The following is a 48,703-nucleotide window of genomic DNA, read 5'->3' on the forward strand; positions in this document are numbered from 1 at the left end:
GACTGCAACTAGAATGCGGTAAACCGCATTCTGTTACAGCCCCTTTTGCATTATTACATTTACTGTATTTATGGGGATATTGTTTTATATAATAAATTTTGATAAATCAAATATGCTATATTTGAAAAGGCATATAATATTTGTGAATATTTGTTTATTCGTATTAATAGATATTAGATGTAAATATTTGTGATGAAGATAGAATTTATACATTGTAGTAATATAAAAATATTTGTAAAACTTATATATTTAAATGATAATGAAATAAATATGAGTTGTAATGCTATAGAATATATAGATTAAAACCAACAAATGAGAGGAATTTAAGATTAAATCATATAATTTTATATTGTTATTTATGTATAATAATTTATATAAAATACATGGGATGTAATTTGATATTTTATACATGCTATGTTATGATACACATATAAAGCAAGACAGTAAGACAAAATATATTTTTTAGGAGGATGTTACCAATGTTAGGTAAAGTAAAATGGTTTAGTGCAGAAAAAGGTTATGGCTTTATTGAAAGAGAAGATGGTAGCGATGTATTCGTTCATTTTTCTGCTATTCAAGATGAAGGATTTAAATCTTTATCTGAAGGCCAAAATGTAACTTTTGATATTGTTGACGGTAATCGTGGCCCTCAAGCAGCAAATGTTGTAAAAGCGTAATCACATACCAAATAATACATAAAAACAAAATTAAAAAAATCCCAACAGCGCATTTGTTGGGATTTTTTGTATATTAAATAGTGTACAATACATATTTCTACAAAAAATATAAAATTTTTTATCTAAAAAGAGGAGTTTTATATACATATGTAGAAATACTAAATAAGACACCAGAAATAGAATAGTAAGATTGATTCTAAGGACTGGTTGTTGATTTTTAGAAAGGGTGTTGACATATGAAAGTAGCAATCAGAGGTAAAAACATTGAAGTAACAGCGGCTCTTCGCGAATATGTAGAAAAAAGATTAAGTAAATTAACTCGTTTCTTTGATGATGAATTAGATGCACAAGCAGTATTATCTGTAGTGCGTGATAAAGCAACAATTGAAATTACATGTTTCGTAGATAAAATCGTACTTCGCGGTGTAGAAACAAATGATGATATGTACGCAGCAATTGATCTAGTAGTGGATAAAATTGTTCGACAAATTCATAAACATAAAACTCGTTTAGCAAAACGATTCAAACGTCAAGAAGCTTTCCATCCTGATGTAGCACCTCTTGATACACCTGTAGAAGAAGAAAAGATTGAAGTTGTAAAACGCAAACATTTTGCTGTTCGTCCTATGGATGTAGAAGAAGCTATCTTGCAAATGAATTTGATTGGTCATGACTTCTTCATGTTCTTTAATGCGGAAACAGAAACAATGAATGTAGTTTACCGCAGACATGATGGGTTCTATGGCTTAATTGAACCAGAATTAAAATAATTGTATCGGTTAATCATTTTATTCCTTTCTGCTTTGATTTATCCGAACCCAATATACGATGGATACCCGAAAGGGTATCCATTTTATATATACTGTCATATCTTTATAGAAAAGCCTTGAATTCTTTGACTATTCAAGGCTTTTTCGTTATAATGAATTAGATATAATTATGTAAGATATCCTGAAGAGGAGTGATTTGTTTGTTCGGCTTTTTACAAAGTCTTATAGGAAATAATAGCGCAAAAGAAGTTAAGAAAATGCGCAAAATCGTTGATCATATTAACGAATTAGAACCTAATTATGTAAAATTGAGTGATGCTAATCTCGTCGCAAAAACCGATGAGTTTAAGCGTCGCTTACAAAAGGGAGAAACCTTAGACGATATTTTACCAGAAGCATTTGCCGTTTGTCGCGAAGCATCTAAACGCGTGCTTGGCATGCGTCATTTTGATGTGCAATTACTAGGTGGTATTTGCTTGCATAGAGGCAATATTGCGGAAATGCGTACAGGCGAAGGTAAAACATTAGTTGCAACCTTGGCTGTTTATCTTAATGCTTTATCCGGTAAGGGCGTTCACGTTGTTACAGTCAATGATTATTTGGCAACCCGTGACAGTGAACAAATGGGCCGATTATATAATTTCCTAGGCCTTTCAACAGGTCTCATTGTGGCCAATCTTGATTATAACCAACGTAAAGAAGCATATGGTGCTGATGTTACCTATGGTACTAATAATGAATTTGGTTTTGATTATCTTCGCGATAACATGGTGTCCGATGTATCCCAAATGGTACAGCGTCCATTAAACTATGCAATCGTCGATGAAGTTGACTCCATTTTAATTGATGAAGCTAGAACACCACTTATCATTTCTGGACCTGGTAGCCGTTCTACTGATAACTACTATAAATTGGCACAAGTTGTTCCTCATCTAAAAAAAGATGAAGACTATACTATTGATGAAAAACAAAAAACTATTGCACCTACAGATTCTGGTATTGCTAAGGTTGAAAAAATGTTAGGCATTGAAAACTTGTATGATGCTGACAACATTGAACTCAATCATTTGCTTGGCGCATCGTTGCGTGCGTATGCTATGATGCATCGTGATACAGATTACGTAGTAAAAGATGGCGAAGTTGTAATTGTCGATGAATTTACAGGCCGTTTAATGTTTGGTCGTCGCTATTCTGATGGTTTACACCAAGCTATCGAAGCTAAAGAGGGCCTTAAGGTTGAACGTGAAAGTCAAACACTAGCATCCATTACATTCCAAAACTATTTCCGTATGTATGAAAAATTGTCCGGTATGACTGGTACTGCGAAAACAGAAGAAAAGGAATTTAATGATATTTATGGATTGGAAGTTATTCCAATTCCTCCAAATCGTCCGTTGATTCGTATAGATTTACCAGATCTTATCTTTAAATCTAAAGCCGCTAAATATCGTGCTGTTGTACGCAATGCAGTGGAACGACATAAAACAGGTCAACCAATTTTGATTGGTACTACTTCGATTACTCAATCTGAAGAGCTTTCAGACATGTTATTACGCGCAGGTGTACCTCATAAGGTATTGAATGCTAAACATCATGAACAAGAAGCGGAAATCGTTGCTAATGCTGGTCAAATGGGCATGGTTACCATCGCAACTAATATGGCGGGTCGTGGTACAGATATTACACTAGGTGAAGGTGTACCTGAACTTGGTGGTTTGGCTATTTTAGGGACGGAACGTCATGAAAGCCGTCGTATTGATAACCAATTGCGCGGTCGTGCAGGCCGTCAAGGTGACCCAGGTTCTTCTCAATTCTTCCTATCCTTAGAAGATGACTTAATGCGTATCTTTGGTGCAGACAATATTTCAGGGATTATGGATAAACTTGGAATGGAGGAAGATGAACCAATCGAACATTCTTTAATTACAAAATCTATCGAACGAGCTCAAAAGAAGGTTGAAGATCATAACTACAATATTCGTAAGTATATCTTGGAATACGATGATGTTATGAACCAACAACGTGAAGTGTTATATGAGCAACGCCGTCGTATTTTAAGAAATGAATCTTTACGAGACACTATCAATGAAATGATTGATAAGCTTGTAACTGATGCTGTCGATGCGTATGCTGATGAAAAATTGTATCCTGAAGAATGGGATTACGAAGGGTTACATAAACACTTGAGTCAATACTTCTTAACTTCTGACCTTATGTCTACAGAAGAAATGGAAGAATACACACGTCAAGAATTGGATGAACGTTTACACGAAATTGCACATAGTGAATATCAAGAACGTGTCGATCTCTTAGGAGATGCTATGTTTAGCCAACTTGAAAAAGCAATTATGCTACGTGTTGTCGATAGTAAATGGATGGAACATTTGGATAACATGGATATGCTTCGTGAAGGTATTGGCCTTCGTGCATATGGACAAAAAAATCCATTGGTGGAATATAAATTTGAAGCCTACGATATGTTCCAACACATGATTGATACCATCCAAGATGAAACAATCATGGCGTTATACAAAATTCGTGCACAATTGATTCAGGAAATTGAACAACCAGTTGATCACTTAGAAGGTGCACAACCCCATCATGAAGATGTGTTGGAGCCACAAAACATAGATTAACATTTGTGAATGGCACGTTGCTCAATGGGAAGAGTACCTTCTGAGCAACGGCCATTTTTCATTTTAGTAATACAGTATATCAATACTATATACATATAGTATTGATATAAAGGTGGTGAACATAAATTGTTAGAAGATTTAAAACCTATTATTTCTGGTTTAGAAGAGCGAATTTATGGAATGAGGGATTCACTTTAACATCGCTCAAAAAGAAGAACGAATCTTCACACTTGATGTAGAAATGAGTGACCCCACATTTTGGGATGATCCAGATAAGGCACGTGAAATTTCTCAGGAAGCTACACAATTAAAAAACTCTGTAGAAGGTTATAAACAATTAGTATCCGATATCGAAGATGCTAGTGTCATGTTAGATATGGCAATCGAAGAAGAAGATATGTCTATGGAAGTCGAAATTAAGCAACTTGTAAATGGTATTCAAGAGGCCGTAGAAAAGCAAGAGGTATTACTTTTATTGGGTGGGGAATATGATAAGAATAATGCGATTCTTACATTCCATGCTGGCGCTGGTGGTACTGAAGCACAAGATTGGTGTTCAATACTTATTCGGATGTATTTACGATGGGCTGAAAAAAGCGGATTTTCTGTAGAACTTATGGATGAGCAACCAGGCGATGAAGCAGGTATTAAAAGCGCGACATTTCTTATTAAAGGCGAAAATGCTTTTGGTTATTTAAAATCTGAAAAGGGTGTACATCGTCTTGTTCGTATTTCACCATTTGATGCTGCGGCTCGTCGTCATACATCATTTGCAGCTGTGGATGTGATGCCTGAAATTGATGATACTGTAGAAATTAATATCGACATGAAAGATGTTCAAGTTGATACCTATCGTGCAAGTGGTGCTGGTGGTCAGCATATTAATAAAACTGACTCCGCTGTTCGTATGACGCATAAACCAACAGGAATCGTGGTTCAATGTCAATCTCAACGTTCTCAAATACAAAATAGAGAACAAGCCCTTCGTTTATTACGAGCAAAGTTGTTTGAATTAGAACTTGAGAAACAAGCTGAACTTAAAGAAAAAATTGGCGGCACATATCAAGCTATAGAATGGGGTAGTCAAATTAGATCTTATGTTTTCCATCCTTATAATATGGTAAAGGATCATCGTACATCGGTTGAAACTGGTAATGTACAGGCTGTTATGGATGGTAATATCGACCAATTCATAGAAGGCTATTTAAAGAAAGAAGCTAATTTAATAGTATAGGTGCTATAATGAAAAAATTTTTACTATTCATCGTCTTGCTTATCATTGTATGTGTAGTCGGTGCTCAGTTTGTAGTTCCTAAATATATGGAATCTATTGTGGAAGATGAGTTAAATCAATCACTTAAACCTACTAGTCAAACTGTTGTTGTTGAATCTACGCCAGCTTTTAAACTGGTTTATGGGCAGGCAGATCATGCTGCAGGAACATTAGAAAATGTTCAATTAGGAAAATTGAATTTTTCTAGCCTTCACTATGAGGCTAATAATATTGTAATCAATCCTATTTCTCTCATTGCATCTCATGAGGTAGAGGTTCTTAGTCTGGGTCCTTCCTATGTGGAAGGTATTGTATTAGAGGATGATTTAAAGAAATTCCTCATTCAAAATACAGAAGGACTACAAGATGCTAATGTAGTGATTAATAATAATCGCATAGCATTAACTGGTACTATTAACATTATGGGGTCTCTGAAAGGAACAGCTAGTTTAGAAGGTGCTTTGCAGTTGAAAGATAATGTTTTATCATTTGCTCCAAGTCGATTTACTGTTAGTGGATTAACTATTTCTGGTATTACTTCACAACAATTGCAACCTATTTCAATTTACGATTTCAACAATTTCCCTGTTCCGGTTAAAGCTGAGTCTGTTAACGTTGAAAATGGAGAAATTCACATTAAGATTAAACCTGTACTCAATTAGAAAGGAAATATCGTGCATACAGCTAAGAAAACTAAGCACTCATTAGTTCTTATACTATGTATCATAGTAGGACTTATTTCAGCACTCTACTTGGTAATGGAGCGCAATACAATTGAAAAGGCACAAAATCATATTGAGAATATATTAGATTATGATGCTGTACTTCGAGCTAATGCCTTTGAAAAACGTAGTCAAAAAGATGCTTTTGATGCACTGAAAGAAGCGGGAATTACGGCGTTTGCCATCTATGATAGAACATTAGAAAAGGCTAATGATGCTGGTGAAATCAAATTACTTTCATCACAAGATATTTCCAATGTTCGTATCAATGGTGGTTCTATTAAACCAGGGGCTACTTATGTTGCACTTATTCCTGGTAAAGAAGGCTATTATAAAGAAATCCGTGAAGACTTGTATCACCGTATTAGTAAAGATAAGGTTAAAGAACTTAACACTAGCATAGGCCCTGTATTAGAACTACAAGGTGCACCTTCTGATAGTTATGCAAAGATGAACTTAGGTATTTCTAAGCTCCAAGCTATGGAAGTATCAAATCGCGGATTTAATGTTATAGTAAGACCTACTAACTATCGAAATGTAACGTCTGATGATATTAAATATGTATTTAATCGTTTAGATGGTGTCCCTCACGTAACAGGTATTATTTTTGCTGGTAAAGAGGCATTAGGTGCACCAGATCATATTGATGAAACCTTGGAGGCTATGAATAATCTGCATATACCATTGGTAGGCATTGAAGCAGTTAATCAGTTACAATACGAGCCTCAATTGGGTTTCTTAGATATGGCAGCTAAGAAGAATTACAGTGTCGGTCGTGTCTATACAATCTCTAAGGATGAGTTGAAAAAGATTACTCCTGAAGAAGCAGCACAACGATTCTACATTAGTGATATTGAACGTAATATTCGATTTAATTTATTCCCAATGTATGAAGTAGGGCAAAATAATGAAACTGTTTTACAAACGACCATTAATTATGTTCGTAGTGCAACAGATAAGCTAAGTGCTAAGGGGTATGAATTTGGACCGGCGGACATTTATCCTGCTTATACTCCAAATCCTTTATTAGTTGTGTTAACAATGATTGGTAGTATTGCATTATTGGTGTATGTAGGACAAATGTTTATAGCTATGTCACAACATAAACAATTGGTGTTATTCTTTGCCTTATCATTAGTATCCATTGTTGGATTTATTGTAACTAGCGGTACATTATTAGTTCAAGTCTGGGCCTTGTCTGCAGCCATTATGGCGCCTGTAGGTGCTTTGGTAATTCTCATGGAAGAATGGCGTAGATCTGATGGTACACGTCCTGTAGGTGCATGGAAATCTACGTTACTCGCATTGCTCTATCTTGTAATAGCAACATTATTTGCTGCTATTGGTGGTATGTATATTGCGGCCTTATTAGGTAATACGAAATTCTTTATGGAATTTGAAATATTTAGAGGTGTAAAACTTACATTTGTATTACCAATCATCCTTGTTGTGATTGCTTACTTGCAACGCTTTCCATTATGGAAAGGTCGCATGATTAACTCTGGTACAGAAGCTAAACAGTTCGTTAAAGAATTTCTAACTACAGATGTAAAAATGTATGTGTTCTTTGTGTTCGCTGTCATTGGTGCTGCGGCTTGGGTATTTGTAGGCCGTAGTGGACATACGGCAGGTGTGCCTGTTCCAACATTTGAACTCGTATTGCGTAGATTCTTAGAGAATACACTATATGCTCGACCACGTGAAAAAGAATTTATGATTGGTCACCCATTGTTGATGCTTGCCACGTTTGCGTTCCTACGTAAATGGCCTATGGTTATTCATTTTGTATTAACTATAGCAGGTGTCATTGGCGTCGCATCCATGGTTGAAACATTCTGTCATATTAGAACACCGGTATTCATGTCTATTATGCGTGGGTATGATGGTTTGTTGCTTGGTTGTGCGATCGGTATCGTTCTTATTCTTGCAGTTCGTTTCGTTATCTATATAACGCAATGGGCTATGCATCGGGAGGACAGTCATGAGTAATATCGTTATTTCCGGTTACTATGGCTTTGGTAATGCTGGTGATGAAGCTATGCTTTGTGCCATTATTGATGCTATTCGTGATGTAGAAGACGATGCACATATTACGGTTATCTCCGGTAATCCGCAAGAGACTAGTAGAAAACATAAAATTAAGGCTGTTGGAACATTTGCTGCCTTTGGTATTTTGAATGCTATACGTAGTGCGGACCTAGTGATTAGTGGCGGAGGTAGTTTATTACAAGATGCCACTAGTATTCGAAATACCTATTACTATCTAAGTATTATGGGGCTCGCAAAATTGCTTGGCAAGCCTGTTATGCTTTACTCGCAAGGCATTGGACCTTTGTATCGTAAATCTACAAAGCGTGCAGTTCGGTTTATGTTGAAATATGTAGATGGGATTACGGTTCGTGATTCCATTTCTAAAGATGAGTTGAATGCATTGGGAATTCATGATGTGGAGGTTACCGCCGATGCAGTACTCGCAATGCATAAGGCTGATCCAACCATCGGATCTAATATATTAACCAAATATAATTGTGCGCCTCTTGAAAGTGGTAGAAAACGCGTAGGTATTGCTGTTCGCAGTTGGAAGGATGATACGGCGTATAGACAGAGTTTGGCAGATGTATTGAGCCGGCTAAGTTTGGAGCAAGATGCTGAAATAGTATTCATACCTATGTCTCATCCTTATGATACGAAGGAAGCAAAGATTATAGCTTCATTGATGAAGGTGAAACCAATTGTATTAGAGGGTCCTTTTACTACGGAAGAACAACTATCTTTATCTGGTAATGTAGATCTAATGATTGGTATACGTCTACACGCGCTTGTGTTTAGCTCTTTGATGGGAAAACCAGTTATAGGTATTTCCTATGACCCTAAAATTACAAGTTTTTTACATATGATTGAACAAGAACCAATTGGTACTATGACAGAATTAGATTCTAATGTTCTATATAATCGATGTGTAGAACTTTTACAGTCTACAGAATCTTATCAACATTCATTCAATCGCATTCAAACATTGCGCAAGGTATCGAAACGCAATGCAGAATTTGCTATTTCACTTTTAGAAGAGTATTAAATATAAATTGGAGATTATCCAGAAAGTGAGGTCTTTATGGCTACATTGAGTCAAGATCAAAAACAATTAGTACAAGAGAAAGCAAAAGCGATTCGCGTAAGCATCGTACAGTCTGTTACAGCAGCTAAATCTGGACATCCAGGTGGCTCTTTATCCATTGCTGATGTAATGTCTCTTTTATATTTTGTAGAAATGAATGTAGACCCAAGTAATCCTAAAAAGCAAGATCGTGACCGTTTTGTGTTATCAAAAGGTCATGCAGCGCCAGCATTGTATGCGACACTTGCTGAAAAGGGATATTTTCCTAAATCTGAATTAATCAATTTGCGTAAAATTAATCATTTCCTTCAAGGTCATCCTGACATGAAGCATACACCTGGTGTAGATATGTCTACAGGTTCTTTGGGCCAAGGAATTTCTGCAGCTTGTGGTATGGCATTGGCAGGTAAAATCGATAATGCTGATTATCGTGTATATTCTATTCTCGGTGATGGAGAACTTGAAGAAGGTCAAGTATGGGAAGCTGCTATGTTTGCAGGTCACTATAAATTAAATAATTTGACTGCCTTTGTAGATTACAATGGCCTACAAATTGATGGTGATATTAAAAAAGTTATGTCCCCATTGCCAATTCCTGATAAATTTAAAGCTTTCAAATGGAATGTTATTGAAGTAAATGGTCACGATATTGATGAATTACATCAAGCTATTGAAGATGCGAAAGCTTTCACAGATGGCCCTACATGTATTGTAATGCATACTGTAAAAGGTAAAGGTGTTGCAGAAATGGAAGGTCAAGCTGGTTGGCATGGTAAGGCACCTAGTGAAGAACAAGGTGTGGCATTCGTAAATGAAATCATGGGGGTACAATAATGGGTAAAGCAACACGTGAAGCGTACGGTAATGCGCTAGCAAAAATTGGTAAAGAAAATTCTAATATTATTGTTCTTGATGCTGATTTATCAAAATCTACTAAGACTGATACATTTAAGAAAGAGTGTCCAGAACGTTTCTTTAATGTAGGCATTGCAGAGCAAAATCTTATTTCTGTAGGTGCTGGTTTAGCAGCAGCCGGGAAGATTCCTTTTGTATCATCCTTTGCTATGTTTGCAACAGGACGCGCATTTGAACAAATCCGTAATGCTGTATGTTATCCAAAACTTAATGTGAAAGTATGCGCTACACATGCGGGTATTACTGTAGGTGAAGATGGCGCAACTCATCAAAGCTTAGAAGATATCGCATGTATGCGTGTTTTACCTAATATGACTGTTATTGTGCCAGCAGATGAAAAAGAAACAGAATCTGTCATTAAATGGGCAGCTGATTATAATGGTCCTGTTTATGTACGTCTCGGTCGTGCTGGTGTTGATGATGTAACAGCAGAAGGATATACTTTCACACCTGGTAAATCCAATCAATTAAAAGATGGTTCTGATGTGACAATTATCGCTTGTGGTGCGTTGGTAGGGCCAGCAGTTGAAGCAGCTAAACAACTAGAAGGTAAACAAATTTCTGCCCGCGTTATTAATATGGCATCCATTAAACCTATCGATGCTGACGCTATTATTAAAGCCGCTGAAGAAACAGGCGCCATTGTGACTGCTGAAGAACATAATATTTTAGGCGGTTTAGGTTCTGCTGTTTCTGAAGTTGTTGTTGCTCATAAACCTGTTCCTATGGAATTCGTTGGTGTACAGGATACATTTGGGGAGAGTGGTACACCAAAAGAATTGATGGCGAAATATGGGCTAACAGCTGATGATATTGTAAAAGCAGTTAAAAAAGTGGTGACACGTAAATAAAAGGGGAACCAATGATAGAATTTAAGAATGTTAGTAAAGTGTATGACAATGGATCTACCGCACTTGATAATGTGTGCATTACTATCAACGATGGTGAATTTGTATTGATTTGTGGTCATAGTGGGGCTGGTAAGTCTACGTTGTTTAAGTTATTAACTCATGAAGTGACACCTGATTCTGGTGTAGTCATCGTCGATGAGTTTGATGTTACAAAAATGAAACGTAGTAAGATACCAAAATTACGTCGTAAATTAGGCGTAGTATTTCAAGATTTCCGCTTATTACCTAATAAAAGCGTGGCTGAAAATATTGCTTTTGCCTTAGAGGTTATCGAGGAGAAACCTAAGGTAATAAAAGAGAAGGTAGCTCATGTTCTTGAATTAGTTGGATTATCGGACAAGGCAAATGATTTACCAGAAGATTTGTCTGGTGGTGAACAACAACGCGTTGCTATAGCTCGCGCCATCGTTAATCGTCCATCTGTATTGATAGCCGACGAACCAACGGGCAATCTTGACCCAAATACAAGTAAGGGTATTGTGGACTTGTTTAAGCATATTAATAATTTTGGCACTACCGTAATTATGGTTACTCATAATATGGATATTGTTACCTATTTAAATAAACGAGTTATCGAATTGAAAGATGGTCGTGTTCTTAGTGATAATATGAGGGGTGCAGAATTTAATGAAGCCTAGAACAATGAAATATTTTTTTAAGGAAGCTTTAAAGTCCATGAAACGCAATGGTCTTATGACATTGGCGTCTATATCCACAGTAGCATTGTCATTATTTATGCTCGGTGTATTTCTCTGTGGCGTAATTAATCTTAATAACATGGCATCTAGCTTAGAAAATCAAGTGCAGTTAAGTGTGTATTTAAAGGATGGCCTTACTACTGAACAAATTATGGCTGTTGGTAAGAAGGTAAAAGCGATTCCAAATCTTAAACATTTAGAGTTTGTTAATAAAGAGCAAGCCATGAAAGAATTTAAGGAACGCTTAGGTGATCAACAACAATTAGTGAATGCCTTAGGCGGTGTAAATCCATTGCCAAATTCTTATGTTCTTACCTTTGAAAACCCGGAAGATGTTAAGTCTACAGCCAAATTGGTTACTACATTCCCCGGTGTGGAAAGTACACATTATGGGCAAGATATCATCGAAGAACTGTTCCGTATTACTCAAATTATTCGCATCGGTGGTATTGTGCTTATCGGTTTCTTAGCAGCTGCTACATTATTCATTATTTCTAATACAATTCGATTGACTGTCTTTGCACGTCGGAAAGAAATTGCAATTATGAAATATGTAGGTGCTACAAATGGGTTTATTCGTTGGCCATTTGTTATTGAAGGTATGTTACTTGGCTTTATCGGGGCTATTATTGCCGTATTATGTGTAGGCGAATTCTATCATTTTATTACCATGGAAGTTTCCGACTCACTTGCATTCTTCCCACTAGTTCCTATGTTCCCATTCTTCTATCAATTGGTAGCATGTTTAATCGGTGGCGGCATTATTGTAGGGATTATTGGCAGTACCATTTCATTAAAACAATACATGAAAGTATAGTAGGGAGATTATGAGACAGTATACATTTAAAACTCGTCTCGTTGCAGCCCTTCTATCGGGAGTGGTATTGTGCGGGACACCAGCCTATATTATGGCTGAAGATGAGGATTTAACAAATCAACTCGATTCGATTCAACAACAAATGAATCAACAAAATGCTGCAAAAGCAGATGCAGAGACTGTAATTGGTAGCGTTTCTGAACAATTGCGACAAATTGAAGAGCAACTTCGTCAAGCGACTGCCGAGTTGAGTACCATTAAAGAACAGCGTGTAGCAGTAGAAAATGATATTACACTTAATGAACGTCAATTAGCTGAGGCACAAAAAAGATTGGAAGGTCGAGAAGCCGTATTTTATAAACGGGTTCGCGATATCTATATCAATGGTAGACTAAGCTATATTGATGTTGTTATTGGATCTAAAGATTTTAGTGATTTTGCCAATCGCTTAGAAGTTTTAAAACGAATCATCGATTCTGATATTACGTTAATTGGGGAAATAAAAAAAGAGCGAGCTCAAATAGAAGAGCATAAACAAAAGCTAGAATCAGATCGAGCTAAATTGGTTGAACTAGAAAAAGCGGCGCTTGCAAAACAAGCCGAAATTGAACAGAAAAAGGCTGAGCGAAATGTAGTACTTCAAAAGGCTCAAAATGATAGAGCTACTGCTATGCAGGCTATAGAGGAACTCAATGCTTCTTCTGCGCAAGTAAGTGCTATGTTGAAAGAACGCCAAGCTGCACGTGCGGCAGCTGCCGCAGCGGCTGCCGCTGCTGCGGCTCAATCCTCTGGTGGACAAGGTGCATCAGATAATTGGGTACAAGGTACAGGGCAACTTGGCTGGCCTGTTAGTGGTGAAATTACTTCCCCTTATGGCTATCGTGTTCATCCAATTTGGGGGACTACAATTTATCACTCCGGTATTGATATTGGTGTTGATGAAGGTACACCAGTTCATGCTGCTGACGGTGGCGTTGTAGTTTGGTCTGGATGGATGGGCGGCTATGGTTATGCTGTTGTTATCGATCATGGAAATGGACTTTCTACACTCTATGGTCATAACTCTGAGCTCGCTGTAGATGAAGGTCAATCCGTTGCGAAGGGCCAAGTTATTTCTTATGCCGGCAGTACTGGTAATAGTACAGGACCTCATGTTCACTTTGAAGTTCGTGCAAACGGGGATCCGGTAGATCCTATGGGTTATTTATAGAATGAATAATAAATTTAAAACAATTGGTTTAGCATTAATTAAATATCTATTTGCTTCCATCATCATGTTGTGGCTAGTATTTTGGTATATTTCTGGATCAGCAATGGGTTTACCTAGATTTGTTGTAACCTATTACATAGCGACTCAGAAATTCATGACACCAATTAGTAAAGCTACTTTGTTTGATGGCATGTTAAAAGGCTTAGTTGCTTCTTTAGGAGAGCCTCATAGTGTCTATTTAGACAAGGATGATTTTGAATCTATGAAAGAGCATACCTCTGGTACTTATGCAGGCGTGGGAATGGTTCTCGGTCATGGCTCAAAAGGATTAGAAGCTGTTTCTGTGATTGATGATATGCCGGCTTATAAAGCTGGCATCAAAAGCGGCGATCATATTGTATCCATCGATGGTGTAGATACTAATTCTATGACCATTGAAGATGCAGCGTCTAAAATTCGCGGTGAAGCTGGCAGCGATGTAACGATTGTGATAGAACGTGATAATCAGTTATCAACATTTAAAGTAACAAGAGAAGAAATCGTGTTACCAACGGTTAAAAGCAAAATGCTAACAGAACACATTGGATATATTCGGATTAGTCAATTTGCTGAACATACAGCAGGTGATTTCAAAACGCAATATGAGCAGCTTCTATCCGAAGGGATGACTTCACTTGTTCTCGATTTACGTGATAATCCAGGTGGATTACTTAATAGTGCACAAGATATTGCTAGTATTATGATGCCAGAAGGCATATTAGTATCTTTTACTACACGTGATGGAAAGACAAGAAATTATGTATCGGATGGTAAAAATCCTGCTTTGCCTATGGTAGTTCTCATAAATAAAGGTTCTGCTAGTGCATCTGAAATTATTGCTGGTGCTATTCAAGATAGAAAATTAGGTACTATTGTTGGCACTAATAGTTATGGTAAAGGCACTGTTCAAAGTGTATATCCAAATCTAGAGGATGAAGGTATTAAAGTGACTATAGCTAAATACCATACTCCTAATGATCGTGTTATTGATGGCACAGGTATTCAACCAGATGTAGTTCTAGAATTACCAAAGGGAACTACCCCATCTAGTGATATGTCAGATATTCAAATTCAAAAGGCAATAGAACTATTAAAATAGTTTTGCAGAAAAGGATGTAATTATGTTTATAGATCGCGCTCGTGTATTTGTAAAAGCGGGTGATGGCGGAGACGGTATGTCTAGTTTCCGTCGAGAGAAATATGTTCCTAATGGCGGACCAAGCGGTGGCGATGGTGGCCAAGGGGCAGATGTCATTTTACAAGCAGATAAAAATATTAATACTCTTGTGGATTTTCGTTATAAACGCCAATTTAAAGCGCCAAAGGGTGGCAATGGTGAAAGTGCCAATAAACATGGCCGGGGTGCGGACAATTTAATTATTCCGGTTCCGTTAGGCACAGTTGTTAAGGATGAGGAAACCGGAAAAATATTTTGTGATTTAGTTCATGATGGCGACACTTTTGTCATTGCAAAAGGTGGCCGTGGTGGGCGTGGTAATGCGAGATTTTTATCTAGCTCTAATCGTGCACCAACCTTTGCTGAAAAAGGTGAACCAGGGGAAGAACGCTGGTTACAACTAGAGTTAAAGGTATTGGCTGACGTTGGTTTACTTGGCTATCCAAGCGTTGGTAAATCCAGTATTTTACGCAAGGTATCAAAAGCACAACCAGAGGTTGCTGCGTATCACTTTACAACATTGACACCTGTATTGGGTGTTGTGACGCTTGCTGGAGATCGTAGTTTTGTATTGGCTGATATTCCTGGTCTTATTGAAGGGGCTAGTGAAGGTGTTGGCCTTGGTCATAATTTCTTGCGTCATGTAGAACGTACGAATATTCTAATCCATGTACTAGATGTTTCTGGTATGGAAGGCCGTGATCCTAAAGTAGATTTTGATGCTATTAATGACGAGTTGCGTAAATACTCAGAGAAATTAGCTAATAAGAAACAAATTATAGCACTTAATAAAATAGATCTTGTCTATGATGATGAAACAATTCCAAACACAAAATCTTATTTTGAAGATAAGGGCTACGAAGTTTTCTTAATCAATGCATTAAGTGGTGAAGGCTTACCTGAGTTAATGGAACGGGCTTATTATTATGTAGAAAATTATGAGCCAGAGGTAGAAGCCACCGATGATACAGTTATGTACGAAGCAAAACCAGATACGGAATTTGTTATCACCCGTGGTGATGATGCTGCCTTTTATATTACAGGTAAGCGTATCGAACGTCTTGTGGCAATGACAAATCTTGATGATGATCAATCTTTGCGTCGATTCCAACGTATTTGGCGTTTCATGGAGTTAGATAATAAATTGCGTGAAAAAGGTTGCCAAGAAGGCGATGAAGTTGTTATTGGTGATCAACGCTTCACATTTAGAGACTAGGAGTTATAATGACAGGAAAACAGAAACGGTATTTACGTTCATTAGCTGCTACCATGCCAGCTGTTGTACAAATTGGTAAAAACGGACTTGAAAATAGTGTTATTGATAGCGCTAGATTGGCATTGATGGCACGTGAATTGATTAAAGTGAAATTGCTTAATAATAGTCCAGAAGGTAAAGATATTTTTCAAGAATTAGCCGATATGCTTGGCGCTGAGTTAGTCCAAGTTATTGGATTCAATGGTGTTCTATATAAAGCAAAAAAAGAGCCGAAGATTATATTACCTAAATAATAGTTATAACCTTTTTCCCTTATAGGAGATGATTGTATGAGAGATGCCATTAAGAATGCTAAACGCATTGTTGTTAAAGTGGGTAGCAGTACATTATGTTACCCAAATGGTCATTTAAATTTAGAACGGATAGAACATTTAGTCCGTCAATTATCAGATCTTGCCAACCAAGGGAAAGAGGTTATTCTTGTTTCTTCGGGGGCGACGGGTGCAGGCCTTGCGCCGTTAGGATTTAAAGAAAAACCAAGAGATCTTGTGTTACGTCAAGCATCAGCAGCAGTAGGACAAGGTGTACTCATTCATATGTATGAACGCATGTTTCGAGAGTACGGTAGAACGGTTGCCCAAATATTATTGACTAAGGAGGATAGCACTTCTCGTCATAGCTATTTGAACCTACGAAATACATTACATGCGTTGTTACAATTACATGTCATTCCAATCATTAATGAAAATGATGTAGTAGCTATTGAAGAATATAAAATAGGCGATAATGATACATTATCGGCTACTGTAGCAGGGATTGTAGAAGCTGATGTGCTAATTATTTTATCTGATATTGATGGTTTATATACGGCTAATCCAGCTACAGATTCTACAGCTACTTTAATCCACGAAGTTTCTGTGATTACAGATGAAACTTATGAAATCGCTGGTGGTGCAGGTTCAAGTATGGGTACCGGTGGAATGTATACAAAAATTAAGGCTGCTCATATGGCGACTAATTCAGGTATACATATGATTATTGCCAGTGGTGAATCAGATAATTCTTTACGCAAAGTATGTAAAGGTGAGAATATAGGTACATTATTCGTCGCTAATGATCAAGGTGTTTCTCAAAAACATCATTGGGTAGCGTATGGTAAACGTCTAACTGGATCTATCGTCATTGATGAAGGGTGTACTAAGGCTGTATTGAATCATGGTGCAAGCATTTTACCTGCAGGTGTAATAGGCGTAGAAGGTTCTTTTGAACCGGGTGATACGGTATCAATCATTTTTAATGGTAAAGAGATTGCCAGAGGTTTAGTAAATTATAGTGCTACGGATTTACTAAAAATTAAAGGTCATAATACACAAGATATTGCAGAGGTATTGGGGATTAATTCGACTTATGATGAAGTTGTGCATAGGAACAACTTAGTTCTGATTCATTGAAGAGGTGCGGTATGAATTCATATGAAAGTATATTTAAAGAAATGGGTGAATCTGCACGGGCAGCATCTATTGTTTTACAACAATTACCAGAAACACGTATCAATGAAGTATTATGCGCAATGGCTGATGCATTAGTAAAACATGGTGATACAATTTTAGAAGCCAATGGTTTAGATATGGATGGTGCTCGAGGTGTAGTGCCTGATACTATGTTGGATAGATTACTACTATCTAAAGAGCGTATTAATCAAATGGCTGAAGGTGTACGTCAAGTTAGTTTACTACCTTCTCCTGTGGGTACTGTATTAGAGACTATTGATAGACCCAATGGACTTCACATTGAAAAACGAGCCGTACCTTTTGGTGTTATTGGCATTATTTTTGAGGCTCGTCCCAATGTAACGGTTGATGCTGGTGCACTATGCTTTAAAACTGCAAATGCCACTATTTTACGTGGTGGTAAAGAGGCGTTTCATACGAATCGAACCATCGTATCCATCATGCAAGATGTACTAGAGTCATATGATTTACCGCGTTTATCGATACAGCTTGTAGAAGTATTGGACCGTGAAGCAGTCAGTGTTTTACTACAACAACGACGGTATATAGACGTAGTCATTCCACGTGGTGGGGCTGGATTAATACAACGAGTTGTACGAGATAGTATGATCCCGGTTATAGAGACGGGAAGTGGTGTTTGTCACACCTATGTTGATGCCGAAGCTAATATAGATATGGCTGTTGATATTGCTGTGAATGCTAAGGTGCAACGCCCATCTGTATGTAATTCTATGGAAACTTTATTGGTTCATAAATCTATTGCACACGAGTTTTTATTGGCATTAGAGCAAAGATTAGCCCCTCACCATGTCATGATTCATGGTACCCCAGAAGTATTACAGATTGTTAAGGGGGTTGCTGTTGACGAGTATTCCTTTAGTACAGAATATAATGATTTTGATTTAAATATAGCAATTGTATCCTCAGTAGATGAGGCAATCTCTCATATTAATCGATATACAACACATCATTCCGAAGCAATTGTGACAGATAATATTAATACAGCACAACAGTTTATGAATCTTATTGATTGTTCTACTGTATATCATAATGCATCTACTCGTTTTACCGATGGTTTTGAATTTGGATTTGGTGCTGAAATCGGTATTAGTACCCAAAAGCTTCATGCTCGTGGGCCAATGGGATTACAAGCGCTAACATCTTATAAATACTTCGTATTTGGAACGGGGCAAATTCGGTCGTGATGCGTTTATATTATCTAATACGGGCCTACTATCGCTATATTCAGACTCCAAAAGGTCGTTATGAGTGGGTATCGTATATAAAGGCAATAGTATTATTTATCTTGATTTGTATTATCGTCATAAAGGGTGTGACTTATATATGGGAGACACTAGGCGAATTGGGATTATAGGAGGAACCTTTAATCCTATCCACTTAGGACATCTAATGATTGCAGAAGTGGCAAGAGAAAGCTTTCAGTTAGAAAAAGTTATATTTGTTCCTGCAAGGATACCTCCTCATAAGCATAATGATGTTATCGATGCAAAGCATCGTTATGCTATGACTGCTGCTGCCGTAGCAGATAATCCATATTTTGAAATATCCGATGTGGAAATGCACCGTGAAGGCCCTTCATATACGATTGATACGATTCATTATTTCAAAAGCATATATGGAAATGCGGTAGAATTTTTCTTTATTGCCGGTACCGATACGATACGAGATTTACCTAATTGGAAATTTATAGATGAATTATTAGATCATTGCCATTTCATTGGCGCTATGAGACCTGATGGTTCACAGGTTATTGATACTACCTTAGAGTTATTAGGACCAAAGGCTGTAGATAGAATTCATCTAATGAATGTACCTGAAATGAAATTATCTGCTACCTATTTAAGAGACCGACTGCGACATGGTTTAACAGTCAGGTATATGTTACCTAAATGTGTAGTTCAGTATATTGAAGAATATGATATTTATCGGAAGGAATAGTTAAGGTGGATATACAACAAATTGAAACCGATTTATCCAATAAGTTAAGTAAGAAGCGATTTATACACACATTAGGTGTTGTAGAGTCAGCTATCTATTTAGCAAAAAAATATGGAGCTAATGTAGAGGATGCGCATATAGCTGCATTATTACATGATTGCGCTAAAGAATTACCTCTATTGGAAATGCAAGATGTAGTTGCCGACTTATCCTGTGATGCAGATATGTTGCGCAGTGGTGCTTTATTACATGGTCTAGCAGGGATGGTTTTAGCCAACACTCAATATGGCATTACTAATCGTGAAGTGTTGGAAGCTATCCGTGTTCATACAACCGGAAAAGTAGGAATGTCAAAATTAGATAAGATTATATTTTTAGCTGATTATATTGAGCCAAATCGTAACTTTCCTGGTGTAAATGATATTCGTAAGGCTGCCGAACAATCCCTTGATGATGGGGTATTATGTGGATTTGATATGACTATTCGACATTTAATTGATAGTGGGGATACAATTTATCCGCTTACTATTATTAGTCGTAATGATCTAATACATCATATGAAAAAGGAAGGTGCCTACAATGGATGAATTAGAGAAAGCACGTGCTCGTCGTCGTAGAAGACGTAGAGAGCGTCAGATGAAAAAGAATAAGGTTCAGTGGTGGCGTCTAATCATTGTATTCGCCTTAGCACTTACCGTTGTTTGTGGTATTGGATGGGGGATGTACAGTGGCATTAGCTATGTATATCATCGTGTAACACAAACCGATACAGCAAGTGAAATTGAAGAATCCAGTGAACCTAAACATACTGATACTGTTAATGTAGAACAGAAAGCATTAAATAAACCTGTATATGTGTTGATTGTAGGTCGAGATACTAATAATCCGAGTCAAGCTGATTCTCTATTTCTCATGTCTATTAATATGAATACGAATACGATGGATATCATTGGCATTCCTAGTAACAGTAAGATTGAAAGTAGAGATCAAAAGTCTGCTTCTATGTTAAATCAAATGTATGCAGAAGGAAATATTGAATTAACAAAAGCTGTTGTAGAGGATATGTTCCATATTAGTATTCCATACTATGTTGTTGTTGATGAAGCAGCTTTCAAAAAAACGAGTGATGTGTTAGGCAGTCAACAGTTTTATGTAGAAAAAAATATGGAACATGTGGATGCTGAAACAGGATCTAAAGATATAGATTTACGTCGTGGTTATCAAAATTTAGATAGTGATAATGCGTTGGCATATTTACGCTATACAGATGAAAATAATGATAATTTTGGACGCGTTCAACGGCAAGAACGGTTCTTGAAATTATGGGTTGATCGTGAACAAGATACATGGTTTATTACCAAAGCTTGGCATATTTGGAGACTATGGAGCCATTATGAAAGTAATATTTCTACGTGGGATGCTATCAAATTGATGCGCACAATTGGTCAAATGGAAAAAGATCATATTCATTTTTATATTTTGCCTGGGGAAAAGGAAAAAATAAATAATGTTGTGTACTGGCATGTTAATCCAACGGAGGCACAGCGCTTAGTGGGTATTACGATGGGAACATTAGCACCTGAGGATTTAACTCAATTTATAGCTACCCCAGAGACTAAAAAAGAGCCTGTTGCAATCGAATCTGAACAAAGTACACGCACAAAACCATCAGAACCAGGTTCGGAACCAGAAAAGAAAGAATAATAGGAGATACGATGAAACAAAAAGAAGAAATTAAACAACATGTTTTAACCCTTGCACAAGCTGCATATGATAAAAAAGGCCATGACATTGAAATATTAGACCTAGAAGGTATTTCAATGCTAGGTGATTATTTTATGATTGCCAGTGCTAATAATATTAAACAATCCCAAAGTATTGCCGATGAGATTGAAGATATAGCAGCAGAACAAGGTATGACAGTTCTTCACCGTGAAGGTTATCGCGAAGGTGAATGGATTTTATTGGACTTTGGCGATATTATTTGCCACGTCTTTGGTAATGATGAAATTCGTGAATTTTATGGCCTTGAAGCTTTATGGAACGATGCAGGACGTGTTCCTTTTGAAGGAGAATAATCTATGGCTAGCGAATTATTGGAAAATACCATTGCTACACTGCGTGTTCTACGTACTAGTGATCATGGCGCTTTCCTTGACGGTCAAACGGGAAATACAAATGATGATATTTTGCTCCATAAGGATCAACAAACTTCACCAGTTGCCATAGGTGATGATGTAGAGGTATTTCTATATCGAGACCCTAAGGGACGTTTGACTGCCTCCATGCGATTGCCTGCTATGAAGGTCGGTCAAATTGGTTATGTTGAGGTTATTAATGTAACCAATTTTGGGTGTTTCGTTGAGGTCGGTACTGAGCGGGGGATTTTTATGCCTCACGCTGAAATGCGTGGCAGACCGCAAGTAGGTGAAAAGGTATGGGTAAAGCTATATACCGATAAATCGGGCCGTATGGCTGTTTCCATGGATGTTGATGATGAAATGCGCCGAGCGTCTAAAGCAGCTACTGATGCTGTTGTTGGCCAACAAGTGACGGGAGCCATCTATAATTTGACAAGTGATGGTGCATTCTTTATCACCCCAGAACGATGGATAGCCTTTTTACATCGTTCTGAAATGACGAGAAAGTTAAATGTTGGTGAAATGGTAGAGGCTCGTGTAACATTTAAGCGTGATGATGGTCGTATTAATGTTTCTATGCGTCCAATTAAAGAAAAAGCGTTAATTTCTGATGGTCAGATTATTATGGAATACCTATTACAACGAGGCGGTAAAATGCCTTATAGTGATGAGTCTTCTGCTATGTTAATTAAAGATAAATTTAATATTAGCAAAGCAGCCTTTAAACGTGCTTTAGGTCATTTAATGAAAGAACGCCTTGTCGTGCAAGAAGATGGGTGGACATTGCTTACAGAATCAGGAAAACAATGGAACCCTAATCAACAAGAGGACTAAACTATGAAAATTATTGTAGTAGGTGCTGGTAAGGTAGGCTATTCCTTATGTGAAAGACTGGTACAAGACGATCATGACGTATATCTTATAGACCGTTCCCAGGAACGTATCCATAATTTAGAAAATACATTGGATGTTAGTTTAGTATGCGGTAATGGTAGCGATATTCAGTTATTGAATGAAATTGACCTATCAGATGTAGGCATGTTTATTGCAGTTACTGATTCTGATGAAGTTAATATGTTATCTTGTGCAGTAGCTAAAATAGCAGGTGTCCCATCTACTGTAGCACGTGTGAGGGATACTAATATCGTTGATCATATGGATGATCATATGAAAGAACGATTAGGCGTTGATTTATTTATTAATCCAGAGATGGTTACGGCGCAAGAATTACTTCATATTATTGAAACACCATCCGCTTTGGACGTAGAAGAATTTGGTCAAGGTGCTGTACGTTTAATGGAATTTAAAATTAATAGTACATTCCCGCTTGTAAATAAACCCTTAAAAGAGTTAACTTTTCCAGAAGGTGTGTTATTGGTTGGTATTTTACGATTAGGTGAAATGATTATACCTCATGGTGAAAGCATACTATTACCTAATGACAGTGTTTTCTTTTTAGGCTTAAAAGATGGTATTAATGAAGTAGAACAAGAATGGTTTTCTAATCATGCAACCTTCCATAAACGGGCTGTTATTGTAGGCGCTGGTTTATTAGGGCGCAATTTGGCCATCTTATTGGAAAAAGCAGGATTTACCGTTAAGGTTATTGAGAAGGATATTGAGCGTTGTGAAGCCTTGGCTGCACAAGTGGATAAAGCCATTGTCATCAATGGGGACGGTACGGATTTTGATTTATTAGAAGCCGAAGAAGTAGCCGATAACGATGTTATTATTGTTTTAACAGATGATGATAAATTAAATCTTTTAGTTGCTTTAGTAGGGAAACATATGGGCATACCTAAAACCGTTGTCCGTGTAGGACGTCCTGAATATATTATGCTCATGGAACAAGTCGGTATAGATATCGTATTTTCACCACGTCTAATGACTGCAGGACAAATACTACGATTTATTCGAAGTGGAGAAGGCGTTATTTCCATATCTACTTTTGAAGGTGGAAAGGCTGAATCTATAGAGATTCTTATTACGGAACAATCTCCCGTAGCTGGTAAACAACTAAAAGATATTCGTCTACCTGGTAAAGCCTTAGTTGGTGTTATACTCCGCGGTGATGAAGCGATTGTTCCGCGTGGTAATACAGAGCTGTTAGTGGGGGATCATATTGTGCTATTCTCATTGCCTGAATCTGTTACTAAATTATTGAATTATTTAACGTAGGGGTTATATGCGTATACAGATTGTCATGTCCTTGGTAGGGAAATTACTCTATATTTTTGGAGCTTTTCTTGTTATACCATTTATATATAGTATTCTATTTGAAACTGCATATTGGTCCTTTTGTATTACGGCTGTATTATCTATACTGCTTGGTAGTCTACTAGTACTTGGTGGAAATAAGAGTAAGACCTTTAGCTTGAGAGATGGATTCCTAGTGGTTAGCTCAACATGGATATTAACAGTGTTATTGGGGGCTATTCCCTTTATTATATCTGGTGTATTAGTTAACCCGATGGACGCGCTGTTTGAATCTATGTCAGGTATTACTGCTACTGGTGCTACAGTTATTTTTGATGTTGATAGTATACCAAAGTCTTTCATACTGTGGCGTGGATTAATGCATTGGATTGGCGGTATGGGAATCATTGTGTTGATTCTATCATTCCTACGCAATCTTGGTGCTGATGCTGCGCATTTTTTCAATGCTGAGGCATCTGTACCAAAACCAGGTGTAGTGTTACCACGGATTCAATCCATAGCATCGAAATTATGGACATTGTACGTAATATTTACAATTATCTGTTTTATAATGCTCTGCTTAGGTGGTATTGATCCCTTTGATGCATTGAATTATTCATTTTCTATTATTGCTACTGGTGGATTGACGCCAACTACGGCAGGTACTTTTTTATATAGTCAAAATACATATATATGTGTAGTATTTATACTGTTTATGGTCATTGCAGGTGGTAACTTTGCCGTATATTATAATGTGATTCAAAAGGGTTTCTCTCAATTATTCTCTGATTTTGAAACGCGTATGTATTGGCTTGTATTAGTTATTGGTATTCTTATCACCTTTATATCGTTATATTTTCAATCTAATTCCATGGATATAGGACAAGCTTTTCAAGATTCAGCCTTTACCTTAGTATCAATACAAACGGGCAGCGGTTTTGCCGTATCTGATTACGATCTATGGCCTGCTGCGGCTCAAATGATGTTATTTATATCTAGTTTTTTTGGAGGTTGTAGTGGATCTACGACCGGTGGCGTTAAGATTATTCGTCTTATTATTTTAATTAAGAGTAGTATCATTTATTTGAGAAAAGCCATACATCCTGATATGGTTCAAGTTGTACGAATCAATGGAAAGCCATTACCAGATAAATGGGTGCGTATGACGCAACAATTTATATTTCTATATTTAATGATTTATGTTATATCCGTATTTCTAATGACATGTTTTGGTTTGTCTACAGGTGATGCACTTCAAATAGTCACCGCATTCCAAAGTAATGTAGGTTTAGCCTTTGGCAGTTATGGACCAACTGATTCTTTTGCATTATTACCATTAGGTGCAAAAGGTGTGGCTATTGTAGATATGCTATTAGGTCGTTTAGAATTATTTACGATTCTAGTTATGCTTCATCCACAATTCTGGGAAGGGTATTTTATTAAAAAAGATACTACAAAACGATATAGAATTTTATAGAAGTTTATATTGCATTAGTTATGGGGGAAGGATTGTAAAATGGAAATAATAAAACGTCCATTAGGCTTGTATAAGGCAAATTGTTATGTATTAAAAAAATACAATCAATCTCTCATAATTGACCCTGGATTTCATAGTAAACATATAATTGAGATGGTAGGAGATTCTAAACCAATTGCGGTTTTGTTAACACATGGTCATTGTGACCATGTGTCAGCCCTGGATGAAATATGTGAATATTATAAGATTCCTGCATATCTACATGAGGGGGATCATGAATTATTGCAATTGATTCGGCGCCGTCCTAGCGTATATAAGAAAAAGATGTTTACTCAATGTATGCCAATTACAGAAGGTGTATTAACTATTGGTCCGTTCCATATACAGGTGTACCATACACCTGGTCATAGCGCCGGATCTGTATGTTATGAAATAGAAGGTCATTTATTTACAGGTGATACCATTTTTAAACAAAATGTTGGTAATAGTGATAATTATAATGGCAATGCAGATGATCTACGTAATAGCTTACGTAAAATATTAGAGCTGAATGATGCACTATTAGTAGAACCTGGACATCAAGATAGCACTATTTTGGGAAATGAAAAAAACTTCATTAAGAATTTACACATATAGTGTTGACAAAAAGTCTGATAACAGATATACTAAGCAAGTACTTTGGATACGGCCCCGTGGTGTAGCGGTTAACATGTCGCCCTGTCACGGCGAAGATCGTCAGTTCAAATCTGATCGGGGTCGCCATTCATGCCTCGGTAGCTCAGTCGGTAGAGCAACGGACTGAAAATCCGTGTGTCGACAGTTCGATTCTGTCCTGAGGCACCATGTACATGCGGGAATAGCTCAGCGGTAGAGCACCGCCTTGCCAAGGCGGGGGTCGCGAGTTCGAATCTCGTTTCCCGCTCCATATATTTTATATGGCGGCATAGCCAAGCGGTAAGGCAGAGGTCTGCAAAACCTTTATTCCCCAGTTCGATTCTGGGTGCCGCCTCCACAAATCGTTACCCATGCCGGGGTGGCGGAACAGGCAGACGCAACGGACTTAAAATCCGTCGGTTAGAAATAACCGTACCGGTTCGATTCCGGTCCTCGGCACCATTAAGACTAACTTCGGTTAGTCTTTTTTTGTATATATTATACTATGTTGCTGAATAGGTATAAACGTGAATAAACCAAATCTATTAATTAGTGAATGTCTTTGTGGCGTTTGTTGTCGTTATGATGGCGACCATAACCAAATAGACCGTTTAGAAGAACTCAAGGACCTCTATAACCTTATACCCATTTGTCCTGAGGTAATGGGTGGGCTTTCAACACCAAGACCTCCAGCAGAGCGCGTAGGAAACCTTGTAAAAACAGAAAATGGTATAGATGTAACAGAGCAATTTCAACGCGGTGCAGCGTTAGCTTTGCAAATTGCTATAGATAGAAAGTGTATGCGTGCTTTACTAAAAGCTAAAAGTCCTAGCTGTGGGTATGGCGAAATATATGATGGTACATTTACAAGAACGCTCGTAAATGGAATAGGTGTCACGTCAGAGCTTTTATTACAACATGATATAAGTATCTATACGGAAAAGAATGTACAAGACCTTATAATGCAAAATAGCGACGATTGATATATCAATCGTCGCTATTGTTGTTTTCAGATATTTTATTGTCCTGCATTAACTGGATCATTCGTTAATGGCTGTTCACCTAAAAGTGTGGTTAGATTGTGTAAATTAAAACGGTAAGCGCTATTACTAAAATCTCTTGTTTTATCATAACGACTGTTTGGTGCATGCATGAGGCCCACTAATGTGTCGTACAATAAATCATTTGTGAAATATTGATGTTCATGACTATCAAGAGCTGATACTGTTTGAGGGTATGCTGCACGATATTGAGGTGATAAGTACATCCAGAATGGAATATGAGTCATTACAAAATCGAAGGTGTCTGGATTGTGAGATTTATCTACGCTTTCACCATGATCAGAAAAGTAAACCATGGCTTGAAGATTTAAATTATCTTTACCATAGGTATAGATTTGTTGTAACAACCAATCTGTATAGAGTTGACTATTAGCATAAGCCTCGATACCTTCTGGATTAGGTCCTTTTTTCCATTTACTAAATTCGTGAGGATATCGATCATTGTAATAAATATGGCTGCCCATAATATGAATAACGATAAAGTTATTTTTACTAGGATCAACAGTTTTTAATAATGGCAATAATGATTCATCATACAAATCAGAGAAACCATAGGATTCATGAGACCATTTAGTTGTATCTGCAGTCTTAGCCATTAATGAGATAGCCGTATCATATTCACCAAATACGCCTTGATTACTGAACCACGATGTGGTGTACCCAGCCTTTTTGGCAACATCTAGAATATTAGCTGAATCTAGAAATGGGCGGTCGTCATACTGATTGCGCTCTGATAGGGCACGTTCTAAGGTTGGTACAGTCTGTACGTAAGAAGAATATGCATGATTAAAGAAGATAAAATCTTTATTATGATCTTTCATATCCTCTTGCCAAGGTGTGTCATCGTACTGGAATTTCGGATTATAGACCTTCATGTAATCACGGGAACTAGATTCGCCGATGACGAGGATGATAGTTCCAGGCGTTTTTGTAGGTGTTGTATCCTTTGTATCTAAATTAAATGAATCAAAAACAAGATGATGATTATCGTTGTATTGTTGCATTTCCTTAACATAATTGCCTGCAGCTATCCAGTTGGCTACGATACAGGTTTGAGGAAATAAGAAGAATGGTACATATACGATGAATGCAACCATGGATGCAATGAGTACACCTAGTCGTAAAGGTCGTGTCGTATTTAGATCTACAACTCGTTTCATCCCTAAGTTGCACCAATATAGGAATAGCACCCATAGGATAAGTCCTATAATAGTAGCAATAAGACCTGGAATGCCTGCAGTATTTTTCAAAAATCCAAATGCTTCTTCAGGATTAGTCATATATACGGCGAGTAAGCTGGCTGGTGTTAAGCAATGCCAAGTGGTCATATAATAGCCAATTTGTAACAAAGGTATAAGGCTGAGAATCGATGCAAATATAGCTAGTATGGCGGATGTTAATTTTTGTAGACGCCCTGTTTGTGTAACTAAGTATTGTATACCTGAAAGCCCCATAAATAGGAGTAAACCAAATAGAAAATCATTAGCAAACTCGTAGAAATATAAAGGTTTCACATATGACCAGTGAAATAGTAATGGAAATGTAAGCCCCCATAATAGGCCTACTAAACCATATCCTAAGAATGCACGGTGAAATACGGTACAACTCATAAAGTATTGGAATAAAAACATACCAACCATGGTCGGTACCGCGAGGATTGTAATATCCTCTACATCGAGTCCTAATGTGATAGGTTCATAAATAAAAAATAGTGCAATATAGAGCACTATACCTATAATGCCAAAACGCAAAATAGGATTTCGAATCAATGATTTCATTGATGACAACATAATGTTTCCTTTCTAAAGGAGATTACAACAAATATATATTTTTCTTCACATTATAAGATAACAAAGAATACTAAAAAATACAATTATATATGGTGAACGTAGAAGAAATTTCCAATTTACGATATAATTATATAGTTATGAAATAGTATCGTTAAGGAATGGGGATTCATGGGGGACTATAATTATAAATTGGATGTATTCGAGGGACCTCTCGATTTACTTTTACATTTAATTGAAAAACATAAAATTGAAATTACGGATATCCCAATCGTTGAAATCACCAGCCAATATTTAGAATACTTAGATAATTGGAATCATTTTGATATTCATTATAGTAGTGAATTCCTCGTTATGGCATCCACATTATTACAGATTAAGTCCCGTATGCTATTACCAAAGGTGGAACCGGTACCCGATGAAGGTGAAGATCCACGAGATGAATTAGTGGCTAAGCTTGTAGAATTTAAGAAAATCAAAGATTTTACCCAGCTTTTAATGGAAAAAGCATCGATTGAATCGAATGTGTTTAGTCGCCCTGAAGAAACTAGCGTATTAGGTTTGGATAGTTATTATAATTTAGAATTATCTAAATTATACGATATATTCTATTCTGTATTACATAAAACTATTCAGAATGAAGATGAACAACAGGTTCGCCAAGTTACTGTTGAAAAGGATGCGTATAGCTTAGAGGATATGATCCTATCCTTAGCGAGTCGTGCAAGGCGTGGGGAACGATTGGCGTTTCGTGAATTACTTGTTGCTATCGAATCTAAAAGTGGTATGGTAACCATATTTATGGCTATACTAGAGCTTTTAAAACAGCAAGAACTAGCCATGTTTTACGAAAATGATGATATTATTTTTACCGCACCCATCATTGGTGAACGGGATGTACAAGTAGAGGAGGAATAGCATGGGTATATCAGATTTAGAAGCTGTATTGTTTTCTGCGGCTAAACCTATTTCTATTGACGTCATTCAAGATATATTTAAGCTTTCAAAACAAGAAAGCTTGACATTGATAGATCACTTAGCATCTGATTTAGAATCCCATAAACGCGGTATTCGCGTGCGAATCTCTGCTGCTGGTGTGGAACTAGTAAGTGCACCGGAATCGGCTATGTATATTGGACATATTCGTAAAAAAGAGGATAAATTATCTAATGCAGCCATGGAAACATTGGCTGTTATAGCTTATAAACAACCGATTACAAAAGCCGAAATTGAAGAAGTGCGCGGTGTTAATAGTGATAAGGTAATTAAACAATTATTGTCTCGTTCGTTAATTGCCGAATTAGGTCATAAGGATACGGTAGGTCGCCCTATTTTATATGGTACAACGGATGAATTTCTACGAAGTACAGGCGTCAAATCAATTGATGATTTGCACAAAGAACTGGATTCTGCCGAAGCCGATGTGCCTGGTGTACAATTAGACAGTGTAGGTGAAGGAAATATAATAGAACTCCCTATCGAGGATGGAATAGAGAATATATAGAAGAGGATATAAAATGGAACGATTACAAAAATTTATTGCCAGCTGTGGCATAGCTTCTCGTCGTAAGGCAGAAGAATTAATTACGTCTGGTAAGGTACGTGTCAATGGCCGCAAAGTGACGGAACTGGGTGTTAAGATTGATCCTATGAAAGATAAGGTCATGGTTGATGGACAATTATTAGCCGTGGAAAAACCTGTGTATTATTTAATGAATAAACCGAAAGGTGTTATTACATCTGTTACAGACCCACAAGGACGGGAAACTGTAATGGATTATATTAAAAATGAAAAACGCCGTATCTATCCAATTGGACGACTTGATTTACATACGGAAGGTTTATTGCTTTTAACAAATGATGGAGAACTAGCTCAGAATCTTACGCATCCATCTAAAGGCGTTGAAAAGACATATGAAGTTCGTATTAAGGGACGTGTAAATGATACAGATTTACAGGTCATCGCTGATGGTGTGCCCCTTGAAGATGGTGTGACAGCACCCGCTACACTTGTGGATTTAGGCTTCGATGACCACAATGGGGTTCACGAAGTAGAAATTACGATTCACGAAGGTCGTAATCGACAAGTTCGCCGTATGTTTGAGCATTTTGGCTATCGCATTCACAATCTAAAACGCATAGCGTATGGTGGATTAACCTTAAGCGGTGTTAAGCGCGGTGGTGTTCGTCAATTGACACAACGTGAAGTAAGTGCACTTAAAGCGCTAGGAGCTTCTAAATGAAGCGCGTCGTAGTAATCGGAGGTGGTGCAGCGGGATTAATGGCTGCTGTCATTGCTGGTCGAGAAGGCGCAAAGGTAACGCTTCTCGAAAAAATGAATTATGTTGGTAAAAAGATGGGCATTACTGGCAAAGGGCGTTGCAATATTACGAATGCTTGTGATATGTCTGAATTTATTAAAAATACACCAGGCAATGGCAAGTTTTTATATGGTGCTTACGAGCGCTTTACCAATGAAGAGTTGTTGCAGTTATTACACGACGCTGGCTTAGAAACAAAGGTAGAGCGAGGCGGCCGCGTATTTCCAGCTTCAGATTCTGCACTGGATGTGCGAAATACCTTTATGAAGCTTATGAAACACTATGGTGTAGATGTTCATCTTGAGGAACCGGTTAAGAAACTTTTGGTTGATGATAGTGTTGTCACCGGTGTTGTGACAGACAGAGAAACCTATCACGCTGATGCCGTGGTTATTGCTACGGGCGGCAAATCATATCCTGCTACTGGTTCTACTGGTGATGGATATATTTTGGCGGCTCAAGTAGGCCATAAGATTACCGATATCCGTCCATCCTTGGTACCGATTGTAACGGAAGAAACTTGGGTAAAAGATTTAATGGGGCTTAGCCTACGGAATGTTGAATTATCTGTAGTTGCTAAGAATAAGGTACAAGCCAAGATGTTTGGTGAAATGATGTTTACCCATTTTGGAATTACCGGTCCTATTGTTTTATCTCTTAGTCACATGGTGGGAAAATTGATGCGCAAAAAAAATATTGGTACTATAGGTTTAGATATCAATTTAAAACCTGCATTATCTCCAGAGACATTAGATAAACGATTACAAAAAGATTTTGATCTCTATTCTAAGAAACAATTAATTAATGGGATGAAGGATTTGTTACCAAGTCGATTGATACCATTAATTATTGAATTGGCTGGTATTGATCCACAAAAACCAATCAATCAGATTTCAAAGGAAGAACGACAACAAATCGGTTATATGTTGCAACATATGCCTCTTACTGTGAAAGGATTACGTCCTGTAGAAGAGGCTATTGTTACTGCTGGTGGTATTTCTTTAAAGGAATTTAATCCTAAAACTATGGAATCTAAGTTGGTTAAAGGTTTATATGGTGCAGGTGAAGTATTGGATATTGATGCTTTTACAGGTGGATATAATCTACAGGCTGCCTTTTCTACAGGATATGTAGCAGCTATGCATATAACTCACCCTGAAGCGTTTTAATAGAGACATTTTACGCTGTATGTATGATTGAATAGTATATTTTATATAATTTGTGAAAGTGATACAGGGAATTATGAATACACATAAAATTGCCGTTGCTGTTGACGGCCCAGCAGGAGCTGGAAAATCTTCTATTTCTAAGATTGTAGCTAAAAAATTAGGTTATCTTTATATTGATACAGGTGCTATGTACCGTTCTGTTACGTGGGCTGTATTACACAATCATATTGATGTACATAATCAAAAGGCTGTGGAAGCATTATTACCAGAATTAGACCTTACAATGGAACCAAGTGATGACTCCTGTAAGGTATTTATCGCTGGTGAAGATATTACTGACTATATTAGAACACCACAAGTTAATAATGCTGTCTCTATAGTGGCGTCTTATAAGGGTGTACGCCAATACTTAGTTGAACGACAACGTCTTATGGCAGAAGCTGGTGGTGTTATACTCGATGGACGCGATATCGGTTCCGTTGTATTACCTAATGCAGAACTAAAAATATATCTAACTGCTTCTGTAGAGGCTCGTGCTATGCGCCGTTATTTAGAAGTGAAGGGTACAGTTAACGAACAAACTTTAGAGGATATTAAAGAGAGTGTTATGCAACGTGATGATATGGATAAGAATCGAAAGGAATCTCCATTGATTCAGGTAGAGGATGCTGTATTGGTCGATTCCAGCGAAATGACATTTGATGAAACTGTAGAACATATATTACATCTAGTACAGGAGCGAATCTAAATGAACAAATTTTCTACATGGCTTTGGCGAACCGCCTTTTGGTTGCGCTATAAAGTTGGCTATGGATTAAAGGTATATGGTCGCGATAATTTCCCTATGGAAGGACCTGTCATTGTGGTACCAAATCATTTAAGTAATAATGATCCACCTATTTGTGGCTATGCCTTACCTAGACATGTACATTTTATGGCGAAACAAGAGCTATTTGTAAATCCAATTTCACGATTTTTTTGTACTTGGCTTGGCGCTTTTCCGTTAAATCGAGGCGCTATAGATAAGGTTGCTATTCGGCATGCTTTAGGTCTTTTAAAGAATGATAAAGTATTAGGAATTTTTGCTGAAGGCAATCGTCAAAAGAGTGGGAAATTGGGCCGATTTCATGATGGTGCTGCATCCATTGCATTGCGTACAGGAATCGGTATTACCCCAGTTGCCATTATTGGTTCTCATAATATGAAGAGAAATCAAGTTGCTTGTATCATTGGTAAACAGGTACCTGTTAGCAAAGCTAAACCGACACCCGACGCTATAAAAGAGGTTAATGATCGCGTAAAGGGTGAAATTCAACGCATGATTGATTCTTATCATGAAAATCGCATAGAGGAGACATTATGGAAATAATTTTGGCTGAAAATCATGGCTTTTGTTATGGCGTAAAACGAGCTGTTGAAATGGCTAATGAAGCTGCAAATAGTGATGGTAAAAGCTATACATTAGGTCCTATCATTCATAATCCACAAGTAGTAGGTCGTTTGGAAAGTAAAGGCGTTAGCCCCATCGAAGAGGTGTCTGATATTGCTGAAGGCACTATGATCATTCGTTCTCATGGCGTAGGTCCAGCGATTTACGAAGAAGCAGAAGTAAAAGGGTTAAACATCTTGGATGCTACTTGCCCACATGTGAAAAAAGCGCAACAAGATGCAAAATCTGTTATTGAAGATGGTATGACACTAGTTATTTTGGGTGAAAAAAACCATCCTGAGGTTAAAAGTATTAATTTATGGGCGAATAATAAAGGCATAATCATCGAAGATGAAGAATCCGCTAAAAATCTACAAATTGTTGAAAAAATGGGCGTAGTTGTTCAAACTACCTTTTCACAATTCAAATTTAACAGTATAATAGAGATATTAGAGAAAAAATCTAAGAATCTTAAGATTTTCAAAACGATATGCAATGCAACACAGGAGCGTCAGAATTCCGCCGTTGAATTAGCTCGTAACGTAGATCTTATGATTGTGATAGGTGGTAAAAATAGCGGCAATACAAACCGCTTGGCAGAGGTTTGTCGAGACGTTGGATGTACGACTTATCACATTGAAACTTCTACTGAATTACAACTGGAATGGTTTAACCGAGTACAGACGGTAGGGGTAACAGCAGGAGCATCGACTCCCGACTGGATTATTAAGGAGGTCATTGAGACAATGAAAGATTTTGCAGAATTATTAGCAGCAGAAGGTCAAGAAGAATTTAAGAAAGGAAACGTTGTAGAAGGTCAAGTAGTACAAGTTGAAGATGAACGCGCATGGGTATCTTTTGGCTACAAAACTGAAGCAATTTTGAATAGAACTGAAATTTCTTATCCAGCACCAAACTCTGCCAAAGATGTGTTGAAAAATGGTGATGAAATTAAAGCAGTTATCATGAACCACATCAAAGAAGATAATCCTATTTATCTTTCCATGACTCGTTTGGCTAAAGATGAAGATTGGCAATATGTTATCGAAGCTCAAGAAAAAGACGAACCTATCGTATGTAAAGGTATCGATGCTATCCCAGCTGGCTTGGTGGTAACAGTAAAATCCCTTCGTGGTTTCATTCCATTGTCCCAAGGTGATGTGCATTTCGTAAAATCTTTGGAAAACTTGGTTGGTACTGAATTCGAAGCAAAAGTTCTTGAAATCGACGAAAAGAAAAACCGTTTGGTTCTTTCTCGCCGTGCAGTACTTGAAGTGGAACGTCAAGCAAAATTAGCTGAAGCATTGAAAAATATCAACGTTGGTGAAAACTATAAAGGTATCGTTCGTAAAATCATGCCTTATGGTGCATTCGTAGATATCGGTGGTATCGAAGGTTTACTTCATATTTCTGATATTTCTTGGCAAAAAATTAAAAAAGTGGAAGATGTTCTTTCCGTTGGCCAAGAAATCGAAGTTAAATTACAATCCTTCGACCCTGAAAGCAACAAATTATCCTTGTCCTTGAAAGCTTTAACTAAGAGCCCATGGGATGTTGCTGAAGAAACTTTACATGTTGGTGATGTAATCACTGGTAAAGTTGTTCGTTTGGTTGCTTACGGTGCATTTGTAGCTGTTAACGATGATATTCAAGGTTTACTTCATATTTCTCAAATTACAAAACAACGTAATGCAAAAGTTGAAGATTATTTAAACCGCGGTCAAGAAGTTGAAGTTAAAATTATTTCTCTTAATAAAGATGAAAAGAAATTGGGCTTGGCTTTGACTGAGTTGATGGAACCAAAAGAAACAGAAGAAGACGCTGAATAATTCAGAAGTTTTTAACGAGGCTAATCAAGGTTTTCCTTGATTAGCCTTTTTGCGTACATTCCCTTTAATATGATAAAATGAAGTGATATATATAATTATAAATGAGGTGAAAGTATGGCAAAACCATTAGTGGCCGTAGTAGGTCGTCCAAATGTAGGGAAATCTACATTATTTAATGCCATTGTTAATAAACGTATTTCTATTGTAGAGGATATTCCTGGTGTAACACGGGATAGAATCTATTTTGATGCAGAATGGCTAAATCGTGAGTTCACAATGATAGATACAGGTGGTATTGAGTTTGTCACCGAAAATAGTCATGTTATTCCCAAAATGATGCGTTTACAAGCGGAGCTCGCAATTGAAGAGGCAGATGTAATTCTCTTTGTTGTTGATGGTAAGCAAGGGATTGTTCCTGCTGATGAAGAAGTAGCTAATATTTTACGTACTAGTGGAAAACCTGTAGTTTTAGTTGTTAATAAAATTGATAGTGTCAATCAAGAACCAAATATATATGAATTTTATAATCTAGGACTTGGCGACCCTATTGGTATTTCTGCTAAGAATTTAATGAACTTAGGTGATTTACTAGATGATACAGTAAAGCATTTTCCGCCTGTAGGTACGAACGTAGATGAGGAAGATACGATTCATGTAGCTATTATAGGTCGTCCTAATGTAGGTAAATCATCCTTAACAAATGCTTTATTAGGTCAAGATCGCGTTATCGTTTCTGATGTAGCCGGTACTACGCGGGATTCTATCGATACGCACTGGACACATGGGGATCAAAAATTTGTACTCATCGATACGGCGGGAATGCGACGTAAGTCTAAGATTGATGAAGCTGTTGAACGTTATAGTATCGTTCGTTCTCTTCGTTCCGTTGATCGTTCTGATATCGTTGTCCTTGTATTAGATGGCGTTGATGGCGTTACTGAACAAGATAAAAAAATTGCTGGTTATGCATACGAAGCAGGTAAAGGCGTTATCATTGTAGTAAATAAATGGGATCTTGTAGAAAAAGATGATAAAACCACGTTGAGATATACTGAGGACATTTATGATGAGTTAGGATTTTTGCAATTCGCACCTATCTTATTTGCTTCCGCATTGACAAAACAACGTATTCATCGCTTGGCCGATATGCTTAAGTTTGTATCTGAACAACAATATCGTCGCGTTTCTACGGGCACTTTAAATCAGCTTTTACAAGATGCGCAAACTGTAAATCCTGTGCCATCACGCAATGGTAGAATTCCTAAAATTTACTATATGACACAAGCTAGTGTTAAACCGCCTACCTTTATTCTCTTTGTAAATGAACCTGAATTAATCCATTTCTCGTATATGCGTTTCTTAGAGAATCGTTTACGTGAAAGTTTTGGTTTCGAAGGTACTCCAATTCGACTTATTCTTCGTGGTAAAAAACGCGAAGACGAAGAATAATGGTTATAAAGGGTAAGGGTGAAAATTGTGGTTGATGTAATGCCTATCATAGGATATGCCGTATTAGCCTATGTTATTGGATCTATTCCTAGTGGGTTGATTATTGGCAAGTTGTTTTTTAATACAGATGTCCGCTTATATGGCTCTAAAAATATAGGCGCCACTAATACGTATCGTGTCATTGGTTTAAAGGCAGCGCTTCCTGTATTTTTTTGTGATGCCTTAAAGGGGGCTATCGGTGTGCTCCTATTCTCCTCCTTGAATCCGATGTATATGATTTTAGGCGGTATTTTAGCTATGGTTGGACATAATTGGTCCTTATTTCTTGGATTTAAGGGTGGCCGTGGTGTTGCAACTGGCTTAGGTGTTCTTATTGCACTATCTCCAATGGTTGCTGCTATTTGTTTTGCCATTTGGGGTGTCATTGTATATTTTACAAAATTAGTCTCTTTAGGATCTATTGTAGCTGCTGCCTTGGTTCCTATATTGATGTTTGTGACAGGAGAATCTTGGTGGTTTGTTGGATTTGGTGCATTAGCTGCATTATTTGTTATTGTACGCCATCGAGAAAATATCTCTCGCCTATTAGCAGGTAAAGAATTAAAGGTAGAACGCGTCAAAAAAGGAGAGTAATATGAAAGTTTGCATCATCGGCTCTGGTAGTTGGGGGACTGCTCTTGCTATTAAGTCCGTAGTGGCAGGAAATGACACAATCTTATATTGCCGACGTCCAGAATTTAGAGATGAACTCATTAAATATAGAGAGAATAGGGTATATCTAGCTGGTGTTATACTACCAGATGAACTAATGATTAGCTCTGACCTAAAGATGTGTGTTGAACAAGCTGATATTGTACTGGTTGTTACTCCATCTATACACGTCCGTACTGCGTTACAGAATTTAAAGGGCTATGCTCATAAAAATCAAATCTATGTGCTATGTTCTAAAGGGGTAGAGCGCGATAGTGGCAAATTATTAACTACTGTTATGAAGGAAGAACTATCATCGGTAGGATGTGATCTTACAGTTTTATCCGGACCTAATCATGCAGAAGAAATTGGTAGGAATTTACCCGCTGCAGCTGTGGTAGGTACAACATCTATGGATGTTGGGAAAAAGGTGCAACAGGCATTACACAGTAAAGAGTTTCGTATTTATACTAGCGATGATTATATTGGTGTTGAACTCGCAGGTGCTACGAAAAATGTAATAGCTTTGGCTGCTGGTATCGTTGATGGATTGTCTCTTGGAGATAATTGTAAGGCTTTATTATTAACTCGTGGTTTACATGAAATGACACGATTTGGTGTAGCATTAGGTGCAAGAAAAGAAACCTACGCAGGTCTTGCAGGTATGGGTGATTTAATTGCTACGTGCATGAGTTCTCATAGCCGTAACCGTGCAGCGGGGCAACAATTAGCTGATGGCAAGACGATGGACTATATTATGAATCATACTAATATGGTGGTTGAAGGCTTTTTTGCAACATCTATTATTCGAGATATGGCTATTCAACATCGTGTAGAGATGCCTATCACACAATCGCTATATGAGGTATTATATGAAGAGAAGGCACCTCAATTAGCATTGCAAGAATTGATGGGACGAGATAGTAAAATCGAAGTATCATAATTATAAAAGATACTTTTATTTTAGGTATTTATATACTATAATTAATGAGTATAATCTAGTGAGGATTGTATGCGAATTATCGGAGGCACTGCAAAGGGCCATACTATAAAAGCTCCGAAGGGGATGGATACACGTCCCACCTTGGATCGTGTTCGTGAAAGTATCTTCAACGTCTTAGCGCATCGTGGTATATATGGTGCCCGCGTATTAGATTTATTTTCTGGTACCGGGGCTGTTGCCATTGAAGCACTCAGTCGTGGAGCTGAAACAGCAATTGCTGTTGATTTTCGAACTGGTAAATTAATTCGAGAGAATGCAGAACATTGTCGTGTGTTGGATCGAATTCAAATCATACCTAAGAAACTTTCACAGTTGAAACATTTTATAGGTGACCAGCAGTTCGATTATATTTTTTCAGATCCACCATATGAAAATGGCTTTATACAAGAGACCATTGATTTTGTTGTGGTTCATGATGCGTTAGCTGATGATGGTATTTTAGTATTAGAACATCATAAAGATGAGGCTTTCACCATACCACCAGAATGGGAATGTATAAAGGAACAAAAATTTGGTTACACCCTTGTTTCATATTTTCTGAAACATAGTGAAAGGAGTTAGACCCTTGCGAATAGGAGTTTGCCCAGGAAGTTTTGACCCCGTTACAAATGGTCACGTTGACATTTTTGAGCGCGGTAGTCGTCTCGTAGACAAGTTGATTATCGCTGTAAGTTCAAATCCTAATAAGAATTCATTGTTTACTATGGAAGAACGCGTTGAAATGATTCGCAATGCGGTTAAGCATATTCCTAATGTAGAAATCGACTGTACAGGTGGATTGCTCATCGATTATGTAAAATCCAAAAATGCAAGTATCATTATCCGTGGTCTCAGAGCTCTTAGCGATTTTGAATATGAATTTCAGCGTGCTTTGTTTGCAAAATACTTGGATGATGATATTGAAACAGTGTTTATTATGACTAATAATAAATATTCTTTTGTGAGCTCAACAGGGATTCGTGAGTTAGCTAAATTTGGTGGTAAGTTAGATGGACTTGTTCCTGATGATGTAAAGATCAAATTAGAAAAACGTTTTAACATCGATGGTAATAAATAATAGGAGTGAATTGTATGAAAACAGAAAAATTACTTGAAGATTTAGAGGTTCTTATTGAATCTAGCAGCCGTATTCCTATGACTACAAAACGCATGGTAGAAGAAGATGAAATTATGCGTATTATCGATGCAATTCAAGAATCTTTACCACTTGAGCTCGATGAATCTCGTCGTATTGTGGCTGAAAAAGATAAAGTATTGGCTGATGCTCAACGTCAAGCTGAAACATTAATTGATCAAGCTAAAGATTATATTGCTAAATTGACTGCTGAAAGTGAACTTGTTAAGCAAGCACAAGAACAAGCTAATCAAATTATCAATGCTGCAAACCAATCTTCTGAAGAGTTAAAATCTAGTTCTATTCAATATGCTGGTGATGTATTGAAATATGTAGAAAACAATTTAGAAAAAACGTTGGAAAGCCTTCGTCAAAATCGCGAAAGCTTGCAACAAAGTGAACAAAAGACTGAAAACCAATAATTCATATATTAAAGGTATATTGAAAGCCCCCGATAGGAAATATCGGGGGCTTTTGCTATTCTCATATATGGGAATATTGTTAATCTTTATACATAGGTGGTTTTTCTGGTTCTACAATCATAGTTTGATGTGTATTAAAAATGACAAAACCTAATGGAGACTTAGGCGGTTTTTTGATATTTTTGATATATGTATAATCTACAGGTACCTTTGATGAATGGCGTGCCTTGCTAAAGTAAGCTGCATATTTAGCTACTTGGGATATGAGCATATCATCAGGATCCGTTTCAGTTCGCAAGATAAGGTGTGAACCTTGAATATCCTGTGTATGGAACCATAAATCATTTGGTTTAGCAAATCGATGTGTTAAATATTCATTTTGTTGGTTATTACGTCCTATATAGAGGTCCCCTTCAGGAATTTCTAAATGAATATAATTGGATTTTCCCAATTTATAGGAGAGAGTTTTTTTAGATTTTTTTATAATACCTGCATCCATACACTCATGGCGTATTTCTTCTAAGGATTCCCTCGTTGTTGCCAAGGATAAACTGTATAAGATTGTTCTATAATATTCTAATTTTACTGTACTTTGGTCCAGTTGATATTGGCCACTAATAATCCGATTTTTTAATTTGGTATAAAGTTTGTAATACCATTGCCCATTTTCTACAATTGTCAGTTCCGGCTTTAAAGGAATGGTTATGGTTTCTGCGGGTTCTGAAAGTAGATTTTGTACGTCAATCGAAGGTTTATAGTGAGCCTGTACATGACTATTAATCATTAAAAGATCGCCATATAATTTATAAGTTTCCATCTTTTGCGTATCATCGAGTTCTTCTTTTATTTTTTTATGACGTAGTTCTTCTTTTTTTATAGCATTTGAAATGATACGTTCTAATTCCTTATCAGCTGTATGTATTGCTCCTGATTTGGTTATTGATTCTTCGATGGCCTCTGATATTGTAGGATATATTTTAATTAATGTAAATTCTGTGTCCATAGGGAATGGCATATATATCTTTTTGTTATTTACATTTTCATAGACTAATAATTGATGAGCTTCTAATAAATTTTCTTTTACATGGTATAAAGCGTTTGCTAATATATGTAACACATCATTTGATAATGCATTAATGTCTTCTAATCCTGATAGATGTGATAGATTTAGAACATAGTCTAATAAAGCTTTACCGAAACCATTAAATACGGAGCGTATAGCATTTGTGACTGTACCGGATCCAAATGTGGTAAGCAAATTAAAGATTTCATCTTCATTAAAATCTAGTAAGGATACACGATTTGAGTTGGGTGGTAATTCGTATGTCATCTTAGGACCTACAGAACGCTCCCTGTTCATTAATGGTGATACATGGATTAGAGATTCTAAAATGATATCGTTTTGTACAAAGATACAATTAGAATATTTACCCATAAGTTCAATATAGATTGCTGTAGATGTTATAGATCCATCCATTTCAAGCTTATCAATATGGATACATAAAATTCTGTCACCATTAATTTGTTCCACTGATGCTATGCGGCTACCTTCAATATGTTTTCGCAGGAACATACATAATGAACTAGGTTCTTTCGGTAAGTCTTGTATGGGTTTACATATATAGACAGCAGGATTAGCACCTACAGTAATCATAAGATTTACATCTTGATTGGCGCTGCGCACTTTAAAAAGTAATGAATGTTTATCAACTTGATATAATTTTTGTATTTGTCCACTCTGTAAGCTTTGATTTAATTCTTTGGCTAATACAGACATGGTTAGTCCATCTAAATTCATAGTGATCCTTTCTTTTGGTTATTCACAATGTATAGTTTAGTATATCACAGATATTTAATAGATATCTTTAAGATTCATGTTACAATAGATAAAAAGGAGGTTCTTCCATGAATAGCATGACCGGATTTGGGCGAGCAACACAAAATGTAGATGGTTTACAATGTACCATAGAGATTAAATCGGTTAATTCTAGATTTTTAGATCTTAACATACGAAGCCCTAAACAAATAAATTCTGTAGAGCATAGTATCCGTAAATGTATACAAAAGACATTACATCGAGGTAAGGTTGATGTATTTGTAACATTGCAGGATGTTGGGGATAGAGAAAAGCAGTTCTTAATAAATAGTTCTTTAAAACGTCAAATACAAGATTTACTGGTATCAGAAGGATTTTATAGTGAGCCCCAATCGGTACCTTTATCGGCAGTAATGGCTATATCTAATGAGTGGGTACAAATCCAGGATACTGAAGTCTCAAATGATGTTCTTCAGGCCTTGGTTACTAATACTACAACTTATGCACTTCATGCATTAGAGAGTATGCGACAATTGGAGGGGGTCCATATTCAACAAGATTTGTTACACCGGCTTTCACAAATGACAGACATTATAGAAGAAATTAACACTCATAAAGCAGATGCTGTTATTGCTTATAAAGAAAATTTGCGAACTAAAATAATGGAATATGTGGAAGGCCTTGATATTGTTGCTAATGAAGATCGTTTACTTCAAGAAGTTGCTATCATAGCTGATAAAACAGATATTACGGAAGAGATTGTCCGATTTAGGTCTCATGTGGTACAATTAACAAATACACTTAAGATGGATGAACCGATTGGTCGTAAGTTAGATTTTATCATTCAAGAGATGAATCGTGAGGTTAATACGATTGGCTCAAAAGCGATGGATATAACATTGACAGACCATGTGGTACAATTAAAATGTGAATTAGAAAAAGTTAGAGAACAAGTACAGAACATAGAGTAAGGAGGTCTATTTATGAGTATCCAATTACTGAACATTGGTTTTGGTAATATGGTTTCTGCTAATCGCGTTATCGCTATTATTAGCCCTGAATCTGCACCTATTAAACGCATGGTTCAAGATGCAAGAGATAAAAGTCTCCTCATAGATGCAACCTACGGACGTAAAACCCGAGCTGTGCTCGTTATGGATAGTGGGCAAATCGTATTGTCAGCTATTCAACCAGAAACAGTGGCACATCGTATTGTGCAACACGAAGTCGATGAAGATACTGTAGAAGCTTAGGAGTTAATATGGCAGATCGAGGTTTATTAATTGTTATCTCCGGCCCATCTGGTGCAGGCAAGGGAACGATTTGTTCCAATATACGAGGTGAAATGCCTAATCTTGTATATTCTGTATCTATGACCACACGTGAACCACGGGTTGGAGAAAAGGAAGGAATTAATTATTTCTTCCGTACAAAAGAAGAATTTGAATCATTATTGTCAGAAGATGCATTTTTAGAGTATGCTAAGGTATATGATAATTATTATGGCACCCCAAAACAACATGTAATGAATTTATTAGATGAAGGGAAGAGTGTGCTTCTTGAAATCGATATTCAAGGTGCTATGCAGGTTAAAGAGCGATTTAGTGATGCTGTATTTATTTATATTGTACCGCCATCTTTAACCGAATTATCTGAACGTCTTCATAATCGAGGAACTGATGCAAAAGAGGTTATCGATAAACGTTTGTCATTGGCATGTTCTGAGTTAGCATTAGCTCATCGTTATGATTATATTGTGGTCAATGATGATTTAGAGGATGCGTCCTTAAAGGTTGCTTCTATATTGCGCGCTGAAGCTTGTAAGATCAGTCGTAATAAAGAGCAAATTCAATATATTTATAAGCAATATCAAGAGTCTAAGGAGAAGTGATAGTATGATGGTAAAACCTCCATTGAAAGCATTGGAAAAACGTGTAGATAGTAAATATACATTGGTAACGCTAGCAGCTAAACGCGCTCGTGAGTTGACCGATGGTGAAGAATGTCTTGCTACAGATATTCATAATACAGATAAACCTGTATCTTTAGCATTCTATGAAATTGCTGAAGGTGAAGTAACATATAAACGCACTAAAGAAGGTATTAAATAATTTTACTCAAAATTCCTTGTACATTTGTACAAGGAATTTTTAAAAGGAGAATTATGAAAGGCAAACATATTATCGTAGGTGTATCAGCAGGTATTGCTGCGTATAAAGCTATTGAAGTAGTTAGTCGTTTACGCAAGGCTGGAGCAGAAGTGAAAGTCGTAATGACTAAGAATGCTACACATATTGCGACACCTATGACATTTGGTGAAATTAGTGGACATCCTGTAGCTGTTGATATGTGGGAAGAAATTCATGATTGGAATGTAGAGCATATTGCTTTGGCAACATGGGCTGATGCTTATATTGTGGTACCAGCTACAGCCAATGTAATTGGTAAAATACGAGCAGGTATAGCCGATGATATGCTAACAACGACTATTATGGCAACACCAGCACCTAAATTTTTATGCCCTGCCATGAATACAGAGATGTTCAATAATCCTATCGTTCAGAGAAACTTAAAGGATTTATCGTCTTTGGGGTACCATATTATGCAACCTGATGCTGGCTGGCTAGCTTGTGGTGTTACAGGTGTGGGGAGACTGCCATCACCCGAAGATATTGTTAATTGGTTGACAGAAGAATTACAATCCCTTGAAGGAACAGGTAAATTAGCTGGTAAGACTGTCCTTGTTACAGCAGGTGGAACACAAGAAAATATCGATCCTGTAAGATATATTGGTAACAGATCGAGTGGAAAGATGGGATATGCCATTGCCGCTGCTGCTGTTAAGGAAAAGGCTCGCGTAATTCTAGTAAGCGCCCCTACATCTTTAGAAATTCCTAAAGGTGTTGAATATATAGCTGTAGATTCTGCAGAATCTATGCAAGAGGTTGTTAATTCCAATTACGAATCATCAGATGTGGTGATTATGGCTGCTGCTGTTTCAGATTTTAGGGTGGCTAATAAAGCTCCTCAAAAAATAAAAAAAATGGAATCTATGACTTTAGAGCTCGTAAAGAATCCAGATATACTTAAAGGACTAGGAGAGCATAAAACCCATCAATTACTGGTTGGTTTCGCTGCAGAAACGGAACATGTTGTTGATTATGGTATGGATAAGGTTCGTCGCAAAAATCTTGATATGTTAGTTGCTAATGATGTAAGCAAATCAAATGCTGGGTTTAATGTAGATACTAATGAAGGATACTTCTTATATCCGAATAAAGAACCAAAAGTAATGCCGAATATGCAGAAATCTGAGTTAGCTAAGTTCATTATAGGAGAAGTTATTGAGTTGTTAGACGTACAATAATTGTATGATTTTAGCTAGAGTTTGTAGTTGTAGAAAGAAGTGTTATTTTCATGTTTGCCATACAAGGGCATATCAGCAAGGTTCGTTATGTAGATCTCAATGGGGCAATAATATATTAGCTGGTCTCGTTGTAGGTGTAGTCGCTTTACCATTGGCTATGGCGTTTGCTATAGCTAGTGGTGTTACACCGCAAGCTGGTATATATACTGCTATTATTGCAGGTATATTTGTATCATTGTTTGGGGGATCTCAAGTTCAAATTGCTGGTCCTACAGGCGCATTTATTGTTTTATTAAGCAGTATAGTCGTTAATTATGGATTTGACGGATTACAGATAGCAACCATGATGGCTGGCATCATGCTATTATTAATGAGCATAGCTAAACTAGGCAATGTAATAAGATATATACCAGCGCCTGTTATTATGGGATTTACTGCTGGTATTGGTGTTACAATTTGGGTAGGGCAATGGCCTTATTTCTTTGGTTTCCCCTCACTACCTTATGTACCGCATTTTCACGAAAAGCTTTGGTTGATGATACAATCACTACCTAATTCTGATTTACCTACATTAGGAATTGCCCTATTTAGCTTAATACTATTATTAGTACTACCTCGGATTCCTGTTGTAAAAAAAGTACCAGCCCCTATTATAGCGATGATTATTGCTACACTTATCCAAGGATATTATCAATTTCCTAGTGTACAAACAATTGGCACTGCCTTTGGTGGAATACCACAAGGATTACCATTATTTTCATTTCCTAATCTATCCTTAGATAAGATTTTTTCGTTGATTGGCCCTGCATTTACAATAGCCATGCTTGGAGCCATAGAATCCTTGTTATCTGCAGTGGTAGCAGATGGTATGAGTGGACAAAAACACGAATCTAATACGGAATTATTTGGTCAAGGTTTAGCTAATATTTTTGCTCCTTTGTTTGGTGGTATTGCAGCGACCGGTGCTATTGCACGGACCGCAACAAATATCCGTCAAGGTGGAAACTCGCCGATAGCCGGTATTGTTCATGCTATCGTGCTATGTGCTATTCTGTTATTCTTAGCTCCGTACGCCGTATATATTCCGTTAGCCTCTATGGCGGCCATCTTATTTGTTGTGGCATATAACATGAGTGATGTACCACGTTTTATACGGATGTTGCGACTAGCACCACGACCAGATCAAATTATACTGATTCTCACATTCTTTTTGTCAATCTTCACTGATTTGGTCGTAGCTGTAAATGTGGGCGTCGTGTTAGCTGTATTGCAATTTATGCGTAAGATGATAGGTACTATTGATGTTCATGAGATGAGCTGTAAAGAATTATCTGAACAAGAAAAGCATGAAATTGAGATACATCCAGATATCATGGTATATACCGTAGAGGGTCCTTTATTCTTTGGCGCTATATCTGCATTTGATAGAGCTCTTAATTCTATTCATAAAGATCCTAAATATTTAATCATTCGATTTGGTTCAGTACCCTTTGTTGATTTAACAGGATTGCGTATTTTGAAAGGAATTATTGAGGAATTAAAGAATCGTGGTATTGAAGTATTATTAAGCGATATTAACTATGATATACGTCGCGAAATGTACAAGTCTGATTTTCTAGATATGCTGGGGCGTCATCATTTATATCGAAAATTTGAAAGCGCATTACATAAAGCTGAACATGATTTAGCGTTACATAAAGTGGATTAACTTGATTTTTCTACAAAAAAGGTATACAATTTATATCGTAATTTAACTCATCAAGAGTAGTGGAGGGAACGGCCCGTTGAAGCTACAGCAACCCTTTTTAAAAGAAGGTGCTAATTCCAACAGTCATGGACTGATAGATGGGTCTCCCTCATGAGAGACCATGAGGGATTTTTTTATTATAGGAGGCAAAAATGGCAGAAAAACATATGTTTTTTACTTCTGAATCCGTTACGGAAGGCCATCCAGATAAAATAGCTGACCAAATTTCTGATGCTGTTTTGGATGCGATTATTGAAAAAGATCCAAAGGCTCGTGTAGCTTGTGAAACACTTGTGACTACAGGTTTAGTCCATGTTGTAGGGGAGATCTCTACAAGCACATATGTTGATATTCCTCGTGTAGTACGTGATACAATTCGTGAAATTGGTTATACTCGTGCAAAATATGGTTTCGATTGTGATACTTGTGGCGTCTTAGTATCTATTGATGAACAATCTGCAGATATCGCCATGGGCGTAGACGAAGCATTAGAATCTAAAGATGGTAATAGCGAAATTAATGATAAAATTGGCGCTGGTGACCAAGGCATGATGTTTGGTTACGCAACCAACGAAACACCTGAATATATGCCAATGCCGATTTCTTTAGCACATCGTTTATCCCGTCGTTTAGCAGAAGTGCGTAAAAATGGTACATTAACATACCTTCGTCCAGATGGTAAAACACAAGTTACTGTAGAATATGTTGACAATCAACCGAAACGTATTGATACAATCGTTATTTCTACACAACATAGTCCAGAAGTAACTCAAGAACAAATTAAAAATGATTTGAAGCGCTATGTTATCGATGCAGCACTTCCTGCAGAATTCATTGATGAAAAGACTAAAATTTTCATCAATCCAACAGGGCGTTTTGTTATCGGTGGTCCACACGGCGATGCAGGCTTAACAGGCCGTAAAATTATCGTTGATACTTATGGTGGTATGGCTCGTCATGGCGGTGGCGCATTCTCCGGTAAGGATCCTTCCAAGGTTGACCGCTCTGCAGCATATGCAGCTCGTTATGTAGCTAAAAACGTGGTAGCTGCAGGTCTCGCTGATAAATGCGAAGTACAAGTAGCATACGCTATTGGCGTTGCGAAACCTGTATCAATTTTAGTTGATACATTTGGTACAGCTAAGATTGACGAAGAAAAAATTCAAGAATTGGTAAGCAAACATTTCGACTTGCGTCCAGCAGGTATCATTGAAATGCTTGATTTATTAAAACCACATTATCTTAAGACGGCTGCGTATGGTCACTTTGGTAGAACTGATGTTGATCTTCCTTGGGAACGTACAGATAAAGCTGACATTTTACGTCACGAAGCTGGTTTATAATCAAAAAGACTTAGTAGCATGCTGTAGTGACCCCAAAAAGTT

48 protein-coding genes, 5 tRNA genes and 1 riboswitch are annotated in these 48,703 nt (G+C 37.1%); of the genes, 51 read left to right on the forward strand and 2 right to left on the reverse strand.

The window, feature by feature from the left end; translation table 11 throughout:
* The first annotated feature begins 479 nt into the window (after positions 1-479).
* The 31 genes from O3617_RS08090 (at position 480) to O3617_RS08240 (ending at position 27,097) form a co-directional block, all read left to right on the forward strand.
* Positions 480-677 carry a cold shock domain-containing protein gene (locus O3617_RS08090; RefSeq protein WP_005379075.1) on the forward strand — a complete coding sequence of 66 codons (198 nt, stop codon included), beginning with the start codon at positions 480-482 and terminating at the stop codon, positions 675-677.
* Positions 678-913: 236 nt separating this feature from the next.
* Positions 914-1,447 (forward strand): ribosome hibernation-promoting factor, HPF/YfiA family, encoded by a 534-nt coding sequence (gene hpf, locus O3617_RS08095; RefSeq protein WP_371449494.1) that lies wholly within the window; start codon positions 914-916, stop codon positions 1,445-1,447.
* A 200-nt stretch (positions 1,448-1,647) separates the two neighbouring features.
* Positions 1,648-4,083, forward strand: a complete 2,436-nt coding sequence (secA, locus tag O3617_RS08100) for a preprotein translocase subunit SecA (protein WP_371449495.1) — start codon at positions 1,648-1,650, stop codon at positions 4,081-4,083.
* Between the two features lie 126 nt (positions 4,084-4,209).
* A protein-coding gene (gene prfB, locus O3617_RS08105; RefSeq protein ID WP_371449496.1) for a peptide chain release factor 2 occupies positions 4,210-5,317 on the forward strand; the annotation gives its coding sequence in 2 pieces (ribosomal slippage) (positions 4,210-4,266 and positions 4,268-5,317; 1,107 coding nt in all).
* Positions 5,318-5,325: 8 nt separating this feature from the next.
* Positions 5,326-6,018, forward strand: a complete 693-nt coding sequence (locus tag O3617_RS08110; RefSeq protein ID WP_371449497.1) for an LmeA family phospholipid-binding protein — start codon at positions 5,326-5,328, stop codon at positions 6,016-6,018.
* Between the two features lie 12 nt (positions 6,019-6,030).
* Entirely contained in the window at positions 6,031-8,067 is a 2,037-nt protein-coding gene (locus O3617_RS08115; protein ID WP_371449498.1) for a DUF5693 family protein, read from the forward strand.
* Positions 8,060-9,154, forward strand: coding sequence for a polysaccharide pyruvyl transferase CsaB (gene csaB, locus O3617_RS08120; protein ID WP_371449499.1), 1,095 nt, complete (start codon positions 8,060-8,062; stop codon positions 9,152-9,154). The genes O3617_RS08115 and csaB overlap by 8 nt, the downstream gene beginning before the upstream one ends.
* Positions 9,155-9,190: 36 nt before the next feature.
* Entirely contained in the window at positions 9,191-10,027 is an 837-nt protein-coding gene (locus tag O3617_RS08125) for a transketolase (RefSeq protein ID WP_371449500.1), read from the forward strand.
* Positions 10,027-10,959, forward strand: coding sequence for a transketolase family protein (locus O3617_RS08130; RefSeq protein WP_371449501.1), 933 nt, complete (start codon positions 10,027-10,029; stop codon positions 10,957-10,959). The genes O3617_RS08125 and O3617_RS08130 overlap by 1 nt, the downstream gene beginning before the upstream one ends.
* Before the next feature lie 11 nt (positions 10,960-10,970).
* On the forward strand, positions 10,971-11,657 hold the full coding sequence (ftsE, locus tag O3617_RS08135) for a cell division ATP-binding protein FtsE (RefSeq protein WP_371449502.1): 687 nt from the start codon (positions 10,971-10,973) through the stop codon (positions 11,655-11,657).
* Positions 11,647-12,534, forward strand: a complete 888-nt coding sequence (gene ftsX, locus O3617_RS08140) for a permease-like cell division protein FtsX (RefSeq protein WP_371449503.1) — start codon at positions 11,647-11,649, stop codon at positions 12,532-12,534. Before ftsE ends, ftsX begins: the two co-directional genes overlap by 11 nt.
* Before the next feature lie 10 nt (positions 12,535-12,544).
* Positions 12,545-13,744, forward strand: a complete 1,200-nt coding sequence (locus O3617_RS08145) for a murein hydrolase activator EnvC (RefSeq protein ID WP_371449504.1) — start codon at positions 12,545-12,547, stop codon at positions 13,742-13,744.
* 1 nt (position 13,745) lies between these two features.
* Entirely contained in the window at positions 13,746-14,882 is a 1,137-nt protein-coding gene (locus O3617_RS08150) for a S41 family peptidase (RefSeq protein ID WP_371449505.1), read from the forward strand.
* 22 nt (positions 14,883-14,904) lie between these two features.
* Positions 14,905-16,176 (forward strand): GTPase ObgE, encoded by a 1,272-nt coding sequence (gene obgE, locus O3617_RS08155; protein ID WP_371449506.1) that lies wholly within the window; start codon positions 14,905-14,907, stop codon positions 16,174-16,176.
* 8 nt (positions 16,177-16,184) lie between these two features.
* Positions 16,185-16,469 carry a YhbY family RNA-binding protein gene (locus O3617_RS08160; protein WP_371449507.1) on the forward strand — a complete coding sequence of 95 codons (285 nt, stop codon included), beginning with the start codon at positions 16,185-16,187 and terminating at the stop codon, positions 16,467-16,469.
* Positions 16,470-16,505: 36 nt separating this feature from the next.
* Positions 16,506-17,627, forward strand: coding sequence for a glutamate 5-kinase (gene proB / locus O3617_RS08165; RefSeq protein WP_371449508.1), 1,122 nt, complete (start codon positions 16,506-16,508; stop codon positions 17,625-17,627).
* An 11-nt stretch (positions 17,628-17,638) separates the two neighbouring features.
* Positions 17,639-18,892, forward strand: coding sequence for a glutamate-5-semialdehyde dehydrogenase (locus tag O3617_RS08170; protein WP_371449509.1), 1,254 nt, complete (start codon positions 17,639-17,641; stop codon positions 18,890-18,892).
* 139 nt (positions 18,893-19,031) lie between these two features.
* On the forward strand, positions 19,032-19,646 hold the full coding sequence (nadD, locus tag O3617_RS08175; RefSeq protein ID WP_371449510.1) for a nicotinate-nucleotide adenylyltransferase: 615 nt from the start codon (positions 19,032-19,034) through the stop codon (positions 19,644-19,646).
* Positions 19,647-19,651: 5 nt separating this feature from the next.
* Positions 19,652-20,233 carry a bis(5'-nucleosyl)-tetraphosphatase (symmetrical) YqeK gene (yqeK, locus tag O3617_RS08180; protein WP_371449511.1) on the forward strand — a complete coding sequence of 194 codons (582 nt, stop codon included), beginning with the start codon at positions 19,652-19,654 and terminating at the stop codon, positions 20,231-20,233.
* A complete protein-coding gene (locus tag O3617_RS08185; protein ID WP_371449512.1) occupies positions 20,226-21,350 on the forward strand; it encodes an LCP family protein in 1,125 nt (374 codons plus the stop codon). The genes yqeK and O3617_RS08185 overlap by 8 nt, the downstream gene beginning before the upstream one ends.
* Positions 21,351-21,361: 11 nt before the next feature.
* On the forward strand, positions 21,362-21,724 hold the full coding sequence (gene rsfS / locus O3617_RS08190; protein WP_371449513.1) for a ribosome silencing factor: 363 nt from the start codon (positions 21,362-21,364) through the stop codon (positions 21,722-21,724).
* Between the two features lie 3 nt (positions 21,725-21,727).
* Entirely contained in the window at positions 21,728-22,621 is an 894-nt protein-coding gene (locus tag O3617_RS08195; RefSeq protein ID WP_371449514.1) for a S1 RNA-binding domain-containing protein, read from the forward strand.
* A gap of 3 nt (positions 22,622-22,624) precedes the next feature.
* On the forward strand, positions 22,625-23,965 hold the full coding sequence (gene trkA, locus O3617_RS08200) for a Trk system potassium transporter TrkA (protein WP_371449515.1): 1,341 nt from the start codon (positions 22,625-22,627) through the stop codon (positions 23,963-23,965).
* 7 nt (positions 23,966-23,972) lie between these two features.
* Positions 23,973-25,460 (forward strand): TrkH family potassium uptake protein, encoded by a 1,488-nt coding sequence (locus O3617_RS08205; RefSeq protein WP_371449516.1) that lies wholly within the window; start codon positions 23,973-23,975, stop codon positions 25,458-25,460.
* Between the two features lie 39 nt (positions 25,461-25,499).
* Entirely contained in the window at positions 25,500-26,096 is a 597-nt protein-coding gene (locus O3617_RS08210; RefSeq protein WP_371449517.1) for an MBL fold metallo-hydrolase, read from the forward strand.
* Positions 26,097-26,146: 50 nt separating this feature from the next.
* Positions 26,147-26,222, forward strand: a tRNA-Asp gene (locus O3617_RS08215).
* Between the two features lie 5 nt (positions 26,223-26,227).
* Positions 26,228-26,303, forward strand: a tRNA-Phe gene (locus O3617_RS08220).
* Positions 26,304-26,310: 7 nt separating this feature from the next.
* Positions 26,311-26,385: transfer RNA gene (locus O3617_RS08225), tRNA-Gly, on the forward strand.
* 12 nt (positions 26,386-26,397) lie between these two features.
* A tRNA-Cys gene (locus O3617_RS08230) sits at positions 26,398-26,472 on the forward strand.
* Between the two features lie 15 nt (positions 26,473-26,487).
* Positions 26,488-26,576: transfer RNA gene (locus O3617_RS08235), tRNA-Leu, on the forward strand.
* A 65-nt stretch (positions 26,577-26,641) separates the two neighbouring features.
* Positions 26,642-27,097: a DUF523 domain-containing protein gene (locus O3617_RS08240; RefSeq protein WP_371449518.1), complete on the forward strand. Its 456-nt coding sequence runs from the start codon at positions 26,642-26,644 to the stop codon at positions 27,095-27,097.
* Between the two features lie 35 nt (positions 27,098-27,132).
* Here O3617_RS08240 and O3617_RS08245 read toward each other — a convergent pair whose 3' ends face one another.
* Positions 27,133-28,965 (reverse strand): phosphoethanolamine transferase, encoded by a 1,833-nt coding sequence (locus O3617_RS08245; RefSeq protein WP_371449519.1) that lies wholly within the window; start codon positions 28,963-28,965, stop codon positions 27,133-27,135.
* 168 nt (positions 28,966-29,133) lie between these two features.
* Between O3617_RS08245 and O3617_RS08250 the strand changes: the two genes are divergently transcribed.
* The 13 genes from O3617_RS08250 to O3617_RS08310 all read left to right on the forward strand — a co-directional run bounded on the left by O3617_RS08250 (position 29,134) and on the right by O3617_RS08310 (position 40,388).
* Entirely contained in the window at positions 29,134-29,880 is a 747-nt protein-coding gene (locus O3617_RS08250; protein WP_371449520.1) for a ScpA family protein, read from the forward strand.
* A 1-nt stretch (position 29,881) separates the two neighbouring features.
* Entirely contained in the window at positions 29,882-30,466 is a 585-nt protein-coding gene (gene scpB / locus O3617_RS08255) for an SMC-Scp complex subunit ScpB (protein ID WP_371449521.1), read from the forward strand.
* A 13-nt stretch (positions 30,467-30,479) separates the two neighbouring features.
* Complete coding sequence (locus O3617_RS08260; RefSeq protein WP_371449522.1) at positions 30,480-31,205, forward strand: pseudouridine synthase; 726 nt, start codon at positions 30,480-30,482, stop codon at positions 31,203-31,205.
* The gene (locus O3617_RS08265; RefSeq protein ID WP_371449523.1) at positions 31,202-32,452 is read left to right on the forward strand and encodes an NAD(P)/FAD-dependent oxidoreductase; all 1,251 of its coding nucleotides are present in this window, start codon (positions 31,202-31,204) and stop codon (positions 32,450-32,452) included. Before O3617_RS08260 ends, O3617_RS08265 begins: the two co-directional genes overlap by 4 nt.
* Positions 32,453-32,525: 73 nt before the next feature.
* Positions 32,526-33,200 (forward strand): (d)CMP kinase, encoded by a 675-nt coding sequence (gene cmk, locus O3617_RS08270; RefSeq protein WP_371449524.1) that lies wholly within the window; start codon positions 32,526-32,528, stop codon positions 33,198-33,200.
* Entirely contained in the window at positions 33,201-33,821 is a 621-nt protein-coding gene (locus tag O3617_RS08275; RefSeq protein ID WP_371449525.1) for a lysophospholipid acyltransferase family protein, read from the forward strand.
* On the forward strand, positions 33,812-35,710 hold the full coding sequence (locus O3617_RS08280; RefSeq protein WP_371449526.1) for a bifunctional 4-hydroxy-3-methylbut-2-enyl diphosphate reductase/30S ribosomal protein S1: 1,899 nt from the start codon (positions 33,812-33,814) through the stop codon (positions 35,708-35,710). Before O3617_RS08275 ends, O3617_RS08280 begins: the two co-directional genes overlap by 10 nt.
* Before the next feature lie 114 nt (positions 35,711-35,824).
* The gene (gene der / locus O3617_RS08285; protein WP_005381310.1) at positions 35,825-37,159 is read left to right on the forward strand and encodes a ribosome biogenesis GTPase Der; all 1,335 of its coding nucleotides are present in this window, start codon (positions 35,825-35,827) and stop codon (positions 37,157-37,159) included.
* Between the two features lie 39 nt (positions 37,160-37,198).
* On the forward strand, positions 37,199-37,792 hold the full coding sequence (plsY, locus tag O3617_RS08290) for a glycerol-3-phosphate 1-O-acyltransferase PlsY (RefSeq protein WP_371449534.1): 594 nt from the start codon (positions 37,199-37,201) through the stop codon (positions 37,790-37,792).
* 1 nt (position 37,793) lies between these two features.
* Positions 37,794-38,792 carry an NAD(P)H-dependent glycerol-3-phosphate dehydrogenase gene (locus tag O3617_RS08295; protein ID WP_371449527.1) on the forward strand — a complete coding sequence of 333 codons (999 nt, stop codon included), beginning with the start codon at positions 37,794-37,796 and terminating at the stop codon, positions 38,790-38,792.
* Positions 38,793-38,861: 69 nt separating this feature from the next.
* Positions 38,862-39,413 carry a 16S rRNA (guanine(966)-N(2))-methyltransferase RsmD gene (rsmD, locus tag O3617_RS08300; protein WP_371449528.1) on the forward strand — a complete coding sequence of 184 codons (552 nt, stop codon included), beginning with the start codon at positions 38,862-38,864 and terminating at the stop codon, positions 39,411-39,413.
* Positions 39,414-39,417: 4 nt separating this feature from the next.
* Complete coding sequence (gene coaD / locus O3617_RS08305) at positions 39,418-39,909, forward strand: pantetheine-phosphate adenylyltransferase (protein ID WP_005378904.1); 492 nt, start codon at positions 39,418-39,420, stop codon at positions 39,907-39,909.
* A gap of 14 nt (positions 39,910-39,923) precedes the next feature.
* Positions 39,924-40,388: a hypothetical protein gene (locus O3617_RS08310; RefSeq protein WP_005378819.1), complete on the forward strand. Its 465-nt coding sequence runs from the start codon at positions 39,924-39,926 to the stop codon at positions 40,386-40,388.
* A gap of 79 nt (positions 40,389-40,467) precedes the next feature.
* Here O3617_RS08310 and O3617_RS08315 read toward each other — a convergent pair whose 3' ends face one another.
* Positions 40,468-42,186, reverse strand: a complete 1,719-nt coding sequence (locus O3617_RS08315) for an NFACT family protein (RefSeq protein WP_371449529.1) — start codon at positions 42,184-42,186, stop codon at positions 40,468-40,470.
* A 107-nt stretch (positions 42,187-42,293) separates the two neighbouring features.
* Here O3617_RS08315 and O3617_RS08320 point away from each other — a divergent pair, with 107 nt between their 5' ends.
* The 7 genes from O3617_RS08320 to metK all read left to right on the forward strand — a co-directional run bounded on the left by O3617_RS08320 (position 42,294) and on the right by metK (position 48,661).
* Positions 42,294-43,175, forward strand: a complete 882-nt coding sequence (locus O3617_RS08320; RefSeq protein ID WP_371449530.1) for a YicC/YloC family endoribonuclease — start codon at positions 42,294-42,296, stop codon at positions 43,173-43,175.
* A gap of 12 nt (positions 43,176-43,187) precedes the next feature.
* Positions 43,188-43,457, forward strand: a complete 270-nt coding sequence (remA, locus tag O3617_RS08325; protein ID WP_005379012.1) for an extracellular matrix/biofilm regulator RemA — start codon at positions 43,188-43,190, stop codon at positions 43,455-43,457.
* Between the two features lie 8 nt (positions 43,458-43,465).
* Positions 43,466-44,095: a guanylate kinase gene (gene gmk / locus O3617_RS08330; RefSeq protein WP_005378959.1), complete on the forward strand. Its 630-nt coding sequence runs from the start codon at positions 43,466-43,468 to the stop codon at positions 44,093-44,095.
* 4 nt (positions 44,096-44,099) lie between these two features.
* Entirely contained in the window at positions 44,100-44,315 is a 216-nt protein-coding gene (rpoZ, locus tag O3617_RS08335) for a DNA-directed RNA polymerase subunit omega (RefSeq protein ID WP_005378818.1), read from the forward strand.
* Between the two features lie 53 nt (positions 44,316-44,368).
* On the forward strand, positions 44,369-45,571 hold the full coding sequence (gene coaBC, locus O3617_RS08340; RefSeq protein ID WP_371449531.1) for a bifunctional phosphopantothenoylcysteine decarboxylase/phosphopantothenate--cysteine ligase CoaBC: 1,203 nt from the start codon (positions 44,369-44,371) through the stop codon (positions 45,569-45,571).
* A gap of 4 nt (positions 45,572-45,575) precedes the next feature.
* A complete protein-coding gene (locus tag O3617_RS08345) occupies positions 45,576-47,279 on the forward strand; it encodes a SulP family inorganic anion transporter (protein WP_371449532.1) in 1,704 nt (567 codons plus the stop codon).
* Between the two features lie 44 nt (positions 47,280-47,323).
* A riboswitch (SAM riboswitch) is annotated at positions 47,324-47,423 on the forward strand.
* Positions 47,424-47,470: 47 nt separating this feature from the next.
* Positions 47,471-48,661: a methionine adenosyltransferase gene (metK, locus tag O3617_RS08350; RefSeq protein ID WP_371449533.1), complete on the forward strand. Its 1,191-nt coding sequence runs from the start codon at positions 47,471-47,473 to the stop codon at positions 48,659-48,661.
* Positions 48,662-48,703: the final 42 nt, after the last annotated feature.

The sequence above is a fragment of the Veillonella sp. 27098_8_77 genome (assembly GCF_041431535.1).
Classification (GTDB): Bacteria; Bacillota; Negativicutes; order Veillonellales; family Veillonellaceae; genus Veillonella.

Excerpts from the sequence above, each read along its gene's own strand:
- O3617_RS08090 (WP_005379075.1), top strand. The coding sequence starts at position 480 with ATGTTAGGTAAAGTAAAATGGTTTAGTGCAGAAAAAGGTTATGGCTTT.
- hpf (WP_371449494.1), top strand. The coding sequence starts at position 914 with ATGAAAGTAGCAATCAGAGGTAAAAACATTGAAGTAACAGCGGCTCTT.
- O3617_RS08110 (WP_371449497.1), top strand. The coding sequence starts at position 5,326 with ATGAAAAAATTTTTACTATTCATCGTCTTGCTTATCATTGTATGTGTA.
- csaB (WP_371449499.1), top strand. The coding sequence starts at position 8,060 with ATGAGTAATATCGTTATTTCCGGTTACTATGGCTTTGGTAATGCTGGT.
- O3617_RS08125 (WP_371449500.1), top strand. The coding sequence starts at position 9,191 with ATGGCTACATTGAGTCAAGATCAAAAACAATTAGTACAAGAGAAAGCA.
- O3617_RS08130 (WP_371449501.1), top strand. The coding sequence starts at position 10,027 with ATGGGTAAAGCAACACGTGAAGCGTACGGTAATGCGCTAGCAAAAATT.
- ftsE (WP_371449502.1), top strand. The coding sequence starts at position 10,971 with ATGATAGAATTTAAGAATGTTAGTAAAGTGTATGACAATGGATCTACC.
- ftsX (WP_371449503.1), top strand. The coding sequence starts at position 11,647 with ATGAAGCCTAGAACAATGAAATATTTTTTTAAGGAAGCTTTAAAGTCC.
- O3617_RS08145 (WP_371449504.1), top strand. The coding sequence starts at position 12,545 with ATGAGACAGTATACATTTAAAACTCGTCTCGTTGCAGCCCTTCTATCG.
- O3617_RS08150 (WP_371449505.1), top strand. The coding sequence starts at position 13,746 with ATGAATAATAAATTTAAAACAATTGGTTTAGCATTAATTAAATATCTA.
- obgE (WP_371449506.1), top strand. The coding sequence starts at position 14,905 with ATGTTTATAGATCGCGCTCGTGTATTTGTAAAAGCGGGTGATGGCGGA.
- O3617_RS08160 (WP_371449507.1), top strand. The coding sequence starts at position 16,185 with ATGACAGGAAAACAGAAACGGTATTTACGTTCATTAGCTGCTACCATG.
- proB (WP_371449508.1), top strand. The coding sequence starts at position 16,506 with ATGAGAGATGCCATTAAGAATGCTAAACGCATTGTTGTTAAAGTGGGT.
- O3617_RS08170 (WP_371449509.1), top strand. The coding sequence starts at position 17,639 with ATGAATTCATATGAAAGTATATTTAAAGAAATGGGTGAATCTGCACGG.
- nadD (WP_371449510.1), top strand. The coding sequence starts at position 19,032 with ATGGGAGACACTAGGCGAATTGGGATTATAGGAGGAACCTTTAATCCT.
- O3617_RS08185 (WP_371449512.1), top strand. The coding sequence starts at position 20,226 with ATGGATGAATTAGAGAAAGCACGTGCTCGTCGTCGTAGAAGACGTAGA.
- rsfS (WP_371449513.1), top strand. The coding sequence starts at position 21,362 with ATGAAACAAAAAGAAGAAATTAAACAACATGTTTTAACCCTTGCACAA.
- O3617_RS08195 (WP_371449514.1), top strand. The coding sequence starts at position 21,728 with ATGGCTAGCGAATTATTGGAAAATACCATTGCTACACTGCGTGTTCTA.
- trkA (WP_371449515.1), top strand. The coding sequence starts at position 22,625 with ATGAAAATTATTGTAGTAGGTGCTGGTAAGGTAGGCTATTCCTTATGT.
- O3617_RS08205 (WP_371449516.1), top strand. The coding sequence starts at position 23,973 with ATGCGTATACAGATTGTCATGTCCTTGGTAGGGAAATTACTCTATATT.
- O3617_RS08210 (WP_371449517.1), top strand. The coding sequence starts at position 25,500 with ATGGAAATAATAAAACGTCCATTAGGCTTGTATAAGGCAAATTGTTAT.
- O3617_RS08245 (WP_371449519.1), bottom strand. The coding sequence starts at position 28,965 with ATGTTGTCATCAATGAAATCATTGATTCGAAATCCTATTTTGCGTTTT.
- O3617_RS08250 (WP_371449520.1), top strand. The coding sequence starts at position 29,134 with ATGGGGGACTATAATTATAAATTGGATGTATTCGAGGGACCTCTCGAT.
- scpB (WP_371449521.1), top strand. The coding sequence starts at position 29,882 with ATGGGTATATCAGATTTAGAAGCTGTATTGTTTTCTGCGGCTAAACCT.
- O3617_RS08260 (WP_371449522.1), top strand. The coding sequence starts at position 30,480 with ATGGAACGATTACAAAAATTTATTGCCAGCTGTGGCATAGCTTCTCGT.
- O3617_RS08265 (WP_371449523.1), top strand. The coding sequence starts at position 31,202 with ATGAAGCGCGTCGTAGTAATCGGAGGTGGTGCAGCGGGATTAATGGCT.
- cmk (WP_371449524.1), top strand. The coding sequence starts at position 32,526 with ATGAATACACATAAAATTGCCGTTGCTGTTGACGGCCCAGCAGGAGCT.
- O3617_RS08275 (WP_371449525.1), top strand. The coding sequence starts at position 33,201 with ATGAACAAATTTTCTACATGGCTTTGGCGAACCGCCTTTTGGTTGCGC.
- O3617_RS08280 (WP_371449526.1), top strand. The coding sequence starts at position 33,812 with ATGGAAATAATTTTGGCTGAAAATCATGGCTTTTGTTATGGCGTAAAA.
- der (WP_005381310.1), top strand. The coding sequence starts at position 35,825 with ATGGCAAAACCATTAGTGGCCGTAGTAGGTCGTCCAAATGTAGGGAAA.
- plsY (WP_371449534.1), top strand. The coding sequence starts at position 37,199 with ATGCCTATCATAGGATATGCCGTATTAGCCTATGTTATTGGATCTATT.
- O3617_RS08295 (WP_371449527.1), top strand. The coding sequence starts at position 37,794 with ATGAAAGTTTGCATCATCGGCTCTGGTAGTTGGGGGACTGCTCTTGCT.
- rsmD (WP_371449528.1), top strand. The coding sequence starts at position 38,862 with ATGCGAATTATCGGAGGCACTGCAAAGGGCCATACTATAAAAGCTCCG.
- O3617_RS08310 (WP_005378819.1), top strand. The coding sequence starts at position 39,924 with ATGAAAACAGAAAAATTACTTGAAGATTTAGAGGTTCTTATTGAATCT.
- O3617_RS08315 (WP_371449529.1), bottom strand. The coding sequence starts at position 42,186 with ATGAATTTAGATGGACTAACCATGTCTGTATTAGCCAAAGAATTAAAT.
- O3617_RS08320 (WP_371449530.1), top strand. The coding sequence starts at position 42,294 with ATGAATAGCATGACCGGATTTGGGCGAGCAACACAAAATGTAGATGGT.
- remA (WP_005379012.1), top strand. The coding sequence starts at position 43,188 with ATGAGTATCCAATTACTGAACATTGGTTTTGGTAATATGGTTTCTGCT.
- gmk (WP_005378959.1), top strand. The coding sequence starts at position 43,466 with ATGGCAGATCGAGGTTTATTAATTGTTATCTCCGGCCCATCTGGTGCA.
- rpoZ (WP_005378818.1), top strand. The coding sequence starts at position 44,100 with ATGATGGTAAAACCTCCATTGAAAGCATTGGAAAAACGTGTAGATAGT.
- coaBC (WP_371449531.1), top strand. The coding sequence starts at position 44,369 with ATGAAAGGCAAACATATTATCGTAGGTGTATCAGCAGGTATTGCTGCG.
- O3617_RS08345 (WP_371449532.1), top strand. The coding sequence starts at position 45,576 with ATGATTTTAGCTAGAGTTTGTAGTTGTAGAAAGAAGTGTTATTTTCAT.
- metK (WP_371449533.1), top strand. The coding sequence starts at position 47,471 with ATGGCAGAAAAACATATGTTTTTTACTTCTGAATCCGTTACGGAAGGC.